Origin of the sequence: Klebsiella sp. RCJ4 (assembly GCF_009025755.1) — a bacterium.
In the GTDB taxonomy this organism is placed as follows: Bacteria; Pseudomonadota; Gammaproteobacteria; order Enterobacterales; family Enterobacteriaceae; genus Klebsiella; species Klebsiella michiganensis.
Genome location: NZ_WCIN01000046.1, coordinates 1 through 57,671 on the forward strand (window position 1 = coordinate 1; position 57,671 = coordinate 57,671).

General features: G+C 49.1%; 53 protein-coding genes and 4 pseudogenes (1 of these 57 running past the window's edge). 26 read left to right on the forward strand and 31 right to left on the reverse strand.

Features of this window, described 5'->3' with window-relative positions:
* Positions 1-63: 63 nt before the first annotated feature.
* Positions 64-1,211, forward strand: a protein-coding gene (locus F8562_RS25830; RefSeq protein ID WP_094909581.1) for an IS3 family transposase whose coding sequence is annotated in 2 segments (ribosomal slippage) — positions 64-301 and positions 301-1,211 — 1,149 coding nt in all. Because the reading frame shifts where the segments join, the coding sequence is not laid out codon by codon here.
* 79 nt (positions 1,212-1,290) lie between these two features.
* A complete protein-coding gene (locus tag F8562_RS25835; RefSeq protein ID WP_094909494.1) occupies positions 1,291-1,566 on the forward strand; it encodes a hypothetical protein in 276 nt (91 codons plus the stop codon).
* A gap of 63 nt (positions 1,567-1,629) precedes the next feature.
* Here F8562_RS25835 and F8562_RS25840 read toward each other — a convergent pair whose 3' ends face one another.
* Positions 1,630-3,669: a hypothetical protein gene (locus F8562_RS25840; RefSeq protein ID WP_142298653.1), complete on the reverse strand. Its 2,040-nt coding sequence runs from the start codon at positions 3,667-3,669 to the stop codon at positions 1,630-1,632.
* A gap of 155 nt (positions 3,670-3,824) precedes the next feature.
* Positions 3,825-5,315, reverse strand: a complete 1,491-nt coding sequence (mobQ, locus tag F8562_RS25845) for a MobQ family relaxase (protein WP_094909496.1) — start codon at positions 5,313-5,315, stop codon at positions 3,825-3,827.
* A 744-nt stretch (positions 5,316-6,059) separates the two neighbouring features.
* Here mobQ and F8562_RS25850 point away from each other — a divergent pair.
* The 6 genes and pseudogenes from F8562_RS25850 to F8562_RS25870 all read left to right on the forward strand — a co-directional run bounded on the left by F8562_RS25850 (position 6,060) and on the right by F8562_RS25870 (position 11,025).
* Positions 6,060-6,343, forward strand: a pseudogene (locus F8562_RS25850) (conjugal transfer TraD family protein).
* A gap of 249 nt (positions 6,344-6,592) precedes the next feature.
* Positions 6,593-7,174: a recombinase family protein gene (locus F8562_RS29720; RefSeq protein ID WP_319644009.1), complete on the forward strand. Its 582-nt coding sequence runs from the start codon at positions 6,593-6,595 to the stop codon at positions 7,172-7,174.
* A 59-nt stretch (positions 7,175-7,233) separates the two neighbouring features.
* Positions 7,234-8,103: a recombinase family protein gene (locus F8562_RS29725; RefSeq protein WP_306440353.1), complete on the forward strand. Its 870-nt coding sequence runs from the start codon at positions 7,234-7,236 to the stop codon at positions 8,101-8,103.
* Between the two features lie 13 nt (positions 8,104-8,116).
* Positions 8,117-9,019, forward strand: coding sequence for a ParB/RepB/Spo0J family partition protein (locus F8562_RS25860; RefSeq protein WP_179294855.1), 903 nt, complete (start codon positions 8,117-8,119; stop codon positions 9,017-9,019).
* A complete protein-coding gene (locus F8562_RS25865; RefSeq protein ID WP_094909498.1) occupies positions 9,012-9,902 on the forward strand; it encodes a plasmid partitioning protein RepB C-terminal domain-containing protein in 891 nt (296 codons plus the stop codon). Before F8562_RS25860 ends, F8562_RS25865 begins: the two co-directional genes overlap by 8 nt.
* Positions 9,903-10,608: 706 nt before the next feature.
* The gene (locus F8562_RS25870; protein ID WP_094909499.1) at positions 10,609-11,025 is read left to right on the forward strand and encodes a hypothetical protein; all 417 of its coding nucleotides are present in this window, start codon (positions 10,609-10,611) and stop codon (positions 11,023-11,025) included.
* Positions 11,026-11,054: 29 nt separating this feature from the next.
* On the opposite strand, the pseudogene F8562_RS25875 reads toward F8562_RS25870, so the two are convergent.
* A pseudogene (locus tag F8562_RS25875) lies at positions 11,055-11,313 on the reverse strand (DinI-like family protein).
* A 103-nt stretch (positions 11,314-11,416) separates the two neighbouring features.
* On the opposite strand from F8562_RS25875, the pseudogene F8562_RS25880 reads away from it, so the two are divergent.
* The 7 genes and pseudogenes from F8562_RS25880 to F8562_RS25910 all read left to right on the forward strand — a co-directional run.
* A pseudogene (locus tag F8562_RS25880) lies at positions 11,417-11,756 on the forward strand (transposase); the annotation flags it as partial.
* 216 nt (positions 11,757-11,972) lie between these two features.
* Positions 11,973-12,644, forward strand: a complete 672-nt coding sequence (locus F8562_RS25885; RefSeq protein WP_094909500.1) for a hypothetical protein — start codon at positions 11,973-11,975, stop codon at positions 12,642-12,644.
* Between the two features lie 4 nt (positions 12,645-12,648).
* Complete coding sequence (locus tag F8562_RS25890; RefSeq protein ID WP_094909501.1) at positions 12,649-12,984, forward strand: conjugal transfer protein TraD; 336 nt, start codon at positions 12,649-12,651, stop codon at positions 12,982-12,984.
* A gap of 319 nt (positions 12,985-13,303) precedes the next feature.
* Positions 13,304-13,876 (forward strand): type 4 pilus major pilin, encoded by a 573-nt coding sequence (locus F8562_RS29395; protein WP_179294856.1) that lies wholly within the window; start codon positions 13,304-13,306, stop codon positions 13,874-13,876.
* 463 nt (positions 13,877-14,339) lie between these two features.
* Complete coding sequence (locus tag F8562_RS25900; RefSeq protein ID WP_094909502.1) at positions 14,340-14,909, forward strand: type 4 pilus major pilin; 570 nt, start codon at positions 14,340-14,342, stop codon at positions 14,907-14,909.
* Positions 14,910-15,163: 254 nt separating this feature from the next.
* Complete coding sequence (locus F8562_RS25905) at positions 15,164-16,705, forward strand: prepilin-type N-terminal cleavage/methylation domain-containing protein (protein WP_094909503.1); 1,542 nt, start codon at positions 15,164-15,166, stop codon at positions 16,703-16,705.
* A 161-nt stretch (positions 16,706-16,866) separates the two neighbouring features.
* Complete coding sequence (locus F8562_RS25910) at positions 16,867-17,085, forward strand: hypothetical protein (protein WP_094909504.1); 219 nt, start codon at positions 16,867-16,869, stop codon at positions 17,083-17,085.
* A gap of 708 nt (positions 17,086-17,793) precedes the next feature.
* Here F8562_RS25910 and F8562_RS25915 read toward each other — a convergent pair.
* The 14 genes from F8562_RS25915 to F8562_RS25980 form a co-directional block, all read right to left on the reverse strand.
* Positions 17,794-18,312: a hypothetical protein gene (locus F8562_RS25915; RefSeq protein WP_094909505.1), complete on the reverse strand. Its 519-nt coding sequence runs from the start codon at positions 18,310-18,312 to the stop codon at positions 17,794-17,796.
* Between the two features lie 22 nt (positions 18,313-18,334).
* Positions 18,335-18,529: a hypothetical protein gene (locus F8562_RS25920; RefSeq protein ID WP_142298655.1), complete on the reverse strand. Its 195-nt coding sequence runs from the start codon at positions 18,527-18,529 to the stop codon at positions 18,335-18,337.
* 243 nt (positions 18,530-18,772) lie between these two features.
* Positions 18,773-19,999 carry a tyrosine-type recombinase/integrase gene (locus F8562_RS25925; RefSeq protein ID WP_094909506.1) on the reverse strand — a complete coding sequence of 409 codons (1,227 nt, stop codon included), beginning with the start codon at positions 19,997-19,999 and terminating at the stop codon, positions 18,773-18,775.
* A gap of 357 nt (positions 20,000-20,356) precedes the next feature.
* On the reverse strand, positions 20,357-21,649 hold the full coding sequence (locus tag F8562_RS25930; RefSeq protein ID WP_089046446.1) for a haloacid dehalogenase-like hydrolase: 1,293 nt from the start codon (positions 21,647-21,649) through the stop codon (positions 20,357-20,359).
* Positions 21,650-22,090: 441 nt separating this feature from the next.
* A complete protein-coding gene (locus F8562_RS25935) occupies positions 22,091-23,503 on the reverse strand; it encodes an OprD family outer membrane porin (protein ID WP_014837991.1) in 1,413 nt (470 codons plus the stop codon).
* Positions 23,504-23,553: 50 nt separating this feature from the next.
* Positions 23,554-24,312 carry an SIS domain-containing protein gene (locus tag F8562_RS25940; protein WP_014837992.1) on the reverse strand — a complete coding sequence of 253 codons (759 nt, stop codon included), beginning with the start codon at positions 24,310-24,312 and terminating at the stop codon, positions 23,554-23,556.
* Positions 24,309-25,475, reverse strand: coding sequence for a glycoside hydrolase family 88 protein (locus F8562_RS25945; protein ID WP_014837993.1), 1,167 nt, complete (start codon positions 25,473-25,475; stop codon positions 24,309-24,311). The genes F8562_RS25940 and F8562_RS25945 overlap by 4 nt, the downstream gene beginning before the upstream one ends.
* 9 nt (positions 25,476-25,484) lie before the next feature.
* Positions 25,485-26,189, reverse strand: a complete 705-nt coding sequence (locus F8562_RS25950; protein WP_014837994.1) for a sugar isomerase domain-containing protein — start codon at positions 26,187-26,189, stop codon at positions 25,485-25,487.
* Positions 26,190-26,192: 3 nt separating this feature from the next.
* Positions 26,193-26,684, reverse strand: a complete 492-nt coding sequence (locus F8562_RS25955) for a PTS sugar transporter subunit IIB (RefSeq protein ID WP_014837995.1) — start codon at positions 26,682-26,684, stop codon at positions 26,193-26,195.
* A 27-nt stretch (positions 26,685-26,711) separates the two neighbouring features.
* Positions 26,712-27,491 (reverse strand): PTS system mannose/fructose/sorbose family transporter subunit IID, encoded by a 780-nt coding sequence (locus F8562_RS25960; protein WP_014837996.1) that lies wholly within the window; start codon positions 27,489-27,491, stop codon positions 26,712-26,714.
* Positions 27,484-28,266, reverse strand: coding sequence for a PTS mannose/fructose/sorbose/N-acetylgalactosamine transporter subunit IIC (locus tag F8562_RS25965; RefSeq protein WP_014228687.1), 783 nt, complete (start codon positions 28,264-28,266; stop codon positions 27,484-27,486). Before F8562_RS25965 ends, F8562_RS25960 begins: the two co-directional genes overlap by 8 nt.
* A 3-nt stretch (positions 28,267-28,269) precedes the next feature.
* Positions 28,270-28,707 (reverse strand): PTS sugar transporter subunit IIA, encoded by a 438-nt coding sequence (locus tag F8562_RS25970; RefSeq protein WP_014228688.1) that lies wholly within the window; start codon positions 28,705-28,707, stop codon positions 28,270-28,272.
* Positions 28,704-29,435 carry a GntR family transcriptional regulator gene (locus F8562_RS25975; protein WP_014837997.1) on the reverse strand — a complete coding sequence of 244 codons (732 nt, stop codon included), beginning with the start codon at positions 29,433-29,435 and terminating at the stop codon, positions 28,704-28,706. The genes F8562_RS25970 and F8562_RS25975 overlap by 4 nt, the downstream gene beginning before the upstream one ends.
* A 324-nt stretch (positions 29,436-29,759) precedes the next feature.
* A complete protein-coding gene (locus F8562_RS25980) occupies positions 29,760-30,968 on the reverse strand; it encodes a pyridoxal phosphate-dependent aminotransferase (RefSeq protein WP_014837999.1) in 1,209 nt (402 codons plus the stop codon).
* A 68-nt stretch (positions 30,969-31,036) separates the two neighbouring features.
* Between F8562_RS25980 and F8562_RS25985 the strand changes: the two genes are divergently transcribed.
* The gene (locus F8562_RS25985; protein WP_094909507.1) at positions 31,037-32,134 is read left to right on the forward strand and encodes a glutamine amidotransferase-related protein; all 1,098 of its coding nucleotides are present in this window, start codon (positions 31,037-31,039) and stop codon (positions 32,132-32,134) included.
* On the opposite strand, the gene F8562_RS25990 is transcribed toward F8562_RS25985, so the two are convergent.
* From F8562_RS25990 to F8562_RS26020, 7 genes are read right to left on the reverse strand one after another with little or no spacing between them, the layout of a single operon-like run.
* Entirely contained in the window at positions 32,118-33,041 is a 924-nt protein-coding gene (locus F8562_RS25990) for a dihydrodipicolinate synthase family protein (protein ID WP_014838001.1), read from the reverse strand. The two genes, F8562_RS25985 and F8562_RS25990, sit on opposite strands and share 17 nt — an antisense overlap.
* 10 nt (positions 33,042-33,051) lie before the next feature.
* Positions 33,052-34,221 carry a M24 family metallopeptidase gene (locus tag F8562_RS25995; protein WP_032693370.1) on the reverse strand — a complete coding sequence of 390 codons (1,170 nt, stop codon included), beginning with the start codon at positions 34,219-34,221 and terminating at the stop codon, positions 33,052-33,054.
* The gene (locus F8562_RS26000) at positions 34,208-35,308 is read right to left on the reverse strand and encodes a mandelate racemase/muconate lactonizing enzyme family protein (protein WP_014838003.1); all 1,101 of its coding nucleotides are present in this window, start codon (positions 35,306-35,308) and stop codon (positions 34,208-34,210) included. Before F8562_RS26000 ends, F8562_RS25995 begins: the two co-directional genes overlap by 14 nt.
* Positions 35,305-36,480, reverse strand: a complete 1,176-nt coding sequence (locus tag F8562_RS26005; protein WP_032693371.1) for a M20 family metallopeptidase — start codon at positions 36,478-36,480, stop codon at positions 35,305-35,307. Before F8562_RS26005 ends, F8562_RS26000 begins: the two co-directional genes overlap by 4 nt.
* A 13-nt stretch (positions 36,481-36,493) precedes the next feature.
* Positions 36,494-37,234 (reverse strand): amino acid ABC transporter ATP-binding protein, encoded by a 741-nt coding sequence (locus tag F8562_RS26010; protein WP_004849580.1) that lies wholly within the window; start codon positions 37,232-37,234, stop codon positions 36,494-36,496.
* On the reverse strand, positions 37,231-37,956 hold the full coding sequence (locus tag F8562_RS26015) for an amino acid ABC transporter permease (protein WP_025106181.1): 726 nt from the start codon (positions 37,954-37,956) through the stop codon (positions 37,231-37,233). The genes F8562_RS26010 and F8562_RS26015 overlap by 4 nt, the downstream gene beginning before the upstream one ends.
* Positions 37,957-37,984: 28 nt before the next feature.
* Entirely contained in the window at positions 37,985-38,797 is an 813-nt protein-coding gene (locus F8562_RS26020) for an ABC transporter substrate-binding protein (RefSeq protein ID WP_014228697.1), read from the reverse strand.
* A gap of 190 nt (positions 38,798-38,987) precedes the next feature.
* Between F8562_RS26020 and F8562_RS26025 the strand changes: the two genes are divergently transcribed.
* Positions 38,988-39,884, forward strand: a complete 897-nt coding sequence (locus F8562_RS26025; RefSeq protein ID WP_014838004.1) for a GntR family transcriptional regulator — start codon at positions 38,988-38,990, stop codon at positions 39,882-39,884.
* Positions 39,885-39,935: 51 nt separating this feature from the next.
* On the forward strand, positions 39,936-40,721 hold the full coding sequence (locus F8562_RS26030; protein ID WP_014838005.1) for an SDR family oxidoreductase: 786 nt from the start codon (positions 39,936-39,938) through the stop codon (positions 40,719-40,721).
* A 163-nt stretch (positions 40,722-40,884) separates the two neighbouring features.
* Here F8562_RS26030 and F8562_RS26035 read toward each other — a convergent pair whose 3' ends face one another.
* Positions 40,885-42,243 carry a DHA2 family efflux MFS transporter permease subunit gene (locus F8562_RS26035; RefSeq protein WP_049824820.1) on the reverse strand — a complete coding sequence of 453 codons (1,359 nt, stop codon included), beginning with the start codon at positions 42,241-42,243 and terminating at the stop codon, positions 40,885-40,887.
* Positions 42,244-42,434: 191 nt separating this feature from the next.
* On the opposite strand from F8562_RS26035, the gene F8562_RS26045 reads away from it, so the two are divergent.
* Positions 42,435-42,797 (forward strand): RamA family antibiotic efflux transcriptional regulator, encoded by a 363-nt coding sequence (locus F8562_RS26045; protein ID WP_014838008.1) that lies wholly within the window; start codon positions 42,435-42,437, stop codon positions 42,795-42,797.
* A 184-nt stretch (positions 42,798-42,981) separates the two neighbouring features.
* Here the strand turns inward: F8562_RS26045 and F8562_RS26050 are convergent, their stop codons facing one another.
* A complete protein-coding gene (locus F8562_RS26050) occupies positions 42,982-44,289 on the reverse strand; it encodes an alpha-glucosidase/alpha-galactosidase (protein WP_014838009.1) in 1,308 nt (435 codons plus the stop codon).
* Between the two features lie 200 nt (positions 44,290-44,489).
* On the opposite strand from F8562_RS26050, the gene F8562_RS26055 reads away from it, so the two are divergent.
* Complete coding sequence (locus F8562_RS26055; protein ID WP_038423462.1) at positions 44,490-45,329, forward strand: AraC family transcriptional regulator; 840 nt, start codon at positions 44,490-44,492, stop codon at positions 45,327-45,329.
* Positions 45,330-45,371: 42 nt separating this feature from the next.
* On the opposite strand, the gene F8562_RS26060 is transcribed toward F8562_RS26055, so the two are convergent.
* A complete protein-coding gene (locus tag F8562_RS26060) occupies positions 45,372-45,932 on the reverse strand; it encodes a TetR/AcrR family transcriptional regulator (protein WP_014228707.1) in 561 nt (186 codons plus the stop codon).
* Positions 45,933-46,148: 216 nt separating this feature from the next.
* Here F8562_RS26060 and F8562_RS26065 point away from each other — a divergent pair.
* The 5 genes and pseudogenes from F8562_RS26065 (at position 46,149) to F8562_RS26085 (ending at position 53,400) form a co-directional block, all read left to right on the forward strand.
* Positions 46,149-46,972: pseudogene (locus F8562_RS26065) on the forward strand (oxidoreductase).
* 166 nt (positions 46,973-47,138) lie between these two features.
* Entirely contained in the window at positions 47,139-48,146 is a 1,008-nt protein-coding gene (locus F8562_RS26070; protein WP_014228709.1) for an NADP-dependent oxidoreductase, read from the forward strand.
* A gap of 377 nt (positions 48,147-48,523) precedes the next feature.
* Positions 48,524-49,138: a TetR/AcrR family transcriptional regulator gene (locus F8562_RS26075; protein ID WP_014838012.1), complete on the forward strand. Its 615-nt coding sequence runs from the start codon at positions 48,524-48,526 to the stop codon at positions 49,136-49,138.
* Between the two features lie 75 nt (positions 49,139-49,213).
* Positions 49,214-50,323, forward strand: a complete 1,110-nt coding sequence (locus tag F8562_RS26080) for an efflux RND transporter periplasmic adaptor subunit (protein WP_014838013.1) — start codon at positions 49,214-49,216, stop codon at positions 50,321-50,323.
* Positions 50,320-53,400 (forward strand): efflux RND transporter permease subunit, encoded by a 3,081-nt coding sequence (locus tag F8562_RS26085; RefSeq protein ID WP_014838014.1) that lies wholly within the window; start codon positions 50,320-50,322, stop codon positions 53,398-53,400. The genes F8562_RS26080 and F8562_RS26085 overlap by 4 nt, the downstream gene beginning before the upstream one ends.
* Positions 53,401-53,591: 191 nt before the next feature.
* Here the strand turns inward: F8562_RS26085 and F8562_RS29620 are convergent, their stop codons facing one another.
* The 4 genes from F8562_RS29620 to F8562_RS26105 all read right to left on the reverse strand — a co-directional run bounded on the left by F8562_RS29620 (position 53,592) and on the right by F8562_RS26105 (position 57,289).
* A complete protein-coding gene (locus F8562_RS29620; RefSeq protein ID WP_038424284.1) occupies positions 53,592-53,834 on the reverse strand; it encodes an aromatic amino acid transport family protein in 243 nt (80 codons plus the stop codon).
* A gap of 166 nt (positions 53,835-54,000) precedes the next feature.
* Complete coding sequence (locus F8562_RS26095) at positions 54,001-55,230, reverse strand: aminotransferase class I/II-fold pyridoxal phosphate-dependent enzyme (protein WP_014228714.1); 1,230 nt, start codon at positions 55,228-55,230, stop codon at positions 54,001-54,003.
* A complete protein-coding gene (locus F8562_RS26100) occupies positions 55,203-56,342 on the reverse strand; it encodes an MFS transporter (protein WP_042934051.1) in 1,140 nt (379 codons plus the stop codon). The genes F8562_RS26095 and F8562_RS26100 overlap by 28 nt, the downstream gene beginning before the upstream one ends.
* Before the next feature lie 44 nt (positions 56,343-56,386).
* Positions 56,387-57,289, reverse strand: coding sequence for a DMT family transporter (locus F8562_RS26105; protein ID WP_014228716.1), 903 nt, complete (start codon positions 57,287-57,289; stop codon positions 56,387-56,389).
* 213 nt (positions 57,290-57,502) lie between these two features.
* Here F8562_RS26105 and F8562_RS26110 point away from each other — a divergent pair, with 213 nt between their 5' ends.
* A protein-coding gene (locus tag F8562_RS26110) for an iron-containing redox enzyme family protein (protein WP_014228717.1) crosses the window boundary here: on the forward strand, positions 57,503-57,671 show its 5' portion. It continues 923 nt past the right edge of the window; the window shows 169 of its 1,092 coding nt (coding positions 1-169); it begins with the start codon at positions 57,503-57,505; the stop codon falls past the right edge of the window.

Here is a 57,671-nt window from a genome sequence, read left to right on the forward strand (position 1 = left end):
TGAATCGCCACGGGTTTAACAGACACCCCAGAGTCATTTAAGATGACTTAAAGAGAGGTGCCCATGAGCGGTAAGCGTTATCCTGAAGAGTTTAAAATTGAAGCAGTCAAACAGGTTGTTGATCGTGGTCATTCTGTTTCCAGCGTTGCAACTCGTCTCGATATCACCACCCACAGCCTTTACGCCTGGATAAAGAAGTACGGTCCGGATTCTTCCACTAATAATGAACAGTCAGATGCTCAGGCCGAGATCCGCCGACTCCAGAAGGAGTTAAAGCGGGTTACTGACGAACGGGATATATTAAAAAAAGCCGCGGCGTACTTCGCAAAGCTGTCCGACTGAGGTACGCCTTTATCCGTGACAACAATCGTTGCTGGCCTGTCCGTCTGCTCTGCCAGGTGCTGGATGTGCATCCGAGTGGGTTTTACGCCTGGCTTAAGCAGCCACATTCACGACGGTTTCATGCTGACCTGAAGCTGACGGGACATATTAAGCAGTTCTGGCTGGAGTCGGGCTGTGTTTATGGCTATCGCAAGATCTATCTCGATCTGCGGGATTCCGGGCAACAATGCGGTGTAAACAAAGTCTGGCGGTTGATGCAACGTGTGGGGATAAAGGCTCAGGTCGGATACCGAAGTCCACGGGCGCGTAAAGGTGAAGCCAGTATTGTGACGCCCAACAAGCTCCAGCGGCAGTTCAACCCGGAAGCACCGGATGAACGTTGGGTTACGGACATAACCTACATCCGAACCCACGAAGGCTGGTTGTATCTGGCCGTGGTGGTTGACCTGTTCTCCCGAAAAGTTATCGGCTGGTCAATGCAACCCCGAATGACAAAAGAGATTGTCCTGAACGCATTACTTATGGCGGTGTGGAGGCGTAATCCTCAAAAGCAGGTACTGGTTCACTCTGATCAGGGCAGTCAGTACACGAGCCATGAGTGGCAGTCGTTCCTGAAATCACACGCTCTGGAAGGCAGCATGAGCCGTCGCGGAAACTGCCACGACAATGCGGTTGCGGAAAGCTTTTTCCAGCTACTGAAGCGCGAACGGATTAAGAAAAAGATCTACGGAACTAGAGACGAAGCCAGAAGCGATATTTTTGATTACATCGAAATGTTTTATAACAGTAAGCGTCGGCATGGTTCGAGCGAGCAGATGCCACCAGTTGAATATGAAAACCTATATTATCAACGACTCAGAAGTGTCTAGGTTATCCGTGGCGATTCAGATGGTGCCATGACTCTTGTTAAAATCAGTAATGGCTGGAAGGCCAACTAAGGATGCCCTCATGGAAAACAATACCATCAAATGCCCGTTTTGCTTCAAAGAGAGTCAGCGGGGTGTTCACGTCTGCACTGGGTGTCAAGCGTCAGTATTATATGGCACTTATCCCGGCTGGTATGCGTTTGTTGTTCTCTTACTGACTTTTGCTCTGTCCGCGCTGATCGGAATGTCTACAGGTATGGCGGGAGCTACTATCAGCCTACCGATAATTGCGGCTGTTGGGTTTGTCGCAGGTAAGGCAATTTTCTCTGATAATGTTGTGTTCAGGCGAAGAATGTAGTTTTCACTATAATAGACCACTCTTTGAGTGAAATTGAAGAGTGGTTCCTTATACCATAATAGATTATGAGCTTATTTGCCGCATGTATTGGTATTCGATGTACCAATCTTTACTTCCTGTTGTCATAAATTTCGTGCGGTTTAGCTCTTTCTCAAAACTATCATTATCTGTACTGTTTGCTAGTATCTCCATTAATTGAGGTACACTGAATGACCTACAGTTCATAAACGATATACCGTTATTATGAAAATATTCTTTTCTGAAAATTCTGGTATTATATTGGTTTCTTATTTCTATAAGATATCTGTTGATCTTACTGGCTGTATATTTATCTTCGGTATTTATTGTGGCGGATATCAAGCTATTTAAAATTTGTTGAATGAAAACATTATCTTGCAGAGCATAAAAATCGAATAAAGAAAGAGCTATACGCTCGACTCGTCTATTATTTAGTTTAATATAAGTTCCATCCTCGAACCTTATTACTTGATCTCGACGTAAGATATACTCATGACAACCAGTCTGTGCAAGAGCATGAAATAATGATTGAGATAAATCTATCATTGATGTTGTAATATTCCCTCCTCGTGATTCAGAAATAAGGTGCTTTCTTTTTAATTCTATAAAAATAATAGTGTTGTTTGTTTCAATGATGAAATCACACTCACGGGACTCACTAGATATTGACAGTTCTTTTGCATATAACTTTGGGATTTTATATTTTTTATTAGCTATAACTGTCAATCCATGCATTTTTAATAAGTCTTCGACAAAAGATTCTGTGATTGGACCCATGCTACTATTATTTATACCCTTGGAATTACATAAATCAACAAGGTGATTATGAAAACCATAGTTAAAAATGAGAGGGTTGATATAAGTATAGACACTTTCATTTTTTATTAATGGTTTTAAGTAATAATTTATTTTACTTGTGTCATCAGGTATAAGGTAGCCTTTATTTATCTCGCCAGAATTAAATGATAATTCGGAAAGAGCATCGTTTAATTCATGTTTATAGTATTTGGGGATTAATGATCTGAAAATTTCACCGGAGGTAAATGAATAAGGTTTATTATATGTAGCTTGAGATGCAATCCATTTGTATATATCAATATATATAGTTAGATTAATGTCATAGGCTGATAGCCTTTGGGGTGAAAATATTCCTGATAAAATTTTGGAAAAATGCTTGCAGGAAATTTGATTAATAGAAAAATGTTGGTCATATACGATGCTTTTTTGTATGGCTGGAAGTATAGTGTCGTATTTATGATTTATATCACTAAATTGACTTGGGGTTTGCAATCTTTGAATGCTAAAATAATGTTTTGCAAGTTCCACCGCGTCATTAAACATACCTTTTTTTAATTTATTTTCTTCTGGTTGATGAAAGTTAGAGAGGCAGGTATTTAATATGTATCCCCAAGGAATATTCGAGTTGTAATCTTCAGTTGATACAGGTGCTCTTTTAATAAAATATCTTTCAGATTTATTGTCATAAAATGATGAAAGACATGCTAAAGTGAATGTGGTCGCGTTATAACCTAATTTTTTAAATCTGTAGTTAATAGATTCAAGTAGACATTTTTCGTCATTTTCCGGCAATTTAATTTTGCCTGAAATTATTAACGTTTTAAATCCGTGATTCCTGAGATAACGTATGGAATTAGCTATGGTTTCATTTTGATTTTTATAGGGTGATAAATAATAGGAGTTACCTGAAATTGAAAAATATGCATCCAAGTAAAACCTTGCTAATTCCCATGATTCTAGTGAATTCGAATATGAACTTAATTGATTGATTGTATATCTTATAAGGCGAATAAAGAGTCGGGAGTTTTTGTGCGATCTTTTATTTGATGAGAAATAATTGAGTTCAATATGGTTTTGAATTAAAGTGAACTCTTGATTACTGATATCACTACCTTGCAATGATTCTCTTATTTTATTAATCAAATAATCATTGAGTTCGCATTTTGTTTTGTTGGAAGTGAATTCATATCCAACTTTTTTGGCGACGGGCTCATAATGTTCATTAGTTCCTTGGCATATTTTCCAGTTTTCGTCATTTTCTTCTAAAAATGATATTATAGTATTCATCTTGAAACCTTTTCCAGAAACAAATATTTTAATAGAAAATCAATAGGCATTCAAGTGCTTATTTAAATTTATATAATGAACTGTAATGTGTGTTTTACCTGTCAAAGGAAAATATTAAGAGCATATATCAATATTAAGAATATTTTTATTAATTGTTAGCCTTTCCTAAAACTCGACGGTTGATTTTTGGGATAGGTAGGCTTCTTTTTTTCTGGTTCTGACTGTATTGATAATGAAAGATCTATGCGCTCATCGATATGGGTATGTTTCTGCTTAAGACGGCTTGGGAAACGGGTGAGCTCATCCGATGTTGGGCTATAAGTGTCACTGTTAAATCTAGCTCGGTTTTCATGTTCAGCGCGTGATATATGGATACCAAGCACCTCATCAAATACATAGTTTTCAGCGATACGCTTATCGTGTGCAGCATCGGCAGAAACCGGAGCTGGTTTTCTTCTGGACCAGACAAATTTTTCTTTGAAAAAATCGACGATACAGGTCGTGAAACGCTTAAATATGCCACTCTGACGAGGCGTTACCTGCTTACGTTTTACAGGAGCGCGTTTGACCGCTCCAGCCGTTGAAGAAGAGAAGGTTTTCAGTTTAGTGCGAGGTGATTGTGGGATCACCAGTGTCGGTTTTGGTTCCCTGCTCACTTTACTGGTTTTATCAGCATTACGGTACGACTTCACGGCGGGTCTTCTGTGTGGAGCCGGAGTTGCCATATCTGGCGTTTCTACAGGGGGTTTCTGGATAAAACCATCATCCAGTACGATCTCTTCTGGTTCAGCAAGAACAGAGACAGTAAAGCTTGTGATATCAACCACAATTTCCAGAGGCAGATCTTTAAACAGCGAATACGTCTTTTCGGCTTCTTTCTTCCTGTCATCACGAACAGCCTGTTCTGCAGCACGCTGCTGTTGAGCGGTCTGAGTGTTCCAGCGACTACGAGGGATGTGCTTCATTGGATCACGGTTTGTTTCTTCAGCTTTGGCAAGCCAGATAGCTTTGTCTTCCATGTTAACAGCCACTGCCGCCAGTTCAAGTGCTTCTTGATACTGAACCCTGATGGAACGGTGGTCAACACGAACCTCATGCTCATATTTCTCAAGGAATTCGTTACAGATGTCCTGCCAGCCTTTGCGCCAGCTATCAAGGGTTTCAGGTTTATCCCACTCACGGACCTTTTTACCAAAACCGGTAGAAAGAACTTCACGAGTTGTTACCATGATATGGATATGAGGGTTATGGCTGTTAATGTCGTGGATAACGACATCGGCAATGATTCCCTTCTTGGTGAAGTGTTCAAGAACGAAAGCTGTAGTGAGTTCAATACTCTGTTCTGGAGTTAGCTCAGCGGGGAGGGCAATTTTAAACTCTTTGGCAAGACGGGCATCTTTTCTCTTCTCTGAAGCTTCAACAGCATTCCAGAGTGTTTCACTGTCAACAATCAGAGCCGGTGGGGTGTTTTCAGGTGCAAAAATTCGAGCAAAATAGAGGCCTTTTTTATGTGCTGTTTTGCGACCATGAATGTCACCAGTACGATTATCAGTGAAAACTTTGCGGAGGCGATAAGCAGCGGAGGCAACCGAAGACTTGCCTTCGCCTCTGCTGATGTTCTCCATTTTTAAACTGTATATCGCCATCCAAAGATACCTCTAATGCTGACTAGCTGGTTTTCGTTTTACGCAAGGAAAACGTTGGGTTTGACGTTGACCTTGATTTTGTTTCCGAAGGAAACGGTTTTAGCCCCGCAGGGACCGTCGGTAGACCCCACGGCATTACGAAGTAATGCGTAAGTGGGCATTGCTTTATTTTTATTTGCCATAAATGGCTCAAAAAATAACGACGATGTATAACGTTTCACTCTTATTAATTAATACCGCTAAACAGAAAGTCTGTAAAACGAATAAGTCAAAACTTACTAATAACGGCCTTAAAACTGGACGAAGGGCTGAGGTATAACGCTAATGTCTGCTGTTTGGGCTTTTAGATAGTGTCCGAAGGACAAAAGGAGTGTTAATACATCCCGCCGTAAGGCGGGGAAGTTGAATTTAGATAAAAACTAAAAACAACAGATGCTTTTACGTGTTGCACAATTCACAGGTTAAGTTCAGTAATCAGAGTATAAAAACAACAGGTAAAATTGTTTTCATTGAACTAAAAAAGTAAGTAACGGGGAGAGTATCAGATAATTAAAGTTAGTGGTTGTACTCGTCTGTGTTGCAAAATTCTATTTTTAGCTTACTGACATCTCATTTTTAAAACCAAAACACCATTTTTTCGGGATGAATCCCATCATTAACAGGGCAAACCTGTTCAACATTTATTGTTTTAAACAATCCGTTAGCGCTGCGTGATTTAATTAATAACTATAGGGGAAAGTATTTATGAGTGATAATGATAAAAACAGAAAACAAAGAGCAGAAAAAACAGTAAGGCAAAAAATAGCATCAGCACAGATACGCCTGAATCGCTTAAAGACCAAAAAAAAATTATTAACAAAAAATGCCAAGACACGCCTGAAGATCATCCGTGGGGCAGAAGTGGCTAAAGCAGTTGGCTGTAAAGTAGAAGAGGTGGGTAAGGAGTTAATATTAGGGCTGAAGATAAAGCAAGATTAAAATTACGAGGGAAAAGATTTCTTGAGGATATGGTTGGTAGACAGGAATAATGGATCAAGGAATTATATAACATTATGATAATTTTGATTATTTATATGCAGGGGCAGTTAGGTGTCCAGTCCTGCAGGGACGATTGCTTAGATAGTGTTCATTTTTGAGATCGAGTTCAAGAAATTTACTGTGCTCTATGGTGTAGTTTAGCTTAGGTGTCTTTTCAATAGAGTATTGTGGAGAAAGGTTTTTTGAAATTTGGCTTTTCCATGAAACCACAATCTTTATCATGAGGTGAGGTGGATGTTATGGATGAGGTCAATGTCGCTCAGTATCTTAGGATGTCTACAGACCATCAGCAGTATTCAATATTCAATCAATCTCAATTCATAAGTAAATTTGCGTCAGAACATAAGATGAATATCATTCATACATATGATGACTCTGGAAAAAGTGGGGTTACGGCAAACAGAAGACAGGCATTTCAACAGTTAATAGATGATGTGGTTGAAGGGAAAATAAATATTAAAGCAGTTTTAGTTTATGACATAAGCCGTTTTGGGCGATTTCAGAGTATAGATCAATTTGGATATTATACCCATCAACTTCAAATGCATGGTGTTGGCATCATATATTGTGCAAACCCCATCATTGAAGGTAATAGCGATTATGCTGATTTTCAATTATTCATAGATCGAAAAAAAGCTTCTTCATTAAGTCGGGATCTATCACAAAAAGTCTTTCTTGGGCAAGCAAATCTGACTGGTCGTGGATATCACCAAGGCGGGCCTGCTGGATATGGTTTACGAAGAATGTTGATAGATGAAAACCATAAACATAAAGGAATACTTAAATATAGAGAGTGGAAAGCATCCAGACTGATCGAATAATTTTAGTATTAGGACCGGAAGATGAAGTCATAACGGTTAGGTGGATATACGATAAATTTGTGAATAATTCTAAGCCAGAGAGGGTTATTGCCTCTGAGTTGAATAGAAGAGGGATTGCTGCAGAGCATGGCACTAAATGGACAAGAGGAAAGATCCACGAGATTTTAACTAACGAAAAGTATATTGGTCATAATGTCTATAACCGAACATCTTCTCGTTTAAAACAGCGTCTTATTCACAACCCACAACATGAATGGATAAGATGCGAAAATGCTTTTGAAACGATTATTTCTCCTGAGTTATTTTTACAAGCGCAGAATATCATTAGTAATAGAAGTATTCATCTTAGTAATGATGATTTACTTGGTAAACTCTCTGAGCTTTTTAAAACCAAAGGGAAACTATCTGGCATAATTATAGATGAAGATGATGATACACCATCCTCATCTGTTTATAGGAAACGTTTTGGCGGTCTATTACAGGCTTATAAATTAATTGACTATAAACCAAAGCATGATTATGACTATTTGCGAATTAATTCCTTACTAAGAGAAAAATATTATTGCTTAGTTGAAAAACTGATTTTTGATATTACAGAACAAGGTTGTTATGTTGATTATGATGAAGAGTCTAAATTATTTACTATTAATGATGAAGTTAAAATGTCTGTAGTTATCTCCCGTTGTTTCATGAATAACACGAGAAAGCGCTGGAGAATCCGGTTTGAGCGTAAGTTTAGTTATGATATTTGTATCGTTGTTAGACTTGATAGCCAAAATGTTAATACAAAAGATTACTATATATTTCCATCAATTGAGTTATTGGGTAATCAGTTTGTTTTTGATGGGGTAAATCCATATCAGTTAGAATTTTATCGATATGATGACTTGATACCTTTTTTACAAATCCTCAAACGTGATGTTTTCTAAAAGGAACCAACCGATGAATGAATATGAAGAAATAAAGCTTATTGATATCTCTGAGATCAGGATCGTTAATCCACGTTCAAGAAACAAATATATCCATGATGAACTTGTTGAAAGTATTAAAAACATAGGGTTAAAAAAGCCAATTACGATAAGGTTATCTGACTCTCCTTGCGAGACTTATGTGTACGATTTAATTTGTGGGCAAGGGCGGATTGAGGCTTATGAAATATTAGGTGAAAAACAAATCCCAGCAATAGTAAAGTCAGTGGATCATGAAGATGGTCATATCATGAGTCTTGCAGAAAATATTGCTCGAAGAAAACCACGTTCGACTGAGCTTCTCAACAGCATTATAGAATTAAAGAATAAAGGTTTTTCTGAGTTAGAGATTGCAAATAAGATTGGTCGTTCTAAAAATTGGGTATCTTCTATTGTATCATTAAAAGAAAATGGTGAGGATAAATTACTTTCTGCCGTTGAATCTGGCAGAATGCCGATATATCTTGCTGTAGAAATATCAAGAGCTAAAGGAATTGATATACAACATATTCTTTTAGAGGGCTTTAATTCTGGTGAGCTTAACTCAAAGCAGATAGGTGCAATTAAAAGGATCTTAGTTCAGAGGGAAACATCGGGTAAGGGAAGTGAAAATAATTCTTTTGTTCAGGGAGTAAAAAAGAAGCGGATTACTTCTGAAGAGTTAAAAGAACTTTATCAAGAAAATGTCAAAAGGCATAAAATTACTCATACAAGATCTGAGTTTACAATATCTAGCCTAATGGTTGTTAAGGAGATAATGATTAATTTATTGAGGGATAGAGAGTTTTCCGATCTTCTATCTGTAGAGAGCCTAAATTCTGTTCCTTCATTCATTTTGGATAATGTTGACCCCGAACGAGGACTAGAAAATGAATAAACCTAATTTCGGAAATAAGTGTTTTATTATTAATGTTTCTGATCTGCTATATGGGAAAGAGTTGCCTATTAATGTGAAGTCAAGCGTAAAATATCTTCAGATACTTTCAACGGTGAAAACTGTTGGTATCATAGAACCAATAGTTATTTATATTAATAAAGTGTCACAAAAGATCATACTTGATGGTCACTTAAGAGTTGAAGCATCAAAGGATATTGGGCTATCCACTGTGCCTTGTTTAATTTCAGAGGATGAAGAATCTTATAGTTATAACAAGTATGTAAATCGATTACCTGTAATTCAGGAGCATCGTATGATATTACAGGCTGTGGATGCTGGTGTTTCAGAGGAAAAAATTATTCAATCGCTGAATATATCAGTAGATACACTCAGGGCGAAGTTTAGATTACTTGATGGGATTAGCCCGGAAACTACCGCTTTATTAGCAAATCAACATGTTCCTCAAACAATATTCGCTATTTTACGTAAAATGAAATCAGAAAGACAGCTGGAAGCGGTATCAACGATGATGAGTATAAATAATTTCAGTCGTAAATTTGCTCTATCATTATTACATTACACTCCCGATGATATGTTAATAAATCCGAAAGATTCTAAACTCAAGCAACAAGACATAGCCAAAAATTTTGCCAGAATGGAACGCGAAATGGCTGCAATGGAAATGGAGACCAAGCAACTCGAAAATATATATGGTACAAATAATTTAAAATTGGCAGTGATTATTGGTCACATTAAAAAATTACTTTCTAATTATGCGGTATTGAATTGGTTAGTAGATAATAATCCAGATTATTTAGCTCAACTAAAGAAAATTTCTGCGATTGATTCGTTGCCAATGTGTGAAGATGAAGAGTTGCTTTGAGTATTATACGGTCCACTATGAACAATGCATTTTATGTTGTAGTGTTTTGCTCATAGTAGTGTTTTATTAATGGTATGTTATTTATAAATATGAAAGTTAAAGAAAATTAAATTTTATAATCGATATTTATTATTGCACTTAATATGTGTTCCTTGAGAACATTCACTTCAACGAAGTGTCTGATGCCCCATATATGGGGAGTAGTTTACAGCCCACTAGACTGCTTTAGTTGCTCCAAGTATGGGGAGATGTATTCTCTCCAATGGAGGGTTCCCTTCAAGGGAAAACGAACCATTCTGATTGGTGGACACCGAGGGTTATCGACGTCATACCCGGCGTTCGTGAAGGGGGGATATGTGGTTATGATTTACAGCAGAACGAAAACTAATGAAGAATTAACGACTATCTACTAGGAGCTAAAGTCCTACGTGGAAACAGAGAGATTACAACGCCATAGGAGTGTTTAAGAATGTAGGCCAGAGCAGGGCGATATCGTGCTGATTCGATACGACAGGATGACTGATTTCGGCCAGTTGCAGGGGCAATTGTTCATTACCCGAGATGGAGAGGTGATCGAGGTAGGTGTGAAGATGTTTTGCAAATCCTTCTCGGTTACCGGCAGTGATCCAAAATGTCAGTAGTTTTTCTCGAGTGTAACTTTTGAGATAATGAGTGTCTTCAGTTATGAAAACAGTCTGGTTTAGTTGTGAACGCGAAGAAACCAATAAGCTTTGAGCAATTTTTGACGATTAACAGCAATCTTGCCCACATATCCGACACGTGGTCTGATATGTGGGCGTTGATTTTTTACACAGGCCTTAGTGTTGGCAGGCTGATCGACCTTCGTTATACAGACATTGAAAGTGGGACCGCTTATCTACGAGAGAAAGGAAGGCTAAAAGCTAAGCAGATTGAGCTAAGTGCTCCTGTTTGCACGATACTGGAGCGTAGAAGAATGATGTATCCTCAAGATATTTTTGTATTTCAGAGCCATTCAAATCGTGTAAAAAATAAATATAGCCCCGTTACGATAATTGCGTTTAATGCAGCTTTAAGAAAGGTCAGCAAGTTAGCGACTGGTGAAGTGGTCAGTAGTAAAAATGCTCGCAAGGTTGTCTTTTGAACTTCTCACCCGACAACCGTATGCAAGAGCTATCGGGCGGGAAGTAACCGCAGGTGTTCATGCCAAGTGGTCAGCGTCAGTTTACACACCAGATAACGCACGAACCAGTCGTCAGGCGTCTTTAAGAGTAGTCTCGACAAATTCTTTAGCGATTTCTTTATCTGTCACCCACAACACGCTCAGGCCATCATTACTGGACGTCTTCACGATCACTTCAACGTCGTCATATTGTTTGCCGATTCTATGGGTCATTTCGTCTTTCAGGGCCTCCATTGACCCTTTTGGCATTTTCCCGGCTTTCTCTTTGGCAATGCTGATTTGGTAATCCCCTCGAAAAACCAGTGCATGCAAAAGTAGAATTGTCTCCTAACCTGAATACAGGGGGATTACAATGAAGCGGTCGCGTTTTACTGACAGCCAGATCATCGCCATTCTCAAACCCGCTGAGGCGGGTGTGCCAGTTCCTGAATTGTTCCGGGAACATGGCATCAGCAGTGTCAGTTTTTTCAGAAAGCGATGGCAAAAAAGTGGTGAGGCCATCAGACCGGAAGCGGATGGTGCAGTATGCAGTAGAACACCGAGGGAGTATTATCCGTCTGGCCTGTCAGCTCTTTGTCGTCAGCGGATATTGCTACCGCTACAGGCACTTACTGAGTCAGGAAAATCAACTGGTTGCTGACTGGCTGGTGCGCATCACGGACAGCTATCGAATGCTCTTTACGTCCGTCTGCTGAATATTATATTCAGCGCTTAACTGATTCTACTTATCTTCACGGTTAAAAATGGGTTGATACCGAGTATCAGTTTACGTTCATCGAAAATTTCAACAAGATGGATGTAATCTATACGAACATTGCTACGTTCCTGAATTATGCCCTTCCTTTTTGACAAATAACAAGAACTATAATAAATAACACTTCATATTAAATAATAAATGGGAGTGTTTAATGAATATATTTAACGGAAATGATTATGAAAGGGCCTGTGAAAGGTATGAACGCATCAAATATTGCGTTGAAAAATTTAACATAAAAATAGAAATTCTAAGAGAGAAGTTAGCATTGGATTTATTGGAAAATAAAAATATTGACAATTTCCATACTAATTACCAAACAATAGTCGATAACTTTGAAACTGAGTTTTATCACATTATTGAAACATATGAAGTAGAACAACGATACCTGCCATTCTTGTGTATGATTATTGAAGAACATGCCGATCATATATATGATTCAACCCGTTTTTTATCACAAGTATTAAGTGATAAGGGAGTTACCGATCCTCAAGACATTCTGACCTTTGGCTATGAAGTGTATGAGGCAATTGGTCTCCTGAATGTCGATATTGAAGATGTAAAAGAGCAGACAATTTATAAATACCATAAAATGGATTTTGCTTATCATGACTGGCGCTATAAGTATGGTGAAAGGGAGCTGATGAACGCATGTGTTGGTTTTGAGGTTCGTGTGGCAGGATTGTTTAAAGACTATGGATTTGATAAAAGTTGTATTCCTGTATTGATGGCAATCATTGTCAATGAAGCAGATGATATTTATGGGTTTTCAGATTATAGATTTATTGAGTCTTTGATTAAGTCTATTGAGAATAGGATAGGGTGATAACATGGAAAACAATGAGAATGTTTCTATATATAAAGAAGATGAAAATAAAAAATCGAAGATAAAAAAATCATTAAAACAGCAGATAGCAAGTGCACAACTTCGTCTTAATCGACTGCAGCATAAATCAAAGGTTGAAGCCAAGCAGATAGAAACACGTCAGAAGATCATTCTTGGGGCAGAAGTGGCAAAAGTACTTGATAGTTGTGTTTTCGATGTGGATAAAGAGTTAGTGATGGGATTACTGTTAGATATTCCTAAGTTGAGTGCAGAACAAGTTATTAACTATAAGAAAAAAGGGCGTTTGTTCTTGGCCGGTCTTAAAAGTAGACAATATTAATTTTAATTTGTATTTATTCAAAATAAACTTGACATTAAAATAGTATAATTATATATATTAAAAATCACTCACAAAGTGAGGCCATAACGCAGGTGAATAACTCCATATTCAATCTTGTAATCCTGTTTTTTTGGTTTTAATAAAGTCAGGAAGTTTGCTTCCAATAGAGGGGTTGGATATTGATTTCAGCCCTTTTTTTGCCATTATTTTTATCTCTGATAGATATTACAAATGATAGCTATATGATCTGTTTTTTGAACTTGATTTATATCATTTATGGATTAGTTTGTTTCTTATCAGCTAACTATAGGAGTTGTAAATGAAAGAGACGATTGTGAATAATAACAGAATAAATAAAAAAGGTTTTTCGCTCTTAGAACTCATATTAGTTCTCGGGGTTATAGCATCATTAGTGGTTGCTGCTTTTATCATTTATCCGAAAATTCGCTCTATGCAAAGAGTTGAAGCAGGAGTTAAAACTCTGTCACTTATAAAAAATGTTATCGATACTAACAGTTCTGTATCTAAGAATCTAACATGGCTTACGACAGAAAATATAATGAAAATGCAAGTAATACCTATTGACATGATTAAGGATAATAAAATTATAAACTCTTGGGGTGGGGAGATTAAAGTTAGTACAATGGGTGGTTCCAGTCAGTATTTTCTTATTGAATATACACAAGTCCCTATAGAGGATTGTATTGGTTTCTTATCATTAGTTGCTAAGTCAGGTGATAGTTTTTCTCAGGTTAGAGGTAATGGTCTTAATATAAACTTCACTGGCGATAGGGATTTGTCAATTATCACTACATTTTGTTCGTCAAAAATTAATGTCGCTTCAGGTAGCAAAACTATTTCTTTTTCATTTTCTGATTTTGGCAATTGGTAATCGCTGAAAGAATTATGATAGGTTAATATTAAGGTGTGTTTTTAATATCGTAATGTAATGGCAATGATGATTTCGTTATTTATAAATAAAATTTGACTCTTTATCATTTTGTATTGTATGTACTTCAATGTCATAAAAATAAGGAGAATAGTATCCCATGATAAGTCAAGTTATACAAAAGATAAAATCTTTCGGAAAACAAAAGAAAGAACTAAAAACATCAAATTCAAGAAACGACGCATTTACGCGATTGCAGTGGGTTACTAAAAGAGATCGTGCGAGGCTATAAAAATCATTATCATTTTTTATAAATAATAATTTTTTATCCAACCCCTTTTGTTTTTTACATTTAAAAGTCGCCCGTTTATCGGTAAGTTTCATACAAATATTTCTACAGGGATTGCTTTTAGGCCCATATTCATTATTTCTTTTATATCTTAACATTTGAATATAGGAGATATAAATGAATAAGACATTATTAATTAGAAAACAAAAAAGTAAGAAAGGTTTTTCTCTCTTAGAACTATTATTAGTTTTAGGGATTATTGCTGCGTTAGTTGTTGCTGCTTTTATCGTGTATCCAAAGGTTCAGGCTTCACAACGTGCACAGGCAGAAAGTAATAATATAGCGACAATACAGGCAGGTGTTAAAGCACTTTATACATCAGCATCCAGTTTTACCGGATTGACAAATACTGTAGCAGTTCAGGCGAAAATATTCCCGGATAATATGTTAAGTGGTTCCGGTTCTTCTGCGTCTCCTGTAAATGCTTTTAAAGGTAATGTTACGCTTGCTTCTGTTAGCACCGGACCTTCTGGTACCGCTGGCTCTGCTTTTACAATCACATATTCGAATGTGCCAGCAGCAGAATGCACGAAGATTATTACTGCGGCGGCTGGGAATTTCTATAGTGCTGGTGTAGGAACTGCAGGTAATGTTAAAGCAGCAGGTGAGGTATTAGACGTAGCTAAAACTGCGACACAGTGTCAAACTGGTGGTAACAGCAATACATTGATATTTACTTCTTTATAAAAGCAGTATCATAGCTATAGTGTTCCACCTTACAATATGGTTATGATTTACTTCTATAATCTTTCATATAATTAAAGATGGTTAACTCCATCTTTAGTTTTTCTGCTTGGTCTACAATAAAATAATAGGCCATCCTCTGGTAATCCGCCTGTCTATTATTAATATTGTTTTATGTTTTTGCTGTTTTGATATCTTGATTTATTTGGTTGTTTTGATAATTATAATATTAAAGAGCAATAACTTAAGGTGGAATAATGAATATGATTAATGTAAAAAGAGGATTCTCTCTATTGGAACTTATATTGGTATTAGGCGTTGGTAGTGCAATGGCCTTGTTGAAGTTTCAAGATATGAAGGAGTCGCAAGAGGACTTTACTGCAAAAACAGCCGGAGAACAGATTAGACAAATTGGGGAGGCTGTAAATGGATATATTAATTTACGCTATGATAAACTTTCTACGTTAACATCGAGTAGTAGTCAGAGTAATGATCCGGGGCCAAGAACGTGTAATGCGTCAGGGTGTGAAATAACCTACCAGACACTAATAAATGAAGGACTCCTGCCTGTTTCTTATAACGGTATTAATATTTACAAATCATCATATAAAATTTATCTAAAACGTAGTGGATCGACTCCTAACTATGTGATTAATGGTTTGATTGTGGCGACTACGGCATGGAAAGATGGAGGGAAAACACGCTACGATCTCCTTGGGAAAGCAATGCAGACTGCTGGGGTTGATAGTGGTATGACACAAAGTAAAACAGTTATTTCCGGGATGCAGGGGCAATGGCAAGAGTCTTCTTCTAATTTCAGCAATATTTCTGATAGTGGTTTACTTGGATTTAGAACTGGTTTTAATAGTGCATTGTATTCCATATATTTACGCCGTGATGGAACTCTCCCCATGACTGGTGATTTAAATATGGGAGGTAACAATATTAACAACGCAAAAAATATTACCGCATCCGGTACCGGTAGTTTTGGCGGCAATATCACATCAGGTGGCACGGTCACAGCCGCAGGGCAGGTGGTTGCTCATAATGGATATGGAGACACTATTTCGCTTGGGGGGGATGCCGCTGGTAATGATTATGAAATAAGATTAAGTAATGGAGCTAGGCCATTGAGCGTTTTTTCTCCAAATGCTGCAGACTATACCACTGTATTAAATGTTTATAAAAATGCAAAGATACAGCAACGCCTTGCGACTAATGGCCTTGATCCTAATGATTTGCCTTCAGGCTGGAGTGGTGGTCTAAGAACCAATGATGTCTATGCTGCCGGAACAGTTGGTGCAGGTTCAGGAGGTGCTGTTAATGCTTATTTAAATAGTAGTGGTAATATTTATGCATCAAATGATATTAACGTAGGACATCAGGTCAACACTCAATATGTCTGGGCCTCAGGCAACCTGAACTCTAACTACATTCATTCAAATGGGAATATTGATGCTGATGGTAGGCTTAATGCAGGAGAGTTTTTATACATAAATGGAAAAGCAAATGTAGGGTCGGGTTGCTCTCCAAATGGTTTACAGGCAACTGCATCAAATGGATTACTATTATCATGTGTTAGTGGTAAATGGGTTAAAGCCTCTGGAACTTCAGGGTTTTTTACAATGAACAGAGGCGTTTGCTTGGTTAATAACCCGGAAACAAACACCTGCTCATGTCAGTCAGGCACTATAGCGAAAGAATTGTTTTATACAACAGCAACTGAACAGTTAGGTGGTGGTAGTCATGGTGGCGGCACAACAGTGGTAAAAGATAGAGTATTATATCAATGTAGATAAGTATGATTGTCTTATTATACTTATTTTTATCTTAATTTATGCAAGATAAATTTGATTTCCATCGGGATGTAATTATATATTTAATACATCCCGATTTTCTAACATCTTTTTATGTTTTACATTTCAGGAGAACTTAAACCCAAAAATAACAGGAGTGATTTATGAATAAGAGAATATTAGTATTGTCAGCTTTATTTTGTTTTTCAACTATGTCCCATGCTAGTGAACCAAAGTATGCTTTTCCGCAATCAGATAAACAGGTAGTCTCAAAAATTAAAATTCAAAATGCACCGTTAAATCATGATAAATATGGTCATGGTGAGGTTCTTGCCAATGGGGCGTGGGTTAAAGGAAATTCTGGTAGTCAAAACAAAAAATGATAGGCTCACTTATTTTAAATAACTAATCCGATGGATATATTGGTGAGTCGAAATCGTTAGATAAAGTTGAAATAGAGGCTTGACTTAAGAATAAAGAGTGCTATATCTATTTGTAGCTAACATGTTTTTAATTTGGCTGCCAGATGTTTTAATTTTTCGCTCACATTGATGTTAGGTTGTTATATACCTTGTCCTGATATTCTAAAATATAACTATCCTTTTGTATGGTATTACAAGGCGTCAGGAACTTGGTTTTATCCTCCTGACAGTCTGTTGTGGAGGATTAAATTTATGCAGGGTGAGAAACTATGGTGATATTTTATTTTAATGGATAAATATATTTGGTAATCAATGTTTAATATTGTATCCAATAAATTTTACTTTCGAATGCACACTTCAGCGAAGTGTCTGATTTCCGCATGTATGGAAAATAGTTTACACCTCAATGGGCTGATTGAGTTGCCCCAAGTGTAGGGATCTGTATTCTCTCCAATGGAGAGTTCCCTTTAAGGTAAAACAAAAGGGCCGTAAGGCCCTTTCGTTTTAATATTCATTTCATTTAAGTAATGATTCAAGCTGTTCAGCAATTTCATCAATGGTATTATGGATTATCTGTTTTCTAAGAATAAGAGAACGATGAGGTAATTGAATGGTTTCCTTATTGGCAATTGCCTCTGCTTCATCACATGTTTGATGAACATTGGTATGTTAATCTGGAAGCTTATTGTCTGAATGTTCTACTATCTTCTTATTTAATATCAAGCCACCACGGGAATTGAGGTGATTAGGTTTATCTAACTTTTTGGGAAAGGGTTCGTGTATTGGACTAAAAGCAATGATAACGATTTTCTTTTTATTGAAACGATTATACCATTTATAATGAACAGCAGCGGCAGATGTTAAACCTTGTAAATTCATCTCACGGATTTTCTTATTCATATTTGCTGATGAGGAGGAATTATATGGGCCAACATGATAATGCCACAATTCAGATTCCCGATAACCTATGAGATGTAACATTTCTTCACCATAAGTATTAGTCCATGATGGTTTATTTTTACCGCTGAGTATATCTCCATCCTGCACTGCAGTAATAAAATCAAACAGTAAATCAGCTTCGTCAATTAAAGCAGGAGGCGATGTCTGAAGTTTGGGATAATCGCTGAATGAATCACTACGATATGAACCAGTGAAAAAATCAATATGATAACAAACGTTGGCAGGCATTGTTCGGAAACATCCTTGTATTCTAATAATGCGATATCGCTATCGGTTCTACAACATCCTGTTCGTTTAGTTTTTTCACCATTTTCGCATGTTGTGCTTTCATGGCACGTTTACGTTCTTCTTTCGAGCCAGTGGTAGGCACATCTATGCACAAAGATGTAGTGATTCGACGTGCTCTTTTCAGGAGCAGTTGTTGCTCAATTTGTTTGCTATGCATAGCAATACCCCCTTAATTTACATGTATGAAAAATAACCTAAATTTATCTTGCTGTCAAATTATCAACAACTTCCTTTCAGAGTTTCCATACACAGTCTTCCCAATTGCTTCTTTTCATCTATAGCTCTGATCCAACCAAAGCTCCAATGAGTTATATCATTTCGATTATGATCGAAAACCTCTTGTTTTCTATCATAGTTCCTTTTGCCATGTGACTTGTTCATTTTTCGCACATCCCAAAAATCAGACGCTTGCAAAGCAATACTCTGTCCACGCATCCATCAACGCCACACGCTTAGGCCATAACGTCCCACGTTGGTATGCTGCTTCGGCCTTATCTGCCAGCTGATGAGCCAGCGCATGTTCAATGACCTCACGTTGATAGTCCGTTGTTTCACCAGCCCACTCACGGAAAGTAGAGCGGAAACCATGCTGAGTTAAGCCACTATGGCCCATTCGTTTCAATACAGCCAATAGCGACATATCGGATAGTTGTCCACCACGCGGGGCAGGGAAGACATAGTTATTGTCTTTGAAGCGTGGTAAATCCTTTAACAGGGCAATGGCAGAATCAGACAGTGGAACCCTATGTTCTTTGCTGGCCTTCATTCTGCTGGCTGGGATAGTCCATGTTTTACTTTTCAGATCTATCTCTGACCACTCAGCGCCACGGACTTCACCAGAACGTGCAACCGCTAGTATCGAGAATTCAAGTGCGCGAGCGGAAGTTCCAGCCCGTTTCTGTAGATCAGATATGAACGAACCGATCTTGCTGTAGGGTAAAGCTGCATGATGTTTTTGGGTCTGAACCTTGCTTGGCATTGGCAAAAGGGGCTTGAGCATCCCTTTCCATGCAGCAGGATTATCACCTTCAAAATATTCTTTCGCTTTTGCGTAATCGATGATCGCTTCAATACGACCGCGAAGACGACTGGCTGTTTCGTTTTTCGTTAACCAAATAGGCTCAAGTATCGCCAACACATCAGTTTTCGTGATTTCACTAACCTGCTTTTGACCAATGACGGGATAAGCATAGGTTTCCAGAGTGGACCGCCACTGAGCAATATGCTTCTGGTTCTTTAACTCTTTGGCCTTAATTGAGATGACGTCTTCGGCGCAACTGGCAAAGGATTTGTTCTTATGCGCCAGTTGTTCCTGCTGTGCTTTATGGGCGTGCTTCTCTGCAAGGGGGTCAATCCCATTACGGATTTGTTTACGTAGCTCACGAGCTTTGTCACGGGCTTCTGCCAATGAAACTTCAGGGTAGGGGCCAAGACCCATATACAAACGTCTGGGAACGGTTCTTCCGAGAGCGTTAACTCTTACCCCCATAGCAACACAAAGCACCCATGCACGAGACTGACCTCTGTTCCGAAGATACAGGCCGTCAACGCCACCGACGGCAAAAGAGCCTTCTTTTTTTAACTTAGAAACTGCGAGTCCGGTGAGTTCTTTGGCTTTCTTCGGCATCCTGTAATCCTGTCATACAAACCGCCATGCATAAGGTACTGCATAAAATGACAGATTTTTTTAATGCTAGCAATACACTACCGAACAAACAATAATGACAATATATTGTTTTTATTATAAAAAATATTATTATCGCGGATGTTATTGAACACTATTATGGCGGACTACGCTTCCGCCAAATTCTTGATAAAATCAATAACTTGAATCGCGGTTTTGATTTTATGGTGCATAAAGTGGTACAAAAAAAGCCCGTTTATACGGGCTTTTTTACATCTAAAGTCCGTCCTTTGCTCAATAAATATCCTTTCAGTAGCAATGCCCCCTTTTCAGGTAAGAGGCATTGCTGTAAGTCGATACCTATGGTAAAGATACTTTGTTATTAGTGCCCATCAATATGCTACTTTGTGATGGTGAAAATTCCCCTTTATTTTCATCTCTTCCTTGTAATAATATTTTTGCATCATCATTATTATAGTCACGAACGGCTTTAGCTGATAACTCACCGATAATAGTGTCAGATGAGCGTAGCCGGTTAATAATAAGAACACAGTTTGTGTCATTAAAGTCGGACATCATGTTTTGATCTCCTTCGCTATCGCCAGCAACTAATATTGGTCCTGTATTTTTGTAATGCTGTTGTATAAATTTCTTTATAGTTTCGGTCTTACCTTTACCTTGCGTCTGGGGATAGTATGGATCGAGGCTGTGAGTCAATCTACCTTCTTTATCATATAAGGGATGCATTGCATAGACATGAGACTCAGGAACAGAAAAACCATATTTTCCTGTAGTAACGATGCTTTTTATCACATCTAAAGCTGAAGCGGAAATGACATAAACATCAACACCTGCCTGCTGTAGGTTTTTATATAATGTCTGCATTTCTGGGATCAGCCTGAATCCGTTTTTCCATGTTACTGATACGATACCAGCTCGGCCTGCCATATCTGCTGGGCTTACCCATGTCACCTTTCCGATAGGCTGGTTATTTTGCCACTCAATAGTATCGTGCACTAAATCAGCTACTTCTTTTTTGGACATGCCAGAAAAAAGATACGTCACCCATGGATAAGATACCTCATGGTCGAATGACCCACCTATTGCATCATATAAATATCTCATTTTCACTATAAAATTCATATAATTGGAATTTTTTTTAATTTCATCAAGCGTTTTATTACCCGCAAATCCGATGTAATTATTGTATAGCCATGTGTAGCTATCAATAATGTCTTGACCAATGAGGTTTATATTAACCGGTTGATGATTTTTATTATTATAATCCGAGTTAAAGTTTGAAGGCGGTATATCTTTGTAAATTATCTCTTTCAATATCTCAGGTTTCATCGAAAATTTAAGGTTTTCTAGTTGATAGATAAGCGTTGCCTCTTCGATATCCAGAAAAACTGTTGTGTTGTCAAAATCAAAAACAGCATATAAAGAATGCGCAGGCTTCTGCTTTGCTTCTTGAATGAGTCTGTCAATTTTTCTTGAGTTGAACTCGTCCCAATTGCCGATAACTATTTGCTTTTGTTGGGGAATCGCAGTTTCTAAATTTTGTGACACTTGATTTGTGTTACTGGCACTGGCCGTTGTTCCATATACTCCAAAAAATACGGATAGTAGTGCATATATTATTGTCATTTTCATGATTAATTCCTTTTTTAGGGTGCATTACCATCTGTAGCAAAAAGTAAAAGCCAGCTATATCAAAAATTGGCACCCTGATCATGAATGTGATGGTTATCATATTTTATGAATATATGAAAATGGTGAGGGAGTAAGCCAGAATTATCTACAGAGAAATGTTTAGTATGCCAAGGTAGCAGGCCCAAAACAGTTAGAACTATCTCCACGTGTTATTTTAATGTCACTTATCTATCTACGGCTAGTCCTGATGGTTCTTTTGCTTTCTTCGGCATCGTACAAGCCTGTCATACAAACCCCGAGCTATTTAATCGCTCGGGGTTTTTTCTTTTGCGCCGCTATTCAGTATGCCATTCGGTTGAGTAACCCGCTCTGGCCGTTTGAAGCTGACAGGTGCGGTTCCCTTCGCAAAGTCCCCCTCATGCGCAGTTGAGGGGGACGGGCTCAGAAGATATTGATGCTGTAGCCGACGATAAACTTCACGTCGTTACGATCGGTTTTATAGTTGCTGTCTGTCGCCCGGAAGAGCGCCGGGAGCAGGGTAAAGGAGAGGCCTTTCGCCATGCCGTCCGCCACCTGATAGCGAGCGGAAAGATCGAACGACACCATGTTCCCGTCGTACTTTCTCGCCGAACCGGTTTTACTGACATCGCTAACCACGTGCCAGCCGTAGGTTCCGGCACTGCCCAGGGTTAACTCCGGTAGATTAAGATCGGCGAAGTTATAACTCACGCCAAAACGAACCGCGCGGGCGCCGGAAACGTTAAAGTCTTCCAGCTGCGACAGCGTCGGCTGATAATCACGCTTATCGGAGTTCGCCCACGGGGTTAAGCGGAAGTTGTAATCTCCGGTGTTCGGGGCGTAGTTCTGACTATAGCCAAGGGACCACACGGTGTTGTCGTGGCTCAGGTTAAAACCAACCCCCACATAATATTCCGTTGCAGGATCTTTAATTTTCGACAGTTCTTCAATGTAGCGCGCACCCTGGTAGAAGAGCTTACTCTGCAGGGAGACATCCTTTGTCAACGTATCGTGACGCTCTACCTGTGCCTGCCAGTTGCGACGGTAGCCTTTACCTTCGCCATAGCCCACGTCAAGCACGGTATTGCCAAAGTTATAGACTGCGCCCACCGTGTGAATGTAATCGATGATTGCACCGGCTTTAATGGTTTTGCCGTTGTCATCGAGTCCGGCGGCGTTGTTCTGGTGCCAGGCCGTGGTCATCGGTTTAAAATCACGGCTCCAGTCGTTCTTGAAGCGGTCGGCCCAGGCGTAGGTCAGCCTCAGTTTGTCGAGGGTCAGGGCACTGTCAAACCCGCGAAAAGCGTGAGGGTTGAGGCCCCAGCTGCTTTTTACGGTACCGGAGTTAATGGGGGTATAGCCCGCGGCCAGCTTGAAGTTGGTGCCTGCATCGCCAAGGTTGAGCTTGAGTGCGGCAACCGACACGCTCATGTAGGACTTCTCGCACGGGCTGAACTTGCCCGGCTCGCCGCAATCGTAGTCGTAGTAAAGGATCTCCGACTGACCGACGGTATGCCCGAGCTTAATGTTGGCGTTGCCCCAGAAATCAAAGCCAATAACGTCCTGGTAATAGCCTGAAATATAGCTAATTGCCACGTTACCGGTCTGGTTCTGGATCCCGGCTGGACCCAGTCCATATTTACCGGTCGCGGGGTCTTTTACAGCACGATGACGAATATATAGTGAGGTATTGAGATTTAATTTTCCTTCATCATAAAACGCTTTCTCAAACTGAGAAGGCGCTTCATAATCCGTTTCTTCTTCCGCAAAGGCATCTGCGGCAATAAAAAGAAACAGCGGTGTGCACAGAGAAACTCTGAGTCTATGACTTGTCATTATTATATACCTTATAAAACCATGTATTATAGGGCGAGGGGATGTACTGCTTATTTAAAACTCGTGTTATTTATGAGCTCCGGGATTTGCGCACCATATTTTTCGAGGAGATATTCATTATGTTGTGCGGAATTCGCAATGTTACCGCTCAAAAATACCGGCAGAGATTTATTTTCACTCCCCAGGTTCGCTATGATTTCCGCGAACAGGGTGTGCATAATAAACAGCCCGGTCATTGAGGAAACCGGCGCGAACGGCGTTGCATGCTCCGTAAGGGAAAGCACCGCATCACCGATTGGCACCTGGTTATCAATGGCGACATCCACGCAGTCCCGCAGCTTAAGGCCGGCCTTGTGCTTCGATGGCTGGGTCTTGGCATACAGAAAGCTGGTCAGTGCCAGGGTAAATGCCCCGTGCTGTTTTGCCCAGAGTGCTGCATCGACCGGAGCGGGGTTAATCCCGGAAGTTGAGATAACAATCAGCGCATCTTTACTGGTGATCGAGAATTTCGCCAGATGCTCAGCAATATAGTCATTCTGTTTTTCATAATATGATGAGGCCGCCGCCCCCTGATGTAACATTAAAGGTTCGATAAATATTGGCCGAACCGGGGCGATACCTCCGGCACGATAAAATACATCTTCAGCGAAAATATGTGAGTGGCCACAGCCGAAAATATAAATTACACCTCCCTGGTTAATGATTTTTGCCAGTTCCACGGCGGTGGAAGTGATTTTATGGCTTTGCTGTTGAGTAATGTCGTTAAGTTTTTTCTGGACGATATCTAAATAGCTCTGAATCATTGTCATAACCAGTATCCTGACCATTGTGGTTGGTAGACTCGGTATAACGCTTCCATATAGAAGTAATCTCCCCAGAGATTACATTCATCGATGCCTTTACCGAGGGCATAGGCGTAAACACCGTGTTTAAGTAAGCCTTCGCAGACATCATCATCGCGGGCAGACGCGCCGCGCATTAATGCCAGCAGACATTGACGCGCCAGTTTCTGGTAACCGGCATCCGGAAAGTGCTTATGCGCTTCCAGCAGGCCGCAGATCGCAATCGCCAGCGCGGAGCTGTCTTTCGGGGCGTCCGGATCTGCAGCCAGCAGCAGATCCCAGGCGGGAACGCCGTCCTCCGGCAGGTAGCGGAAGAAATACTCGCAGGCCTGCTGCCACCGTTCGTAGTGGTCGGTTTCGCCGGTGGCCGACCAGTGAAGCGGGATGCCGAGAATGGCCCACGCCTGGCCGCGGGCCCAGCAGGAGTTATCGCTGTAGCCCTGAAAGGTTTTCCCGTGCGAAGGCGCACCGCTTGTCTGGTCAAAATAGAAGGTATGGAAAGTGGAGCCGTCTTCGCGAAAAATGTTGTTGATGACCGCCGCATAGTGGCGTTCAGCCACTTCCCGATAACGTGATTCACCGCTGATCTTTGCCGCCACGTGGAGCAGGGGAAGGTTAATCAATGAATCGATAATAAGCCGGTACTCCTGCGGGTCGTTAAGCGTCCCCCAGGCCTGGATAAAACCGGCGCTGTGGTGAAAACGGTTTACCAGCAGATCGGCCGCCGCCAGAATAAGCGGGGTTAGCGCTTCGCGCTCCGTCAGTTTCCAGTACGCGACTGCCGACAGGCTATAAAGGAAGCCGATATCGTGGTGATCGAGGACGTGGTGCGCCGCCAGGCGGGCTTTAAAACTCGCCACGTTGCGTTCAACGCCGTCCAGGTAGGCGCGATCGCCGCTGAACTCCCAGGCCATTGCCTGCATCCCGGTCCAGAATCCGTTGGTCCAGTCGTTATTCTCTTTCAGAACGTAGCGATTATGGATCGTGCAGGCTGAGGGGAATTTCTCGCCGTACAGACCCATGTTACGCGCGATGCGTCGCGCGCACGCCGTCAGCTCATCCCGACAGGCGTCGGGCGTGAGGGCAGGAAAGGGCAGCGGTGTGAGGCGATTCGACAGACTCTCTTTCATGATTTTTCCCTACAGCGTGAATACGCGCTCTTTGTACTGACTCATCAGCATGTCGTTGTATTCTTTACCGCCGGGCAGATTGATGCTGCGCATCACCGGCGGCGCGATACCTTGTTCCAGCAGCATCTCGATGCAGCGGATCACCACGTTATTGATGATGAAGGCCGCAGACAGCGAGGACACCGGACCGGTCATGATGTTGCCGTTATCCATACTTAGCGTGCAGTCACCGGACGGGCAGCCGTTATCGAGAATGACATCGGCATAGTCGCGAATGCTCTCGCTCGTTGGCGTCGACTCACCGGCGTAGCGGGTGATAACCACCAGCTTCAGCCCCCTCTCTTTGACATTGCGTGCCAGCTCAACGTGCAGCGGTTTAGTGCCGGAGTTGGAGATAATCACAAAGCAGTCTGACTCGCGCAGATCGAGCAGCCCGGAGAAGATGTCGCCAATCCCTTTCAGCGAATCAAACCAGCCGGTTGGCCCATAGAACTGGTCAATGGCTTTGGTATTGACCAGGCCGCCCGCACGACCGGCCAGCTCAACCGCCGCGGCAAACGAGTGGCCGGAGCCAAAGCCGTGAATAATGCCGTTGGCTTTGACGCACTCGGCAAACAGCGCCGCCGCCTGCTCAACTTCAGCGCTCTGAGTAAGAAACACCTGATTCAGCGTCGCTAAAACATGCTGATAATACTGCTGCTGATGTGGTGACATCCCTTATCCCTTATCGGCTTTTAAAAACGTGGTGATACAGGCGTTCGGCTCTTCCGGCGTCATCTGCGCCGTCACCGCCACGCCTTTTTCCAGCAGCGCGTTGATGGCCGCGATCTCAGCATCGTTGACGCTGACCGAGCGTTTGATCTGGCGGCGATCGTCTTTGTTGGACATATTGCCGATATTGAGCTGGGGGAGGGCAATTCCGGCGTTCATCAGCTTCAGCGCCAGCTCCGGGGTCTTCAGCAGGATCAGTACGCGCTGACCGTCGTAGTTGCCGGCGAGGATATTGGCGCTGGCTTTCTCAAAAGAGAGAATAGAGGTGTTGCAGCCTTCCGGGGCTGCACTGCGCAGCAGCATTTTCTCTACATCGTTTGCAGCTACGGCGTCGTCAATCACCATAATACGGTTGGCGTTGAAGTGGCTTACCCAGCGGGTGGCCACCTGGCCGTGGATCAGCCGGTCATCGACACGAATATGCACAATACCTTTCATGATAAGTTCCTTAAATCAATGTGTTACTTAACCGAAAATATTCAGGTTGTAGCCGATAATACCTAAAGCAATCAGGACAAAAATGACCCGAGTCGAGTTCATCTTTTTGAGCCCCAGCAGCCACCAGGTGAACCCCACAACCAGCAGCGGAATAAGCCCGGGCATAATCTGGTCGGCAATGCTCTGCAGCTTGAGCGACACCTCGCCGTAGCTGAATTCGAAATTAAGATTCGCCTTCACCACCGAGGGGATAAGCGCCCCGATAACCGTCAGCCCGAGAATATTGGCTGCGCGGGTAATTTTGTTGAGGTTATTGGTCAAAGACCCCAGCAGGTTGACCCCTTCATGATACCCTTTGCTGATGCTAAAGCGCATAAACAGCATGCGAACCAGGGCGAACAGTAGCCAGAGAACAAGCCCCACCGGGTTGCCCTGCAGCGCGAGGTACGAAGCGACAGAACCGATAATGGTGGTCGGAATAACAAAGAACAGCGTATCTCCGATGCCCGCCAGAGGCCCCATCAGACCGGTTTTGATCCCGGCAACCGCATCTTTGCCCGCAAGCCCGGTCTGCTCTTCCAGGGCGATGTTCACCCCGAGGATCCCCGGCGCCATGGTGTTGTTGGTGTTAAAGAACTGGCTGTGTACCTTCGCCGCGTCCTTCTGCTCTTCGGGTTTTGCGTACTTTTTCTCAAGGAACGGATAGATGCTGTACAGATAGCCCAGACCCTGCATTTTTTCGTAGTTCCAGCCTGACTGACCGAACAGGAACCAGCGCCAGAACACGCGTTTTAATACTTTATTCATCGCCCATTGCTCCATTTGCCGGGGATTCGGTAGTTTGCGTTACCTGTTTTTCTGAGTTGAAGACGTAAAGCGCAATTGCCAGACCCAGCAGCGCGGCGCCCAGCACCGGCACTTTCAGATAGGCCGCCAGGAAAAAGCCCAGAATCAGAAACGAGATGTTTTTCTTAATCGGTAAATAGCGCAGCAGGATGGAGATACCCAGCGCAGGCAGTAGGCCACCGGCGACTTTAAGACCGTTCATGATGGACGCGGGGATCCAGGTCACGACGTCATTAACAAAGGTTGCCCCGAGGATCAGCGCCAACAGCACCGGCAGCATACGCGAGAGCGAAATAGGCACCTGGCCCAGCAGGTTCATCCTGGCCGCCGCCTTCACCTGACCCTCTTCAATCAGCCTGTCGGCCTTATGATGTATAAAGGTGTTGCTGAAGCGGGCGAGGATATCCAGCTGTACCATTAAGAGACCAATCGGCACCGCAATGGTGGCGCCAAACGCCGCGCCCTGGCCGCTGATGATCGCGAAAGTGGTACCCAGCACCGCACCGGTCATGTAGTCCGGGATCGACGCGCCGCCGAAGTTACCCACCCCCAGTACCAGCAGGTTCAGGGTGCCGCCGACGATAAGCCCGGTGGTCATATCGCCCATAATGAGACCGGCAAAGAAGCCCGCCATGCTCGGTTTCACTAACCCAAGCGTCGTGTTGTTGCCGTCGTATATCGCCAGCCCTGAATAAAGCGTCAGTAACGCTATCTGCCAGACCGCAATGTGCTCCATTTTTTACTCGTCTCCGTCGTCTGTGTGGGCGGCAAGCGCTGCCTGCTGTAAATGGTAAATACCATCACGCGCCGTAGTTATTATTTCATTCAGCGAGGCTGGCGAGTGACTTTCATCAATTGCCATGGCCATTTCCAGAATTAAATTTAAATTCATCCCAGAGAGCAGGGTGATATTATTCCATAGGTTGTTAGTGACAATAATCTCCATTGCGGAGTTATACGGCGAACCACTTTTTAAATCAGAGAGGATAATAATTTTGGATTTTGCTGCGCTAAGGATGGTGATTTTATCGAGAAGTTCCTGTTTAAATACTGCTATCCCTTTCTCACCATCCAGTTCAACTACATGAAGGTTTGGCTGCGCTCCGAGTATTAATTCTGTGGCCTGTCTGGCACCGCTGGCGAAACCCCCATGTGAGATTAATAATAATTGGTTCATCCTGCCCCCTTATCTGGCGTTCTTATTTCAATATAAAATGATTCTAACCGTTTCCAGGTCTCAATATATTCAATCACCTGACCTTGCTCGTCGTGGGTATAGCGTTTCATCATGATAACGGGCTGGTGAGCCGTGAGCTCAAGGTGCTGCAGGACTTCTGGCGCAGCATCGGTCAGGGCGCAGATGGTCTGCCGATAGGGCATGGTGTACATATCAAGACCATTGTTAACCTTAAAAGCCTCATAAATAGAGCTGAGTGCCGAATTCTTAATCGTCAATTGACTGGCGAAGTAGCGGGCCGGAATATGCGAAATCTGTAATGCATAAGGTTTGTTATTATCAAACTTTAAGCGCGCAATACGATAATATCTTTCATCATCATTTAACCCGAGTTTTTCTTTAATACACGGATCGTTTTCCAGTTCACAGGCGATAACTTTAACCGACTGCATGCCTTTTAAATCGTTATCTGATTCTGAGAAAATAATGTTCTCATTTCGTTTGGCTTTCGAAACAAAAGTGCCTTTACCCTGATAGCGAATCAGGTAGCCTTCATTCACCATTTCGTGAATAGCGCGAATAACCGTGGCGGAACTGACGGAGTAACGCTCTTTTAATTCCGACTCACTGTAGAATTTTTCCCCGGGTTTAAAAGTACCGTTTCTTATTTCATCTAACAGTGCTGCCTTTATCACCTGGTATTTCGTTGACTGTGCCGTTGCTTTCATTGTTTCGCCAGTTTCTGTTTACATTTATTTTATTTCGTAGGCTTACGATACCCGTACCCGATTGTCCGATCAACCTCTCAACTCAACTTAACCGGTTAACCTGTTAAGTTATTTCCTGGACTGTGATGCATTTCGCAATTTCGCCCCGACGGAGGGGGCAGGGGCGAGGAATTTTTGCCGCAGCGGCCGGGCGTGAACGCAAACTGATTGCCGCGCTATTGCGCTGGCGAGCTGAGAAAACGGAGCGCCCGCATTCAACAACCCCGGCCAGTACATCGCGCGGGGTTTTCTTTATACAGGGCGCCATTGTGGTGCTTGCGTGCCCTAACGCAGCTGCGCGCAGGCTTCGGCAATCCGCTGACAGGCCTGCGTCAGCAGCCCATCTTCTACCGCGTAGGCAATACGTAAATACCCCGGCATGCCGAACGCGGACCCGTGTAACACGGCCACCTGAGTGTGTTCTAACAGCCAGTTCGCCAGCCCGCTGTCGTCGCGGAGGGTTTCGCCGGTGGGCGTCACTCGCCCAATGAGCCGCTGGCAGTTGGCAAACACATAGAATGCGCCCTGGGGGATGCCAGCGCTCAGGCCCTCGGTAGCGGCAATCATCCCCAGCACCTGCTGACGGCGTTTATCCAGCGTGTGCAGCCAGCCGTCTAAGAAGTCCGCCGAATGGTTAAGGGCAGCGACCGCCGCAGCCTGCGAAATCGCGCTGGGGTTGGAGGTGCTTTGTGATTGCAGGATCTGCATGGCGGCAATGAGCCACTGCGGCCCACCCGCATAGCCCAGACGCCAGCCGGTCATGGCGTGGCTTTTGGACACGCCGTTCACCGTCAGCGTGCGCGAAACCAGCTGCGGCGCGGCCTGAGCAAACGTGGTGAACGGGGTATTGTCGTAACGCAGCGGCTCATAAATGTCGTCGGCCATCACCAGCACCTGCGGGTAGTCCGCCAGCACGTCTGCCAGCGCGCGTAGCTCCCGCTCGCTGTAAATCGCCCCGGTCGGGTTACCCGGCGAATTGAGGATCAACCAGCGCGTTGACGGGGTGAGGGCGGCGGCCAGTTGTTCTGGCGTCAGCTTCCAGCCGTGTTGTTCATCGCAGGGCACAATCACCGGTTCGCCGTCGGCCAGAGAGACCATATCCGGGTAAGAGACCCAGTAGGGCGCGGGAATAATCACCTGCTGCCCGGCGTCCAGGGTTGCCAGAAAGGCGTTGAAAATAAGCTGTTTGGCGCCGCTCCCGGCGATGATCTCTTCCGGACGGTAGCGCAGCTGATTGTCGCGAGCGAACTTGGCGGCAATGGCCGCCTTGAGCGCTGCGGTGCCGGAAACGGCGGTATACTTAGTCTGGTGATGCACGATAGCTTCAATGCCCGCATAGCTAATATGGGGTGGGGTAGCAAAATCCAGTTCCCCTTCGCCCAGGTTGATAACCTGCTTGCCTGCGGCTTCCAGTACCCGTACCTGGTCAGAAATGGCCGCGGTCGGAGAAGGCCGTACGGATTGCATACGACGGGCGATTTGACTGTTATTCATAAATCCTCTTTTGTATCTAATGATTCAATTAATACAATTAGGTACCCAACATCAGCAGGAAACTCGCCGTGTCACCGATCTTTATTCTCGATAACAGCTCCGCGCCCGCCCGCTACGGTATCACCGCCAGCCTGTGGGCCAATCGTCTTGGGTTGCCCCTCTGGAGCCTTCGCCCCGACTTCGCCGGGGATGTACCCGATAGCCACCAGCACGTCATTCGTGCAGGGTACTGCGTGACCAGCGGCCTCTGGCGCAGCGATACGCTGCGTGAAGAGGTGCGCGATATCGCCCGCCTGCCGTCATCAGACGCCGTCATTGTGCTGGCGTCCTCGCAGGTGCCGCTTATCGCCGACCTGCCGGGCCAGCGGCTTTACAGCGACGACAGCCGCCACCGCCTGACGCTCAGCGATGGGCAACACACGCTGTTAGATCTCACCGCCGACCGCTATGGCCGCTGGGATAGCGGCGTGTCGTCGTCTGCCGGCGGGTCCTTGCGCATCGCGCTGATTGGCCGCGAGGCGGACCACCGTCTGGTCTATCCCGCCACGCTCGGCTCGCTGGGCGATGCCGCGGCGTCGCTGGGGCTGAACCTGGAGGTCCATTTCTTTGCGCCGGCCAGCCTGTCCACGGGATTACACGAGCTTCAGGCCTTCCAGGGCGTGGTGCTGCCAGGCGGTTCCTCGATGGCGGCGGTCAACGGACAAATCCGCGTGGCGGAAGAGACCCTGGCCCGCGGGCAGCCAACGCTGGGGCTGTGCCTGGGAATGCAGAGCATGATGACCGCAGCCGTGCGCCGTAGCCCGGGTTTCGAATCGGCCATTCCCGCGGAAGTCACCCCCGATGAAGCCCTGCACAGCTTTGTTCCCTTTGCCGATGGCCGTCATCGCTGCGGCGTATTCCCTTTTTCCTCCGGGCTTATCCCCGGCCATATCCGCGAAATGCACTACAACCATCGCTACTGCTTTAACCCCGAGTTATTGCCGGCGCTGTCTCCCGGCGGGGTCCGCGTGAGCGCGCAAAGCGACGGTATCGTGGAAGCCGTTTCCCAGCCTGAGCTGCCGTTCTGGCACGGGGTTCAGGGGCATCCGGAACTGATGTCCCGCCCGGATGCGCCCCATCCGCTGTTCGTCGCGTTCCTACAGGCGGCGCTTAACGCGCCAGCGTAACCCCGCTGCGATGGTCGCTGGCAAGCTCCTGCATTACGCGGGTCAGCTCTGCCAGCGCCGCGTCGCCGATCGGTTTTAACGGTGCGCGTACGGTGCCGCCGTTAAAGCCGCGCAGCGCCATCGCCGCTTTCACCAGCTGCGGCTGACCGTGTTTGCGCGCCAGCGCCCGATACGCGTACCACAGCTGATGCAAATCGCGGGCGGTGGCGGCGTCGCCCCGTTCTACGGCGCGGAAGGTATTGACGATCAGCTCCGGCAGCGCGCCGCTGTTGGTCGTGCTGATGCCGTCAAACCCGGCCATCATCGGCCCGAGGAAAGCCAGATCGGAGGCGCAGAACAAACGCAGACGCCCGCGCAGGCGGTTGGCAATCTGATCGATGGCGGTAGGGTTTAGATCGCCCTGTTTGATGCCGACCACGTTCGGGATCTCTGCCAGCCGTTCCAGCAGCGCCGGGGAGAGGGTGATGCCGATGCCCGGCGCGTTGTACACCAGAATGCCGGTTTTGGATAACGGCGCCATCTCATTGAAGTAGCTGACGATCTGTTCGTCAGTGATTTCGCTAACAAAGGGGGCGGTGACCATCGGCAGCCCGCCCAGCTCGCTTGCCAGCCGGGTCAGCTCGCGGGCGTCGCGCGGGGCGGAACTGGCGCTGCACAGCATCACTGCCACGCGGTCGTCCACGCATCCCATCACCTCATGAAACAGCTCGCGGCGTTCTTCGACGGTCATTACCGGAAACTCACCGTAGGTGCCGCCAATCAGCAGGCCGTCATAGCCCAGATCAATCACGCGTTCGATATTTTCACGCAGCGCCGGGAAGTCGATCGCGCCGCTGGCGGTGAACGGGGTGACGGTGATGTTGAAAATGCCGCGCAGGCGTTCACGGCACTCGTTGATATCTTTCATCTTTCTTTCCTTACAGCAGCGTTAATGGGCGAGCCAGGGAACCCAGCTGGCGATATCCGGTTTCAGTCACCACCACGGTTTCGCTGACGCCGACGGTGAATTGACCGTAGATACGCAGGGCCGGCGGGATGTGGAAGGTCATGCCAGGCTGCAGCTCGGTGGTGACGCCGCTGTACAGGCTGAGAATGCCGCCTTCGCCCCAGTCCGGCGCGAAGGCGATACCGATGGAGTAACCGGTGCGTTTTTTGAAGTTTTCGGTGAATCCGGCGCGGTCGATCACCTTCTGGCAGGCCAGGTGCGGCGCTTCGCAGGTGGCGCCCGGACGAATGGCGTCAAGGGCGGCCTGCAGGGCTTCCTGACAAACTTTTTCCATTTCGATGGCGATAGCGGGCGGACGGCCCAGCCAGGCGGAGCGCATCATCGCGGCGTGGTAGCGATCGTGGGCGGCGGACATCTCCAGAAAGACCGGGTCGTTATCCTGCATCACCCGACGTCGCCACGTGCCGTGCGGCACGCCGCTGCGTGGGCCGGTAGAAACCAGCGGTTCCATGCCGACATACTCGGAACCGGCGGCAATAGCGGCCCCCATCATCGCGGAGACCAGCGCGTTTTCGTCCGCGCCGCTGCCAATCGCCGCCATCCCGGCGCGCATGCCCGCATCCACATAGCGCGCCGCGAGGGCGATTTTTTCCACCTCCGCCGCCGATTTCACCGCGCGCAGCGGTTCGATGACGCCCGCGGTATCGGCGATGGTGCCGAGCTTCGCCTGCAGGGCTTCATAGACGGCAATCGGCAGGAACCAGCCGCGTTTGTCCAGCCCAATGCGTTTGTTGAGCCAGCCGCGCTGTTGCAGCATGCCCACCAGAAAATCCACCGGGTTATCGCCATCCTGGTAGATGGCGGCGTCTGAAATAAAGGTGTTGGCGATAAAGTTAAAGTACTCGAGCTGGCGAATCACAAAGACCGGATTCCCTTCTACCGGCAGCAGCAGCGCCTGAAAGGTGTAATAGCCCGGCGTTTGCTGACCGGTAAGCCAGAAAATGTTTTCCGGGCCGGTCACGATCATTACGTCCACGCCCGCGCGGCTTAAGCGTTCGCGGGTACGCTGAATGCGCTGCGCATATTCGTCGGCGCGAAAGGCGGACTCGCTGCCCTGAATCACATTGTTAACATCTTGCATCATTAAACTCCTGGAGTAAGTTGGCCCGCGCGGCATCGAACTGCACGCCCAGACCGGGAGAGTCGTTAACGGCGACCATGCCATTGCGGTATTCCAGCCCGCTGACGGGATCGTCGGTTAATCCATCGGCGCCATACAGTTCGGCGAATGCCGGTTGCACCACGCGGCACAGCTGGAGCGCGGCGGCGGTGGCGGCATGGCCTTCATTCATCTGGCCAATCATGAACGGCACGTCGGCGAGTCGCAGACGGCCGGCGGCGGCAAGCGTCGGAGCAAGCCCCCCCAGTTTCACCAGCTTGAGATGCCCCCACAGCGCACCTTTGGCGGCGATAAGCCGGGTGATGGCCGACTCGCTGTTGAGGCTTTCGTCGAGCATGATCGGGATGCCGTAGCCGTACAGTTCAGCAAGCTGGCTATCGTTTGCCGGGCTTAACGGCTGTTCGATATAGCTGAGATTCAGCTCGCGCAGATAAGGGAACGCCGCGTGAGCCTGCGCCAGCGACCACTGGCCGTTCACGTCAATCGCCAGCGAAATCTGCTGACCAAACCGCAGCCTCAGCTTTTGCAGGCGGGCCAGGTCGGTGGCGAAATCCGCAATCCCCGTGCGTAACTTCAGCTGGGTAAAACCGCGATCGACATAGCGCTGCGCCTGCGCCAGCATCTCTGCTTCGCTGCCCCAGAACAGCGTCTGATTGGTGTGCCAGGCGGGCAGGCCAGCTGGCGCCCCCAGCCAGGCGGCGACGCTGACCCCGTTCTGACGCGCCATTAAATCGTGCAACGCCATATCCAGCGCCATGCGCGACGGCGGCAGCAGCGTGCGGTCCTCCTCGTGCAGCGCGGCAAGTTGCGCCGCGGGCTCCTGGCGCCAGTCCCAACCGTTGAGGCGCTGAAGCAGGTTGTCCAGCACCTGCTCTTCGCGGTAGCCGTGCAGGTAGCGAATGTTGAGACGCACTTCGCCAATCCCCGTCACGCCACGGTCCTCCAGGCGCAACCAGAGGGTGTCGAGCGCCGTCACCGGGCCGGAGGCGGCGGTATGCAGCGTCACGCCGGCGTAATGCAGGTCTCCCCGAAAGAGCTGCGCTTTCATAAATCGGACGCCGGCGGCAGCATGGCGAGCGCAATATCGAGATAGATATCTGCCGCGGCGATAAATTCATCGACGGGGACGAATTCATCGGGCTTGTGGGCCACGGACAGCGAGCCGGGGCCAATCACCACGCCCTTTGCGCCCAGCGAACGGAAATGCACCAGGTCGCAGCCGCCCTGAAAACCAAACGGGCCGGGCTCGCTCTGTCCGTGACGGCGGCAGGCGGCAAGGCTTTGCTCGACAATGGCTTCGCTGCTGTCGGTTTGCGTCGCGCCGCCGGTGGTGGGCTGCCAGGCGATAATTTCCGCTTCCACGTTTGCCTGCGCGTACGCGTGGTCGAGCAGCTGTTGCAGTTCGGCTTTAACAACCTCTTCGTCTTCCCCCGGTACCATGCGGCGATCGAGCAGCAGCTCGCAGCTGTCTGGCACCACGTTGTCCGCATGGCCGCCGTGGATGCGGGTCACCGTCAGGCTGGCGTTGCCGACCAGATCGTGGCAGCGGCAACGCACCTGCTGGTGGTGGGCCTCTTCGATCAGCCCTAAAAGGCGCGCGGACTGGTAAATGGCGTTAACCCCCAGCTCCGGCGTGCCGGAGTGCGCGGTGACGCCTTTTACCCGCACGCGAGGACGCAAGCTGCCTTTGTGAGCCGAGAAGGTCGCATTCGATGTCGGCTCGCCAATCACCGCGAAATCAATCGCCGGCGGAGTGTCGCGTACGTAAAATTTCGCCCCTTCGCTGGCGACCTCTTCATCGGCGGTGAACACGCCCATCAAGGTGCCGGACCAGCGCTGACGGTTGGCGGCCAGCAGACGCAGGGCTTCAACCATCGCCACCAGCGGGCCTTTGGCATCGCAGGCGCCGCGCCCGTACAGGCGGCCATCGCGTTCGCTGAGGGTGAAGGGATCGCTCGCCCAGCCGCTGCCCGCCGGAACGGTGTCGATATGGGTGTTGAAGGCGAAGCACGGTCCCGGTCCATTGTGCAGGACGGCGATAACGTTGGTCCGCCCCGGCGCGTATTCGCTAAAGGAGAGATCGAACCCGGCGGTCAGCAGCCAGCCTTCCAGACATTCGGCGGCTTCACGCTCATGGCCCGGTGGATTTTCCGTATTGATGGCAACCAGCGTCGCTAAATCCTTTTTCATTCGTGCGCTGTCAACCTGGTAACTGGACATAGGAACTCCGTGATTAATGTAATATTTGCGTCAGGAAGCGCTGCGCGCGCTCGCTGACGTGGCCGGCGAAGAAATCACCGGTGCTGGCGCGATCGATAATTTCGCCATCTTCCATAAAAAGAATGTTGTTGGCGGCCCGCCGGGCGAAGCCCATCTCGTGGGTCACCACCATACTGGTCATCCCTTCCGCGCTGAGCTCTGCCATCACTTCCAGCACTTCGCGGATCATCTCCGGGTCGAGAGCTGAGGTGGGTTCGTCGTAGAGCATCAGCTCGGGCTTCATCGCCAGGGCACGGGCAATCGCCACGCGCTGCTGCTGGCCGCCGGAGAGCTCGTCCGGAAAGTGGTCTGCGCGTTCGTTGATGCGCACCTTCGCCAGCAGGTTGTCCGCCAGCGTGCGGGCATCAATGCGGTTCATCCCCAGCACCGTCATTGGGGCCAGCATGATGTTTTCCGCCGCCGTCAGGTGCGAGAACAGCTCGTAGTTCTGGAACACCATGCCAATACGCTGGCGCAGTTTGTGCACCGGCACTTCGCCCCGGCTGATGTGCTGGCTGGCGAAAAAGACGTCGCCGCTGTCGGCAGGTGAGAGCATGTTGACGCAGCGTAGCAGGGTGGATTTTCCCGAGCCTGATGGCCCAATCAGCACCACGGTTTCCCCGCGCTGCACCTCAAGTGAGCAGTTCTTGAGTACGGTCTGGCGACCAAAAGTCTTATCAATGCCGATCATCTCCAGCAGCGGTTTCTCGCTCATGGTTCCTCCCGGGCGATTTTCGGTAATTTAAACAGGCGGGTCAGTCGCTTCTGGCTCTTGCTGCGCCGCTGTTTTGGATCCAGTACGCTTTCAAGCCACGACTGGAAGATCATGAACAGGCTGGTGAGCAGCAGGTAATAGAGACCGGCGGCGCAAAGCGCTTCGAAGTAGCGGAAGCTGGCGCTGGCGGTCTGGTTGGCGACCAGCAGCAGCTCCTGAACGGCGATAACCGACACCAGCGCGCTCGATTTCAGCATGCTGATCATCTGGTTACCCATAGGCGGCAGAACGATGCGTGCGGCCTGAGGCAGCACGATTTTTCGCATGATCTGCCCGTGGGTCATCCCGAGCGCCATGCCGGCGGTGCGCTGGCCGCTTTTTACGGCCTGCAGGCCAGAGCGCAGAATTTCCGCCATGTAGGCGCCTTCATTAAGCGAAAGCGCCAGCACTGCACAGGTAAACGCGGAGAAGCGTAAGCCGAAGCCTGGCAGCACGTTGTAGACAAAGATTATCTGGAACAGCACTGGCGTCCCGCGAAACAGCCACAGGTAGAAAAAGGCCAGCCCTCTCCCGGCGCGAAACGGCGCTTCCTGCAACAGCGCCAACACCAGGCCCAGCACCACGCCACACAACAGTGAGCAGAGGGTAATCAGTAGCGTCATCCACGCACCCTGAACAAACTCGGGTGAGAGGAAGTACTGCCACATTAGTTCGATCGACATAGCTTTCTCCGGTTAATGGCAAAACGGTTTAGAAAAGGGCAACGGAGTCAGGGAAGTTCCACTTCTCAATCAATTGCTTATAGGTGCCATTTTTGACGAGACCCTGGAGACCTTTCTCCAGCAGGGCCCGGGTTTCGGTGTCGCCTTTACGCACGGCAAACGCGATATGGGTATCCGCTTCGAATTCGTCGCCAACCGCGGCAAACATGCCCGCTTTTTCGGTTAACAGGGCGACGGTCCCCGGCGTGGAGAGGAACTCGGCATCGGCGCGGCCCTGGGCGACGGCGACGGCGGAGTCGGTGGCGGCGGGGAAGGTCATGACGTTAATGGCCGGTTTTTTGGCGTCCAGGCAGCGCTGGTTGTCTGCCCGGGCCTGGCTCTCTTCGATCCCGCCGAGCGTCACGGCGATGTTTTTGCCGCAGAGGCTCAGGTCGCGTCCGGTGATTTTTGCCGGGTTACCTTTGCTCACCACCACGCGGCTGCCGATTTTCAGATAGGGCACGAAGTCGACCTGCGCGGCACGGGTCGGATTGACGTACATGGCGGAGTTGATGATATCGAGACGTTTCCCCTGCAGCGCTGGGATAAGCCCTTTGAACTCCATCGGCATCGGCGCAGGCGTCAGCCGGATCTCTTTGCTTAGCGCGTTAATCAGGTCGATATCGAAGCCGGTGAGCTTGCCCTCTTTCACGAACTCAAAAGGCATAAACGTCGCCGCCGTGCCGTAGGTCAGCTTGCCCGGGGCGATGGTTTCCACCGCTGCATGGCTTACCAGCGGAAGTGCGGTCAGCGCGAACATCAAGGTACGCACGCGGCGAAACAGTAAAGAATTGCTGGACATAGTCGTCTCCTGGTTAAGATTCAAATTGAATTTATTGAGTCAATAAATACAATCAAGCGTGTGAAAAAATGTCTCATCCTGGTGCGTATTGCACGCTAATCGTGCAGTCCTTGCTTTGTTTTGCTGCGTTTTGTTGCCCGTGATATTGTATATATCGATCACAACAATGCATTTCAGGGAACCGTTCTCCATGCAGCCTGACTCCACTGCGAGCAGTCGCCGGATCGCCCGGCAAATACTCGACCTGATATCCGAAGCAAAATTCGATCCAGGTCATCATTTACGGGAGCAACATCTTGCCGATGCGCTGGGCGTGTCGCGTACGCCGGTGCGCGCCGGGCTAAAAGAGTTGACCCGAATGGGGGCGGTTGAAGCGCGTCCGAATCAGGGCTTTTTCCTGCTCAAACGCAGCAATGAGCTGGAGCTGCTGGAGATTGAGCAGTCCAAGAGCAATGACCAGAAGCTGTACGAGCAGCTGGTACACGATCGTATTGCGGGTGCGCTGCCGGAATCGTTTACCCAGACCGAAATCAGCCAGCGCTATGATGTCGATCGCGGCGTGCTGACCCGTACGCTGGTGAAGCTATCGGAGGACGGCCTGATTGCCCGTAACGCGGGGCACGGCTGGCGCTTCCTGCAAACCCTCAACTCCGATGTCGCCCTGCGCAACAGCTACGGTTTTCGCCTGATGATTGAACCGACGGCGCTGCTGACGCCCGGCCTGCATGTGGACAGGCAGATGCTTAAACGCCTGCGCGCCCGGCATCTGCGGCTCATCACCCACCCGGACATTACGCAGGTGCCGGCAAAAGAGATTTTCGAAACCGACGCTGAGTTTCACGAGCTGCTGGCAGAAGCCAGCGGCAACCTGTTCGTGTTACAGGCCATTCAGCAACAAAACCGGCTGCGCCGTCTGCTGGAGTTTGGCAGCTATCACAATAAGCGCCGCGTAAAAGCGTGGTGTGAAGAGCATGTTGCCATCATCGATGCTCTGCGAGAGAACAAGCCGGAACTGGCGGCAGAGTTGATGAGAACGCATCTGCAATACGCCTTTGACCAGGTCAATGTTAAAAACGCCCGCGCATAACTGGCATCGCTCTTGCACATATTGCTTCTGAAAATACAATCAGGAGCACTTATGGATTTTCAGATACAACAACGTGTGGCGCTGGTCTGCGGTGCCGGCAGTGGTCTGGGACAGGCTATTGCCCTGTCCCTGGCGCAGGAAGGGGTGAAGGTGGCGGTCACCGGCCGCAGCGCGGAAAAACTGGCGCAAACGGTGGAACGTATCACCTTATTGGGCGGTACTGCCCGCGCCTGGCGGTTGGATCTCGCCGCCCCGGAGCAGTTTGATCGAGTGATTGCCGATATCCGCGAGCGGTGGGGCGATATCGATATTCTGGTTAACAACTCCGGTGGTCCGCCGCCCGCACCGGCGCAGGGGACGGATGGCGCAGTCTGGCAACAGCAGTTTTCAGTCATGGTCGCCTCGTTGATTCAGCTCACCGATAAACTCCTGCCCGCCATGCGCAGCCGCGGCTGGGGACGCATTATTACCACCACTTCATCCGGCGTGATAACCCCCATTCCCGGACTCGCCCTGTCGAACGCGCTGCGCATGAGCCTGCTCGGCTGGTCGAAAACCCTCGCCAGCGAAGTGGCTGGCGACGGCGTGACGGTGAATGTGATGGTGCCAGGGCGCATCGCGACCGACCGCGTCAGCCAGCTGGATGCTCTCAAGGCGCAACGGGAAAACAGCAGTGCGGAAGCGGTCGCCGAAAAGAGTCGTCAGAGCATTCCGGCCGGGCGCTATGGCGAACCGCAGGAGTACGGCGCCGTCGCTGCGTTTCTGGCAAGCCAGCCTGCCAGCTACATTACCGGCGCGGTGATTCGGGTTGATGGGGGATTGATCGGCGCGATTTAGCCAGCGAGAGTGCGCCATGCCAGCCGGTTCGCATCGGGCTGGCATGACTGCCTATCAGCCGCTCCGAATTGTTTATTTTGCAGGCAACGAAATCCATTACTGCAAATTTAACCAGCAGGCATTGGGATCGGGTCTGAAAACGATAACTTTTCTGATTAAACTTTTATTCTTCCTGCGTTGTTAAAGTGGAATGGTTCACCATAAATAATGCGCAAAGCGCGAGCAGTACGGCCCCGCCGGTAAGTAGCCACCCGGCGTGGTGAAACGCGGCTAAGCTCCCCCGGGTATGGGCAAATCTGACGTAGCAGGCGGTCACCAGCGCCGCGCCCGCCATCGCCCCAACGCGCTGGAGGATATTCAGAACAGGTGCGGCATCAGCGACGTGACGGCTGCCAGCCATAGCCAGGCCCGCAGCCATCGCGGGCACCGTTGCCAGGGCTAAACCGAACCCTCTGACCGCTATTGCGCCCCCCACAAGCGTATAGCGACTTCCCGCATCAATCATTGCCAGTGGCAATGTGGCAAATGCCGCGAGTAAACCGCCAATGATAAGCACCGTTCGTGGCCCCAGCTTATCGGAGAAGTAGCCGGCCACCGGAAATCCTATCGCCGAGCCGATTAACTGAGGGGTGAGAAGCAGGCCCACTTCAGCAAGCGTTACATGGCAAACGTCGCGGAAATATAAAGGAAGCAGGAACTGACCGCCAAAATTCACCGCGCCGCCGATAGCCATCAATACGGCAGATAAAGTGAAACCCCGATGCTTGAAAAGCTCGAGATGCAGTAAGGGGGACTCAATGCGCAAAGAGCGATAAATAAACAAGCAGGTGAACAGGGCGCCCACGCTGAGCATGATGACGTTCCAGCCATATTTACCACTATTCAGGCTGAGCTCTTTCATGCCTTCCATCAGCATCGGCAGGCTGCAGAAGACCAGCGCCAGTCCCAGCCAGTCCAGGGAGAGGGGCCTGTCAGTTTTTATTGTCGGACGGGGAAGCAGCTTCCATCCGGCCAGACAGGCGCACAGACAGAACGGCACCGTGATCCAAAATAACCCTCGCCATCCGCAGATTTCAAGCAGGACCGCGCCCAGCGATGTTCCCAGCAAGGGAGCAATGACGATCGCCACGCCAATCGTGCCAATCACCCGCCCCAGACGTTCGCGTCCGACGACCAGACCAAGGATCGTTTGCCCTGCCGGTACGAGTAATCCCCCTGCCAGGCCTTGCATAACTCTTGCGGCAAGCAGCACCTCAAAACGCGGGGAAAGGGCGCAAACTGCCGAAAAAATCGCAAATAAAATAAGGCCATAGAGCCAAAGCTGCGTAGCGCCAAACCGCCTGGCCGCCCATGCGCTAAGTGGAACGCCTGCCGCAAGGGCCATAAGATACGCCGTTGCTATCCATTGTATTGCCGTGTCCGTCACGCCAAGGCCGGCGGCCATCGCGGGCAGCGCCGCGCTCAGCATCAGAGGAGCAGTCCCGCTCGGGCGATGATGGTAAGCAAATTTTATCAAAGACATCGCCAGGAAGTCCCTCTATCGAATCGCTGGTTTATCCCCATCCGGATACTGCGTTCGAATTCGGTCTGTCGTTGATAATGAAAGGGTTATTAGTGCCCTGAGCTTCACGCTGTGCCGGTGACAACATGATGTGCATACCTTACGCAAAAACTATCTTGATAAAACCGGCAGCATTCAGAAGGGGAGGCGACATGTTTATTTCCGAAACAGTGATAGCCGTCATCATTGACTGGATCGACAATAACTTACATAAACCACTGCGTATAGAACAGATAGCCCGTTATTCAGGGTATTCCAAATGGTACCTGCAGCGTTTGTTCTTGCAATATAGAGGCGAGAGCCTCGGGCGCTATATCCGTAATAAAAAACTGGACTCAGCGGCCCGCGATTTACGCGAGACCGATGAGAATATTTACAGTATTGGTTTGCGCTACGGCTATGGCTCGCAGCAAACATTCACCCGATTATTTACGCGTCATTTTCATTTGCCGCCCGGTGAATATCGCAAGAAAAACAAAACAGCCTGTTACGTACCGGGTAAGGCTGAATCTTAATCTCCTTTCCGATAGCCCTGGCAAAGCCGCCGCAGAAAAATCGATGCGAAGAGATTTATCAAAAAATAGAAAAACAGACGGCGCCGAAAAGACAAAACCTCCTGTTCTTTGAGTAAACATGGGGAACGGCGCGGAAAACGCCGCGCCTGGTGAGTTATCAGGAGGTTGCTGGACAGCAGAGCGATTAATGGTAGGCGGGAAGCCAGCTGCCGTGTGCTTCAATAAGATCGTCGCACAGATTGCGGATGTCATCGATCGACAGCTCTGCGGAAGTATGCGGGTCGAGCAGGGCGGCATGGTAGATGGCTTCGCGTTTGCGCGTCACCGCCGCTTCGATGGTCAACAGCTGAGTATTGATGTTGGTCCGGTTCAGCGCTGCCAGCTGCTCCGGCAAATTGCCGACGTAGCACGGCGTGACGCCCTGGCCATCGACCAGGCAAGGGACTTCGACGCAGGCCTCGGAAGGTAAGTTGGTAATCAGGCCGGTGTTGAGCACGTTACCGCCAATTTTGTAAGGCCGATCGGTTTCCATCGCTTCGATGATGTAAGACGCGTATTCATGGGTACGGCTGTGGGTCAGGCTGGTGTCATGGGTCAGCGCCACTTTCTGCTGCTGCCATTGGTCAATCTGTTCAATACACCGGCGCGGATATTCATCCAGCGGGATATTGAAGCGTTCAATCAGCTCCGGGTAGCTGCGTTTGATCCAGTAAGGCATGTATTCGGCGTTGTGCTCTGACGATTCGGTGACGTAATAGCCGAAAGTTTTCATGATTTCATGGCGCACCATATCATCATGCCTGCCCTGCAGGGCGCTGGCCCGGCGCTTGATTTCCGGGTACAAATCCTCGCCGTGACGGCGAATGTCCAGCAGCCAGGCCATGTGATTAATACCCGCGATATGAAATTGCACGTCGTCGGTTGGCATATCCACGCTTTTCAACAGCGTTTCAGCACATACCTGAACGCTGTGGCACAGTCCTACCGTTTTCACTTCCGTATGGCGCAGCATGGCGCCGGTTATCGTGGCCATCGGGTTGGTGTAGTTCAGCAGCCAGGCGTCCGGGCATACGGCTTCAATATCCCGTGCGAAATCAAACAGCACGGGTAGGGTGCGCAGCGCGCGGAAGATACCACCAATGCCCAGGGTATCGGCAATAGTCTGCTGCAGACCATATTTTTTCGCGATCGTGAAATCGGTGATGGTACACGGATCGTAGCCGCCAACCTGAATAGCATTCACCACGTAATTGGCGTTTTTCAACGCCGCGCGGCGGTTCTCAACGCCAAGGTAGGCGGCGATCTTCGCTCTGCCCGTATTGGTATTGCGGTTGATATTATTCAACATGACGAGGGATTCATTGAGACGGGCGCTGTCGATGTCGTACAGTGCAATCTCCACCTCTTTCAACGCCGGCGTCGTCATAATGTCGCCGAGTACGTTCCTGGCGAAAATGGTGCTGCCTGCGCCCATAAATGTCACTTTAATCATGGTATTTCTCCGTTCCTGCTGTTTTCACCAGGCAGAATGTACGCTGCGGAATGAACAGGAAATATGGCTAAATGTGATATTGGTATGGCGAAAAATGATGTCGCTATGAAAGTGTGAGCCAGCTCCGAATCTGGCTGAAACGCGGTGACTTTACTGCAGGCATCTCTGATAACGTGGGTGAAAAAGAGAGAGCGCGACTGATGCACAAGACTTTTACCCTTAATCATACCGACAATATCGAATTGAATTTGTACCAGTACGGCGAGGAGAATTGTCATAAGGGACACCGCTTTGGCCCCGCAGTCCGCCAGCATTATCTATTTCATTATGTGATAAGTGGAACCGGCACATTTTACAGTGAGTTTGGCGCTTTTCCTGTCGGCGCCGGGGAGGGGTTTCTGATTCATCCCCATGAGGTGACAACCTACTGCGCTGATAATAGGGATCCGTGGCATTATATGTGGCTTGAGGTCGATGGCCTGATTGCCGCCAGAATTTTCGAGGAGTGTCATCTTAGTCGGCAATCTCCGGTTTATCGCCCCAACCTGAATAAAGACGACTCCAGCTCCTCTGGCTACCTGCGGCAAATTGTCGAACATGGCGATGAACATCCGCTGAAGGTGCAGGGATTGTGCTATCTCTTCTTTTCTTCGCTAATCAGCAATACGCCCGGCGAAAAGGCTTCTCTCCCTGATGATAAAACCCGGCATCTGCAAAGGGCGATCAAAAAAATTGAAAATCGCTACCACGAACATCTGACGGTTGATAGCCTGGCCGCCTATTGCAATATCAATCGCAGCTACCTCTGCCGGTTGTTCAAAGGCGCCTACGGTATAGGTCCTAAGGAATACTTGCTAAATTTTCGTATGAACATCGCAGTAAGCCTGCTGAAAAACAGCGCTACGGCGATTAAAGTCGTGGGTATTTCCGTAGGCTATGAAAATCAGCTGCATTTTTCTAAAGCCTTCAGGAAGCTGTACGGCGTATCTCCGGCTAAATGGCGGCAAAAATACCTTTCTGAACAGCAGGCGCTGAGATGACGTTCAGCGCTTATTCTCATCGGCGGTGACTCTGCGCGATCGCTATTTTGCGGGCGTATCCTGATTGAGAATGCGCGATCGACAAACATCCAGAATTTCATCTGCCAGAGAGGAGCTATCAGGACAGGCGCGGGAAAGGACCAGCGCGCCGACAAGATGCGCAATCGTATCGATCAGGTCGGCACGCGTAAGGCCTTCCGCGGCTTTCTCATTTGCTAAGGTGGCCAGCTGAGCTTCAATGCCAGCCGCAAAGGTTGCCTTAATGGCTTCAGATTGACGCGCGGCGTCACTACCCAGAGCCGACATCACACACCCCTTTGCCATGTCATCACGATGTTGGCGGGAGAGGTAATACTCCACAAACGTTTTCCGGCTCACATCGGCCGTACGTTCTGCCGAACGCGTAAAGCCGCAATGCATCGCCTCCGATAATAAATCGGCCTTGGAACCAAAGTGTTTGTAAAACCCTCCGTGGGTTAAGCCAGCCGCTGACATCAGCTCCGCTACGCCTACGCCGTCGTAACCGCGCTCACGAAAAAGTTCTGAAGCCGTTTCAACGATTCGCATCCTGTTTTCGCGAACCTGCTCTTTTGACACTTTCATGGCTTACCCCCTTCAAAACAAAGGCTAAGTATACATTGATGATGATCATAATCAAACCAGTTGACTTTATAGATGATGATCATCATCATTAATCCTGCGCATTTACCCGCTACCCAGCAGAGGAAGAAACATGACGAATTCCCCCTTATTTCACCCCTACGAACCTGGAACGATAACGCTTGCTAACCTGAACAACATCTTGAGAGCGTACTCAGAATGAACAATAAACGTGTGGCTCTGGTGACAGGCGCTTCTTCAGGCATCGGCGAAGCGACGGCTCATCAACTTTTAGCGGCGGGTTATAAGGTTTATGGCACCAGCCGGCGTGGCTCTCAGGCGGGTACACACCGCTTTCCGCTGCTGACGCTTGATGTGACTGACGATGCTTCGGTCGGGGCCGCTATTGACGATCTGCTGCGCCTGGAGGGGCGGATCGATATTCTGGTCAATAATGCGGGCTTTGGGGTCGCGCCTGCCGCCGCGGAAGAAAGCTCTATTGAACAGGCCTGGAGCATTTTCGATACCAACTTTTTGGGCATCGTCAGGCTGACGCGGGCTGTGCTCCCTCATATGCGCCGTCAGGGCAGCGGGCGCATCATCAATATCGGTTCGATTCTCGGGGTCGTGCCGTTGCCGTATGTCGCGCTTTATGCGGCCAGCAAGCATGCGGTCGAAGGGTACACGGGAGCACTCGACCATGAACTGCGCACCCAGGGCATCAGGTTTCCGTGATCGAACCTGCCTACATAAAAACGCAGTTTGAAGCCAATAACAGAGAAGCGGATGCAAAGCTGGAAGAGTATGACCTTATCCGGGCTAAGGTGACGAAAGTGGTCAGTAAGGCAATGGCCGAAGCGGAAAGTCCGGAGGTTGTGGCTAAGGTGGTGGTTAAAGCGGCCCAGGCTCTACGGCCCAAGATCCGCTACACGGCAGGATCGCTGGCCGGTAAATTGAATTTCATTCTCCGATTCGCGCCTGCAAAAATCCTGGATAAGGTCGTGCGCAACAGCCTTCAGCTTGATGCGAGAGAGTCATCATGACATTTTCGCGACTGGCCGCGTCAGGCATCGTCGAGCGGCGTGAAGGATATGCTAACGGGCAAATTCTGTTTGCCGTATTTATCGAGCCGTTACTGGGAACCGCTTTTTTACTCGGCAATAGCGGCGCCAGAAAACATATCAGGACAAATACCAGGAAACCAGCACCATGAAAGCCTTCACGTTTAAACGCTACGGTAAATCCCCGGCGCTGGGATTTGATGACGTCGATTATCCCACCCCCGCGGCTGATGAACTTCTGGTTAAAGTTTACGCCGTTGGCCTGAATCCCATTGATAACGTGATTCCTGGCGGCCTGTTCAAACCGATTTTGTCTTTTAAACTTCCCGCAACGCTGGGCAGCGACTTGTCCGGGGTGGTTGTGGCAACGGGAAGCCGCGTGACGCGTTTTAAGCCAGGCGATGAAATCTTCGCCAGTATTTTCGACAGGGGAACCGGTTCTCTTGCCGAATTTGCGCGAGTACCTGAAAATCTCGCTGCCATGAAACCCGCAAACCTGGATTTCGAACAGGCAGCGTCGCTCCCGATGGTGAGTCTCACCGCCTGGCAGGCGCTGACAGAGAGAGCCGGACTGCAGCCAGGGCAGAAGGTGTTCATCCCGGCGGGGTCCGGAGGAATAGGCAGTTTCGCGATCCAGCTGGCAAAGCATCTTGGCGCAAAGGTGGGAACGACCACAAGTTCAGGCAACCTTGCGTGGGTGAGTCGTCTTGGCGCAGATGAGGTGGTTGACTACAAAAAGCAGACGTTTGAAAACGTGCTGAGCGGCTACGATATTGTACTCGGCACTCTCCGGGGAGATTCGATTGAAAAAGCCGTTAAAATACTCAAGCCTGGTGGCAAGATTGTTTCCCTCACCGGACCATTGGATGCCGCGTTCGCCCGTGACCGGGGGTTAAATTTCTTTTTGCGTTTTATCTTTGCGCTGATGAGCCGAAAGATCCTGCGTCTTACACGAGTGCGGGGTCTTAGCTATTCGTTTTTATTTGTCCGCCCCGATGGCGAGCAGCTCGCGCAAATTAGCCAACTCATCGAATCCGGGCAGATCGGGCCTGCGATCGACAAGGTGTTTCCCTTTGCCGAAACAAAGGAGGCGCTGGACTATCTTGCCCGGGGCCATGCTAAGGGAAAGGTGGTCGTTAGGGTGTCTGGGTCATAACCGCAGCGGTTTTCCGCTTCAACAAAAACACTTTCGTTTAAATCCGTCGTCCTTACTCTCCATCGGGAGCGCCCTGAGGACGGCCTTAGCCCGCTGAGAAAAGCGGGCGTCACGCCGTAGCGTTCACTTCCATCATTGAGATAAGCTGTCATAGGTGAGCCGATGCTTTTGTTGGCAAAGGATTTTGTCTGGTACAATTTTGCTCGGGGAGCATTCGAATCTGGCCCAACAGCGTTGTTGCCTGACGCGGACGCTCCGGGCAGGTGCCGTCACCTGTGAGGATGATATTGCGCGATCCTGAAACAAGTCGAAATCGTGACTTAATTCTAAAATGGTCACTGGTTGTCAATCAAGACGCATCACGCTAAGCTGAAAAAATGACTAAGAATATGAACGTTCCATCATCACGCGGCCCGCTCGATCACAGCGTCCGGGAGCAAATCGTCGACGCTGCCTTTGAGCATTTCGGGCATTACGGCTATGAAAAAACCACCGTGGCGGAGCTGGCTAAATCTATCGGTTTTTCAAAATCTTATATCTATAAGTTTTTCGAATCCAAACAGGCTATCGGCGAAGTGATCTGCGCTAACCGCCTGGAAATGATCATGGCCGCGGTACTCTCAGCGGTGGCTGACGCGCCGTCAGCCAGCGAAAAATTACGCCGCCTCTTCCGGGCGCTCACCGAAGCGGGGAGCGAACTCTTTTTTCACGATCGTAAACTCTACGATATTGCCGCCGTCGCCTCGCGGGAGAAGTGGCCTTCAACAGAAAGGTATGCGGAACGGCTGTTAAAGCTGATTGAGAGCATTCTTGTCGAAGGCAGGCAGGCCGGGGAGTTCGAAAGGAAAACCCCCCTTGATGAAGCCACTTATGCGATATACATGGTGATGTGCCCCTTCATCAATCCTGTTCAACTGCAGTTTAATCTCGAAACGGCCCCAACGGCGGCGGTTCTTCTCTCGTCGCTGATTTTAAGAAGCCTGGCCCCCTGATTTGTGACCATTGACTTTATTGGTCACCAGTCTGAGAATGCGGAAACCATTCTGTTATTTGATTAAGGGTTTCCCATGCTCAGGCTTCATTCAGCCCGCTTTGCCGCTTGTCTTCTGCCGTTGGCCCTCGTGGCCTGCGGTGATAACGCCTCGAGTGACGATCCGCGCACCCAGCCGCCGCTCGTCAGATCCGCATCCGTAGCACTCGCGCACGATACCTCTCGCGCCTATACCGGCGTGGTGGTGGCAAGAACGCAAAGCGATCTTGGTTTTAGAGTGCAGGGTAAGATCCTTGAACGCTTTGTTGATACTGGCCAGACCGTTAAGCGCGGTCAGCCGCTGATGCGGCTGGATCCCGCCGACCTGAAGCTGCAGGCCGTGGCTCAGCAACAGGCCGTTGACGCCGCCAGGGCGCGGGCGCGAAAAGCCATCAGCGATGAGGCGCGCTACCGTGGCCTCGTTGGCGCTGGCGCAGTCTCCGCCTCGGAGTATGACCAGATCAAAGCGGCGGCAGATTCCGCGAAAGCGGATCTCAGCGCAGCCCAGGCGCAGGCAAACGTGGCGCAAAATGCCACGGGCTATGCCGTGCTGCTGGCGGACTCTGACGGCGTGGTGATGGAGACGCTTGCCGAACCCGGTCAGGTTGTCAGTGCCGGGCAGGCGGTGATCCGGCTGGCCAGAGCGGGGCAGCGTGAGGCGCTGGTACAGCTGCCGGAGACGCTGCGCCCTGCCATCGGCAGCGAAGCGCTGGCGACGCGCTATGGCGACGAAACGCAGCCCGTCGCCGCAAAACTGCGCCTGCTTTCCGATGCCGCCGATGCCACCACCCGTACCTTTGAGGCGCGGTACGTGCTGGAAGGCCCGTTAGCCAACGCGCCGCTGGGGGCGACCGTAACGCTGCACATCAAAAAACAGAGTGGGGAAAGCCAGGTCATGCAGGTACCGCTGGCCGCGCTTTATGATGCGGGCAAGGGACCGGGCGTCTGGCGGATCTCCGCGCAGCCAGCCAGGGTCGCATGGCAGCCCGTCAAGGTGCTGAGCGTGGGCGAGGAGGCGGCGCAGGTAACGGGCGAGGTGAAGCCCGGTGAGGAGATCGTTGCGCTAGGGGCGCATCTTCTGCACGAGGGCGAGGCTGTCCGCCTGGCCGGGCAACCGGATACGGCCCGGACGGGGGATAAACCATGAGCCAGGGCCGCTTTAACCTGTCAGCGCTTGCGGTGCGCGAGCGCTCGGTCACGCTGTTTTTAATTATTCTGGTGACTATCGCCGGTATTTACGCCTTTTTTGGCCTCGGGCGAGCGGAGGATCCCCCCTTTACGGTTAAGCAAATGACGGTTATCACCGTCTGGCCCGGCGCGACCGCGCAGGAGATGCAGGATCAGGTGGCTGAGCCGCTGGAAAAACGCCTGCAGGAGCTCAAATGGTATGACCGCACGGAAACCTATACCCGGCCCGGCATGGCCTTTATCACGCTCTCACTCCAGGACAATACGCCGCCATCACAGGTGCAGGAAGAGTTCTACCAGGCGCGGAAGAAGCTTGGCGATGAAAGCAGAAACCTCCCCGCCGGCGTGACGGGGCCGATGATAAATGATGAATTTGCCGACGTCACTTTCGCCCTGTTTGCGCTGAAAGCGAAAGGAGAACCGCAGCGCCTGCTGGTCCGCGATGCCGAAACGTTACGCCAGCAGCTCCTGCACGTCCCGGGGGTCAAGAAAGTCAATATTATCGGCGAACAGGCCGAACGGATTTATATCTCTTTCTCCCATGAGCGTCTGGCTACCATGGGGCTCTCGCCGCAGGATATTTTCAATGCGCTGAATAACCAGAACGCATTAACCGCGGCAGGTTCAATTGAAACGCGCGGCGCGCAGATCTTTATCCGCCTCGATGGCGCTTTCGATGAATTGCAGAAGATCCGCGATACGCCATTTATTGCTCAGGGTAAAACGCTCAAGCTGTCCGACGTGGCAACGGTAGAACGCGGTTATGAAGATCCGCCCACTTTGCAGATTCGTAATCAACATGAACCGGCGCTGCTGCTGGGGATCGTGATGCGTGAAGGCTGGAATGGGCTGGCGTTGGGTAAAGCGCTGGATGCCGAAACGGCAAAAATCAATGCCAGTATGCCGCTGGGGATGACCCTGACGAAAGTCACCGATCAGTCCGTGAATATCAGCGCCGCAGTCGATGAGTTTATGATCAAATTCTTCGTCGCCCTGCTCGTGGTGATGGTGGTCTGTTTTGTCAGCATGGGGTGGCGCGTGGGGGTCGTGGTCGCGGCGGCGGTTCCCCTGACGCTGGCGGTTGTTTTTGTGGTGATGGAGGCCGCCGGTATCAACTTTGACCGCGTGACGCTGGGCTCCCTGATTCTTGCGCTGGGCTTACTGGTTGACGACGCGATAATCGCCATCGAAATGATGGTGGTGAAAATGGAGGAGGGCTACGACAGAATCAAAGCTTCCGCCTACGCCTGGAGCCATACCGCCGCGCCCATGCTGGCCGGTACCCTGGTCACGGCTATCGGCTTTATGCCGAATGGTTTCGCCCAGTCCACCGCCGGGGAATACACCAGCAATATGTTCTGGATTGTTGGCCTCGCCCTGATTGCCTCATGGCTGGTCGCCGTTGTTTTCACCCCTTATCTGGGGGTGAAAATGCTGCCGGATATCGCAAAGGTAGAAGGGGGGCATACCGCCATCTATGACACGCCGCGCTATAACCGCTTTCGCCGCCTGCTGACCCGCGTTATCGCCAGGAAATGGCTGGTGGCCGGTTCCGTCATTGCGCTTTTCGCGCTGGCGGTCATGGGGATGGGGCTGGTGAAAAAACAGTTTTTCCCCACCTCTGACCGCCCGGAAGTGCTCGTTGAAGTGCAGATGCCCTATGGCACCTCGATTGAGCAGACCAGCGCGGCAACGGCCAAAATAGAGGACTGGTTGGAAAAACAGCCGGAAGCCAGGTTAGTTACCGCCTACATTGGCCAGGGTTCACCGCGTTTTTACCTGGCGATGGCCCCCGAACTCCCCGACCCGTCGTTTGCCAAAATAGTGATATTGACGGACAGCCAGGCATCACGCGATGCGCTCAAATTGCGGCTGCGGCAAGCCGTAGCCAGCGGACTGGCGCCTGAAGCACGCGTTCGCGTGACGCAGCTGGTGTTTGGCCCGTATTCCCCTTTCCCGGTCGCCTGGCGAGTGATGGGGCCGGATACCGATACACTGCGCGACATCGCGGACCGGGTTAAGGGCGTGCTGCAGGCAAGCCCGATGATGAGGACCGTCAACACCGACTGGGGATCGCGCGTGCCGACACTGCATTTCACCCTCGATCAGGACCGTATACAGGCAACCGGCTTAACGTCCAATGCCGTTGCTCAGCAGCTCCAGTTCCTGCTATCGGGCATTCCCATCACCGCCGTGCGGGAAGATATTCGCTCGGTGCAGGTGACGGGGCGCGCCGCGGGGGATATACGTCTGGATCCGGCCAAAATTGAGGGGTTTAGCCTGGTCGGCAATGCGGGCCAGCGCATCCCGCTCGCGCAAATCGGGAAGGTGGAGGTCAGAATGGAAGATCCTTTACTGCGTCGCCGCGACAGAACGCCCACGATTACCGTGCGGGGGGATATTGCCGACAATCTTCAGCCTCCGGACGTTTCCGCCTCCATCATGAAACAGCTGCAGCCGATTGTGGACTCGCTTCCGCCGGGGTACCGCATCGAAATGGCGGGTTCAATTGAGGAATCGGCTAAAGCCACCCGGGCGATGGCGCCGCTGTTCCCCATCATGATCGCCCTGACGCTGCTGATCATCATTGTGCAGGTGCGCTCAATGTCGGCCATGGTTATGGTATTTCTAACCGCTCCGCTCGGGCTTGTCGGCGTGGTTCCCGCGCTGCTGCTTTTCAATCAGCCATTTGGTATCAACGCCCTCGTCGGGCTGATCGCGCTTTCGGGCATTCTGATGCGTAATACGCTGATTCTTATCGGGCAGATTCACCATAATGAGAAAGAAGGTCTCGATCCGTACCATGCGGTCATCGAAGCGACGGTGCAGAGAGCCAGGCCCGTCTTACTGACGGCCATGGCCGCCGTTCTGGCGTTCATTCCTCTGACCCATTCGGTGTTCTGGGGGACGCTCGCCTATACCCTGATTGGCGGGACGTTGGGGGGAACCGTCATGACGCTGGTGTTCTTGCCTGCCATGTATGCGATCTGGTTCAGGATCCGTCCTGAAGCCCGGCGCCATGCTGAACAACATTAAGGCGCTCGTCTGCCTGCTCAACGAACGCCTGGTGTGACCGTCCGAAAGCAGAGAAAAGCGCCGCAGTCCGCGGCGCTTTTCATCACGCCTGAATATAGCGATGAATATTGGCTCCCATGGTGTATTGTTCGGCTGTCAGATTGGTAAAACCGGGAGTTTTTGAATATTCGGGTTATCCCGGTTCTTTTTTATTAAAGAAAAGCGTAAATCATCCGTAGCCAGAGTATGGCTCCAACGGCAATAATCATTTTCAGGATGAAGTTACTTGCCGGGAAAAAATATACCGCCGGCAGTGCGGAACGCCTGGCCTTAATAAGTAAATAAGGCGGCAATAATATACTCCACAGCACCAGCGAGATGCCGGCAAAGGCCAGGGCAGACAAAAATCCTTGCGGGGCAAAAATACAGGCCAGCGCGGCAGGAAAATAGGTCAAAATATGGCCAGCGGGCGTGAGCCCCGACGGTTAATTTTGTTCAGCATATCCTCGAGATAATCACTCAAACCGATTGAGGCTGACATCAGTGAGGCTAAAACGGCAATACATCCAAAAGAGTCCAGCATCCGTAGGCGGCCTGCCGAAGCAGGCCGGCAGCAGCTATTTATTTCGTGGCTTCAGCCAATGATTCTCTGAAGTTTTTATGGAAGTCGTCGATTTGCCCGCTCTCGTGGAGCGCCGACAATGCGCAGCGCAGAATGGCGTGCCCTTCTTCAACGGTTGGATACATCGCCACGGTCGTCGCGAAGCCGCGATCGTGCAGTTTTTTGCACATCGTGATGGCGAGATCTTCGTTACCAATCAGGATCCCCCGAATCGGCATCGTCGTACCCCGGTTAACGATGTCGATCTTGCCGAAAACTTCGTCAAAATAGCGAATGACGTTCTGAAGCTTCTCCTGGCGGGCAGCGACGGTGCCGTCCAGGTGGAGATCGGCGGCGGCTACGCAGGCGGCAATTCCAGGCAATGAAGGCGGCCCACCAAAGGCGTAGGTTGTGCCGTAGGTCTTAATAAATTTGATGGTCTCAGCGTCGCGACAGGCGATAAATCCGCCGTGTGAGCCAAAGGCTTTAGATAGCGAGCCGGCGATAATAATACGTTCGTCAAGCCGATGGCCGAGGCATGACATAACGTATCCGGAACCGTACTCTCCGTAGATAGAGGTGCCGTGCGCATCGTCTATATACGCGTAGCCGTCATACTGATGCGCCAGGCGGACAATATGCGCGACGGGGGCGACGCCGCCCATTGAGCCTACGCTGTCTGATACCGAGATCGGCGTTAATCCCTGGCTGGCCGCATAGCGAAAAGCCTCTTCAATCCGCGCCTTATCCTGAAAATCAATTCTGACGACTTCCCCAAACTGCTGTAAAAGCCCGCGGTTGATCTGCAACGTCGCGTGCGCGGTCTTCTCCATAATAAAATAGGGTTTTTTGCTGAACGTAAAATGCGGCAGCGTCCCGGATGCCAGCAGCGGCAGCACTGCGATATGGCAAGGGGTCACGGCGTTAAACGTCAGAGTATGAGCCCCATGCATGATGTCGTTCAGTCGTGCTTCCAGCTGCGGGAACAGATCGACTTTTACCCGCGTTCTGGCGACAGAAACCTGCACGCCAAAACGCTCAATGGCGTCGACAACCGCTTTTTTCAGCGCCGGGTGAGTCTCTAGCCCAAGATAAGAGCATGAGACAAATTCCACCATTTTTCTACCATCGTCGAGGGTAATGACCTTGCCGTCCCTTTTTACCGCGACCAGTTCATTAATATGTTCAGAGAATACCCGGGTCTGATATTTTAGCGACCTGTCTATTTTCCTTTTTTGCCAGTTTTCCATTGCGTTACCTTCATTGTCGTGACTACCAGAAGAGACAGAATTGCCAGCGTTAACGTGCTGGCACCGAGGGTTCTGTCAAACCCCATACCGGTATCCGTTAGTTTTACGGCGAAATAGCTGATGGCGCCGGCGCTCACCGTTTGAATAAATCCGGTGACGGACGCCGCAATACCTGTTTTGCTGCCTTTGATTTGCAGTGCGATAAAATTCGCGCTCGGGTAATAGGCGCCAAGGGTGAGGTTAAAAATCATCGAGCCGGTGATACATAATAGTAGTGAGTGGCTGCCGATAATAAATGGGGTAACCGCCAGCGCATTCAGGATAAATAAAATCCACGGGTTAATTATTCGCTCGAATTTGGCGATCTGATTGCCAATAATAAAAAATAATACGGAAGCAGAAAAGAGCAGCGAGTAGTGCATGGTGCTTAGCCCCAGCTGCTGCATAAAAATGGCCGGCGACAGCGAGATATAGCAAAACAGCGAACTCAGAATCAGCGAAACCAGCAGCGTTCCCTGAATAAATGCCGGGGTGATAAACCCGGAAGAGGAGGGCGCCGCGGCCGCATCATGCTGCTCAAGGCGACGCGGAGAGAGCGCAAGGGTGACGACGCTAAACAGGGCCATAACCAGGAATATCGAATTCCAGCTCAGATAGCCGAGGAGTGCGGCGCCGGCCAGCGGCGCAATAAGAGGAACCACCGCGCTGGCGGAAGAAATATCGGAAAGCGCGCGCTTGAGCGTTAGCGGGGAGAACGTCTCTTTAGCGATAGCTTTAGACAGGACCGGCCCGGCGCCGGCGCCCAGGGCCTGTAATGCCCTACCGGCCAACAGCATCATTAAACTATCGGACATAAAACAGAGGAGGCTGCCCGCGAGGAAAAGCAAAAAGCTGGCCGTCAGTACGCGTAATTTACCCAGCTTTTCGCCAAGAAATCCTGATAATAACTGGCTCGCCGCGTATATCACCAGAAAACCACTAATGGTTAACTGAATAGCCGAATAATCGGTAGTAAACGCTTTTTGTAATAGGGGCAGCGCGGGCACGATCATATCTGTCGCCAGCGCGGAAACCGATGCGGCGAGAATAAGGTATAAGTATATCCTGAGCATATTAAACTCTTCGGTGAATATGGGTTAAAACGTTAGATTATTATTTATGAATACGCCGCTGCTTTTTTAGCGAATGAGCAAATCGCGATTCCGGTCAAAATTAACAGCGAGCTCAGTAAATGATAGAGATGCGGCTGGGTATGTAAAAACACAATGCTTAATATGCCGCCGGAAAGCGGAATAATATGGGTATAAATCTCACCGCGAGTCGCGCCAATAGCCGCGATGCCTTTATTCCAGAACAGGTAGGCCAGCCACGAGGGGAAAATCACCAGATACGCCAGTCCAGTAAGGAAAGCGATATCGTGGTAGGCGGCGAATGAGGTGGCGGGGTGCAGCCACAGCCAGAAAATCACCACCGGAAGCAGAATAAGGGCGCCAAGAAGCGAACTGACGGCGACGAAAGCATTGGCGGGGATACGACGATCTTTGTTACGCAACAGCGAGCAGTATACTGCCCAGCTTAGCGCCGAGCCCATTGCCCACAGATCGCCCTGGCTAAACCCTTTTAGCCCCTCTGCGTTGCTCAGGTTGCCATGCAGCAGGAGCAGCAGCACCCCTGCGGTACTAAAGATCACGCCCCACCAGTTCCGCGCCGATACCCGGTCATGGAAAATCAGGCGATTAATCATCAGCACCATACAGGGGGTCGCAGACATGTAAATCGCTGCGTTCAGCGCAGACGTCGACTGCAGACCAATATAGAGGGTTAAGGGAAAGCTCACCTGTCCACACAGCGTTAGAACCAGCAGCGTTGCGCCATTCTGGCGGAACAACGGCCGACTGTCGCGGATTTGCCGCTGATACAGCAATACCAGCAGTAGTGCGGTCAACGCCCATCTCGCTTCGGTCATGAGAATCGGATCCGCGCCCTGAACGAGAATATGCCCTACGACATAATTCCCTCCCCAAAACAGGGCCGCCAGCGTGAGTAACAGGTAAGGCATGCTCATTCCTTGCATCGCTTCGAACTGTACTAAATGGTAACTTTATTTTTTTTAATATATCAATTAAATTTTATGGTTATTGGGCGGTTTTATTATTTTTTTATTTTAAATCATATGTTTAAAAATTAGTTACCTGTGTGCAAAAAATCTGATTGCAGCATATTTGTCTGTACGATAACGTATATATACCATGCATTAAACAGGGATAAATCAATGCGTAAGACAGAAAATGGTTTCACCGGGAACGAACAACATTCCGCAATGGCCAGGCTCTCTCTGGATGACATGATTGACCAGCTTCTTCACAGCAACGCGCTTTCACTGAAACTGACGGCCAATCCGCTACTGGCGGACAGAGCCTGGTACCTGACCGAAAATACCT

What these genes read in the sequence shown, in the direction of transcription:
- F8562_RS25835 (WP_094909494.1), top strand. Translation starts at nt 1,291, where the DNA reads ATGGAAAACAATACCATCAAATGCCCGTTTTGCTTCAAAGAGAGTCAG.
- F8562_RS25840 (WP_142298653.1), bottom strand. Translation starts at nt 3,669, where the DNA reads ATGAATACTATAATATCATTTTTAGAAGAAAATGACGAAAACTGGAAA.
- mobQ (WP_094909496.1), bottom strand. Translation starts at nt 5,315, where the DNA reads ATGGCGATATACAGTTTAAAAATGGAGAACATCAGCAGAGGCGAAGGC.
- F8562_RS29720 (WP_319644009.1), top strand. Translation starts at nt 6,593, where the DNA reads ATGGATGAGGTCAATGTCGCTCAGTATCTTAGGATGTCTACAGACCAT.
- F8562_RS25860 (WP_179294855.1), top strand. Translation starts at nt 8,117, where the DNA reads ATGAATGAATATGAAGAAATAAAGCTTATTGATATCTCTGAGATCAGG.
- F8562_RS25865 (WP_094909498.1), top strand. Translation starts at nt 9,012, where the DNA reads ATGAATAAACCTAATTTCGGAAATAAGTGTTTTATTATTAATGTTTCT.
- F8562_RS25885 (WP_094909500.1), top strand. Translation starts at nt 11,973, where the DNA reads ATGAATATATTTAACGGAAATGATTATGAAAGGGCCTGTGAAAGGTAT.
- F8562_RS25890 (WP_094909501.1), top strand. Translation starts at nt 12,649, where the DNA reads ATGGAAAACAATGAGAATGTTTCTATATATAAAGAAGATGAAAATAAA.
- F8562_RS29395 (WP_179294856.1), top strand. Translation starts at nt 13,304, where the DNA reads ATGAAAGAGACGATTGTGAATAATAACAGAATAAATAAAAAAGGTTTT.
- F8562_RS25900 (WP_094909502.1), top strand. Translation starts at nt 14,340, where the DNA reads ATGAATAAGACATTATTAATTAGAAAACAAAAAAGTAAGAAAGGTTTT.
- F8562_RS25905 (WP_094909503.1), top strand. Translation starts at nt 15,164, where the DNA reads ATGAATATGATTAATGTAAAAAGAGGATTCTCTCTATTGGAACTTATA.
- F8562_RS25910 (WP_094909504.1), top strand. Translation starts at nt 16,867, where the DNA reads ATGAATAAGAGAATATTAGTATTGTCAGCTTTATTTTGTTTTTCAACT.
- F8562_RS25915 (WP_094909505.1), bottom strand. Translation starts at nt 18,312, where the DNA reads ATGCCTGCCAACGTTTGTTATCATATTGATTTTTTCACTGGTTCATAT.
- F8562_RS25920 (WP_142298655.1), bottom strand. Translation starts at nt 18,529, where the DNA reads ATGCATAGCAAACAAATTGAGCAACAACTGCTCCTGAAAAGAGCACGT.
- F8562_RS25925 (WP_094909506.1), bottom strand. Translation starts at nt 19,999, where the DNA reads ATGCCGAAGAAAGCCAAAGAACTCACCGGACTCGCAGTTTCTAAGTTA.
- F8562_RS25930 (WP_089046446.1), bottom strand. Translation starts at nt 21,649, where the DNA reads ATGAAAATGACAATAATATATGCACTACTATCCGTATTTTTTGGAGTA.
- F8562_RS25935 (WP_014837991.1), bottom strand. Translation starts at nt 23,503, where the DNA reads ATGACAAGTCATAGACTCAGAGTTTCTCTGTGCACACCGCTGTTTCTT.
- F8562_RS25940 (WP_014837992.1), bottom strand. Translation starts at nt 24,312, where the DNA reads ATGACAATGATTCAGAGCTATTTAGATATCGTCCAGAAAAAACTTAAC.
- F8562_RS25945 (WP_014837993.1), bottom strand. Translation starts at nt 25,475, where the DNA reads ATGAAAGAGAGTCTGTCGAATCGCCTCACACCGCTGCCCTTTCCTGCC.
- F8562_RS25950 (WP_014837994.1), bottom strand. Translation starts at nt 26,189, where the DNA reads ATGTCACCACATCAGCAGCAGTATTATCAGCATGTTTTAGCGACGCTG.
- F8562_RS25955 (WP_014837995.1), bottom strand. Translation starts at nt 26,684, where the DNA reads ATGAAAGGTATTGTGCATATTCGTGTCGATGACCGGCTGATCCACGGC.
- F8562_RS25960 (WP_014837996.1), bottom strand. Translation starts at nt 27,491, where the DNA reads ATGAATAAAGTATTAAAACGCGTGTTCTGGCGCTGGTTCCTGTTCGGT.
- F8562_RS25965 (WP_014228687.1), bottom strand. Translation starts at nt 28,266, where the DNA reads ATGGAGCACATTGCGGTCTGGCAGATAGCGTTACTGACGCTTTATTCA.
- F8562_RS25970 (WP_014228688.1), bottom strand. Translation starts at nt 28,707, where the DNA reads ATGAACCAATTATTATTAATCTCACATGGGGGTTTCGCCAGCGGTGCC.
- F8562_RS25975 (WP_014837997.1), bottom strand. Translation starts at nt 29,435, where the DNA reads ATGAAAGCAACGGCACAGTCAACGAAATACCAGGTGATAAAGGCAGCA.
- F8562_RS25980 (WP_014837999.1), bottom strand. Translation starts at nt 30,968, where the DNA reads ATGAATAACAGTCAAATCGCCCGTCGTATGCAATCCGTACGGCCTTCT.
- F8562_RS25990 (WP_014838001.1), bottom strand. Translation starts at nt 33,041, where the DNA reads ATGAAAGATATCAACGAGTGCCGTGAACGCCTGCGCGGCATTTTCAAC.
- F8562_RS25995 (WP_032693370.1), bottom strand. Translation starts at nt 34,221, where the DNA reads ATGCAAGATGTTAACAATGTGATTCAGGGCAGCGAGTCCGCCTTTCGC.
- F8562_RS26000 (WP_014838003.1), bottom strand. Translation starts at nt 35,308, where the DNA reads ATGAAAGCGCAGCTCTTTCGGGGAGACCTGCATTACGCCGGCGTGACG.
- F8562_RS26005 (WP_032693371.1), bottom strand. Translation starts at nt 36,480, where the DNA reads ATGTCCAGTTACCAGGTTGACAGCGCACGAATGAAAAAGGATTTAGCG.
- F8562_RS26010 (WP_004849580.1), bottom strand. Translation starts at nt 37,234, where the DNA reads ATGAGCGAGAAACCGCTGCTGGAGATGATCGGCATTGATAAGACTTTT.
- F8562_RS26015 (WP_025106181.1), bottom strand. Translation starts at nt 37,956, where the DNA reads ATGTCGATCGAACTAATGTGGCAGTACTTCCTCTCACCCGAGTTTGTT.
- F8562_RS26020 (WP_014228697.1), bottom strand. Translation starts at nt 38,797, where the DNA reads ATGTCCAGCAATTCTTTACTGTTTCGCCGCGTGCGTACCTTGATGTTC.
- F8562_RS26025 (WP_014838004.1), top strand. Translation starts at nt 38,988, where the DNA reads ATGCAGCCTGACTCCACTGCGAGCAGTCGCCGGATCGCCCGGCAAATA.
- F8562_RS26030 (WP_014838005.1), top strand. Translation starts at nt 39,936, where the DNA reads ATGGATTTTCAGATACAACAACGTGTGGCGCTGGTCTGCGGTGCCGGC.
- F8562_RS26035 (WP_049824820.1), bottom strand. Translation starts at nt 42,243, where the DNA reads ATGTCTTTGATAAAATTTGCTTACCATCATCGCCCGAGCGGGACTGCT.
- F8562_RS26045 (WP_014838008.1), top strand. Translation starts at nt 42,435, where the DNA reads ATGTTTATTTCCGAAACAGTGATAGCCGTCATCATTGACTGGATCGAC.
- F8562_RS26050 (WP_014838009.1), bottom strand. Translation starts at nt 44,289, where the DNA reads ATGATTAAAGTGACATTTATGGGCGCAGGCAGCACCATTTTCGCCAGG.
- F8562_RS26055 (WP_038423462.1), top strand. Translation starts at nt 44,490, where the DNA reads ATGCACAAGACTTTTACCCTTAATCATACCGACAATATCGAATTGAAT.
- F8562_RS26060 (WP_014228707.1), bottom strand. Translation starts at nt 45,932, where the DNA reads ATGAAAGTGTCAAAAGAGCAGGTTCGCGAAAACAGGATGCGAATCGTT.
- F8562_RS26070 (WP_014228709.1), top strand. Translation starts at nt 47,139, where the DNA reads ATGAAAGCCTTCACGTTTAAACGCTACGGTAAATCCCCGGCGCTGGGA.
- F8562_RS26075 (WP_014838012.1), top strand. Translation starts at nt 48,524, where the DNA reads ATGACTAAGAATATGAACGTTCCATCATCACGCGGCCCGCTCGATCAC.
- F8562_RS26080 (WP_014838013.1), top strand. Translation starts at nt 49,214, where the DNA reads ATGCTCAGGCTTCATTCAGCCCGCTTTGCCGCTTGTCTTCTGCCGTTG.
- F8562_RS26085 (WP_014838014.1), top strand. Translation starts at nt 50,320, where the DNA reads ATGAGCCAGGGCCGCTTTAACCTGTCAGCGCTTGCGGTGCGCGAGCGC.
- F8562_RS26095 (WP_014228714.1), bottom strand. Translation starts at nt 55,230, where the DNA reads ATGGAAAACTGGCAAAAAAGGAAAATAGACAGGTCGCTAAAATATCAG.
- F8562_RS26100 (WP_042934051.1), bottom strand. Translation starts at nt 56,342, where the DNA reads ATGCTCAGGATATACTTATACCTTATTCTCGCCGCATCGGTTTCCGCG.
- F8562_RS26105 (WP_014228716.1), bottom strand. Translation starts at nt 57,289, where the DNA reads ATGCCTTACCTGTTACTCACGCTGGCGGCCCTGTTTTGGGGAGGGAAT.